The organism is Streptomyces sp. NPDC058637, from assembly GCF_042717325.1.
Lineage (GTDB): Bacteria > Actinomycetota > Actinomycetes > Streptomycetales > Streptomycetaceae > Streptomyces.
Map to the genome: position 1 here is coordinate 1 of NZ_JBHXRD010000024.1, position 55,851 is coordinate 55,851.

Consider the following 55,851-nt stretch of genomic DNA (forward strand, 5'->3'; position numbering starts at 1 on the left):
GGGGACCCTGTGGGAGAGTAGGACGCCGCCGAACAATTATTCCGGGAAAGCCCCGTGCCCTTGTGGCACGGGGCTTTTCTGCGTTCACGACCCGTTCCGACCACCGAGCCGAGACCATTCCGGCACTGTGGCGGGTTCGCCCGACGGGTGTCCCCGGCGTGAACCGGGGGCCGTCCTCGGGCCGCGATCGTGTGCTCAGCCGGTGGCGGTGCCGAACCACCGGGGCAGCCGTTCGAGCAGGTCCTGCTGGTCCTCACCGACCCATGCCACATGGCCGTCCGGCCTCAGCAGCACGGCGGGTACGTCCGGGTCCGCGTCCTCGCTTCCGACGTCGACGACGTGGTCGACCCGGTCCGTCCAGCCCGCCGCCGACAGCCGGCCGGTCCGGTCGAGCAGCAGCCCGCGGCCCTCGCGCATCAGTTCGTAGAGGCGCCCCTGCTTCAGCTGTACGTCCCGCATCCGACGGCCGAGCAGTTCATGCCCTTCGCCGAAGTCGTAGCTCACATCGACCGCGGTGATCATCCCGGTCACGTACCGGTTCACCTCCTCGAAGTCCATCAGCTTCGTGAACAGCTCCCGCAGCGCGGTCGCCCCCGGGTCGGTCCCCAGCAGTGTGATCTGCGCGCGGGTGTTGGTCAGTACGCGGGCGCCCACCGGGTGCCGTTCGGCGTGGTAGCTGTCGAGGAGGTCGGCCGGGGCCCAGCCGGCGACGGCGGCGGCCAGCTTCCAGCCGAGGTTGAAGGCGTCCTGCACGCCGAGGTTCATCCCCTGTCCGCCGGTCGGCGGGTGGATGTGTGCCGCGTCGCCGGCCAGCAACACCCGGCCGACACGGTAGCGCTCGGCCTGCCGGGTGGCGTCGCCGAACCGGGACAGCCAGCGCGGGGAGTGGATGCCGAAGTCGGTGCCCGCGACGGCCCGCAGCCGCTGCTTGAAGTCGTCGAGGGTAGGTGCGGTCGTGCGGTCCTCGGACACCCCGTCGGCGGGCACGACGATGCGAGCCACCCCGTCACCACCGGGCGCGACGCCGAACCGCAACTGGGTCTTGCGTACTTCCTCGACGACGGCGGCGATCGTCGCCGGGTCCGCGGTCACCTCCATGTCGCCCAGCAGCGTCTCGACCTTGGCGGGTTCGCCGGGGAAGCCGATGCCGAGCTGCTTGCGCACCGGACTGCGTCCACCGTCGCAGCCGACCAGGTAGCGCGAACGCAGGTGCTTGCCGTCCGCGAGCTCGACGCTCACCCCTTCCTCGTCCTGGCTCAGGCCGACCACCTCACAGCCTCGCCGGATCTCCGTACCGAGTTCGAGGGCGCGCTCGTTCAGCAGCCGCTCGGTGACGGGCTGGGGGGTGGCGACGCCGTACGGGTGGGCCGTGTCCAACCGGTCGGGCCACGGCTTCATGATGCCGCCGAACAGCCCGCCGACCTGGAACTTCTCACTGACCGCGAGGAACCGTTCGAGCAGGCCACGCTGGTCCATCATCTCGACGCTGCGCGCGTGCAGGCCCTGACCGCGGGATTCCTTGGTCGGCTCGGTCAGCTTCTCCAGCACGACCGTCCGCACACCGTGCAGCCGCAACTCGGCGGCCAGCATCAAGCCGGTCGGTCCGCCGCCGACCACGATCACGTCAATCATTCAGAACGCCCGTTTCAAAGAGAGGGGATTGCGGTCGGCCGCTCCGCGCGGCATCTGCCATTTCCGCAGGTCCTGGCTTCGGTCGGTCATTCTGCGGCACCACCGGGGCCTTGCCGCAAGCCCCCTGGTGGGCTATAAGTTGAGAGTGGAAAGGAGCGGGTCTCCTCCTTCCCGGCGTCGCGGGCGAACCACGGAACCCGACCCCACCACCCCCTTCGGAGCACCTCTTCTCCGTCGCGCATTCCGGGCCGTCACTGGTTCCGGCCGCGAGAGGGACGGTGTCGGAAGTCGTTTGCCCTGGTGAGCGCGCCGGGGCACCATCGCTCCATGGATTACGTCGTACATGCGGTCCGGGCGGACGAGTGGGCCCGTGCCAAAGAGCTCCGCCTGGTGGCGCTGCAGGATCCGGTCGCTTCGGTCGCGTTCCTGGAGACGTACGAGCAGTCGCTGACCCGGCCCGACTCCTTCTGGCAGCAGCGGACAGCTGATGCCGCCGAGGGGAGGCGGACCCGGCAGTTCGTCGCTGTGGCGCCCGACGGGCGGTGGATGGGCACGGTCACCGTGCTCGTCGAGCGGCCTGCGGAAGGCGTGCGTTTCGGGGAGGCGGCCGAGGTCGATCAGACGCATCTGGTCGGGGTCTTCGTCCGGCCGGAGGTCCGGGGGTGCGGTGTGGCGGACGCCCTGTTCCAGGAAGCGGTCGACTGGTCCTGGTCGCTGACCGGTCCGCCGGTCGAGCGGGTGCGGCTGTACGTGCACGAGGCCAATCCGCGGGCCGCCGCCTTCTACCGCCGGATCGGCTTCGTCCCGTCCGGGCGGTCGGTGCTGCTGGAGGGTGACCCGACGGCCCGTGAGCTGGAGTTCGAGGTGCGCCGACCGGCCTTCTAGCAGGAGAGCGGCGGTTCGGGGGACGTGAGCCGTTCCCGCCAACGCGCCCTGCCCTGCTCCTCGGAGCGGAGGCACACCAGAGCGGGCATCCCCAGAGCCTGACCGGTCGTCAACAACTCAGGGAGCTGGGGAAGGGGCGCCACGGCCGCGACGTCGTCGAGGACGAGCGTCATTGGTGGGTCGAGCCGACCGTCGGTTGACCGTGCGGCCATGCGGCGGCCGTGCTCGACCACGTGTGAGGCGAGAGCGGTGAGGAGGGGCATCGCACCGGGGCGGTGACGGGGATCCTCGATGGGTTCGCCGACCAGATAGAGCGTTCCCCCTTCACGCGCAAAGGATTCCAGTACGAGCGAATCGACACGGTTCGGTGTGCAGGCGTCCCGGATGTGGACCGAGGAGAAGGCCGTGAACGCACGCACGGTCAGTTCCTGCGCCATCTCGCGGCGTTCGGGATAACCGGTGAGCGCGGACTCCAGGAGCCCGGCGAGACCGGAGGCGGCCCTGGGGTGGGTGCGGAGCAGGCGTACGGGTTCGTGCGCGCTGCCGCCGGAGGCCCAGCGGTGGACCTGGCGGAAGGGACGGCCGTCCACGGCCGCGGCGTGCAGCCAGCACTGGAGCAGGGTCTGGGCGGTGTCGGCGACGGCCGCGTCGACCCTGGCCTGCGGGCGGACCGGGGCGAGGAGCGCCGCGGCGCGTGCGGTGGCGGTGGCGGGGTCCTCGCAGCCGGCGGTCGGCGACCAGCGGAGGCGGGCCGGGGTGTCGCAGAGGTGGCCGGGGTCGTAGACGAGGACCGGGCCGAGTTTGCCGCGCGCGTCCTTCGTGTCGGCCCAGACCGTGGGGTCGGACGTGACGACGAGGACGGGGCCGTCGGCGTCCTGGACGGCCTGGACGACGGTGGGCCGGCGGCCGGCGGCCGTGTCGTAGAGGAGGAACGGGGCGCGGGGCGAGGGAACACCCAGGAAGGTCTCGGGCCCGGGTGCGGGCTCACGTACGGGCTCACGTACGGGCACGGGTACTGGCACGGGCTCGGGGGGTACGGGCTCGGGGGGTGCGGAGTCGGGGGGTGCGGCTGCCCCGGCGTACGAGCTGGACGCTGCGGGCAGGCGTGCGGGGCGCCGCACGGTGTCCTGTACGGGCTCCAGGGGCTCCTGCAGCGGCTGTTCGTACGGCGTCCGGGTCGTCGCCGTGCCCCGTTGCTTCCGCACCAGACGCCATCGGGCCACCACGCCGATCACGAACACGGCGATGACCGCCGACACCATCAGCTCGCCGATGAGCAGGCCCCAGAACAGCCCGAATCCGGAGAGCTCACCCGCCGGCGTGTCGGGCCAGGCGCCCGGGAGGTCCTGCGGGTCGCCGATCAGCGCGCGCAGTGCGAGGGGCGTCCGGGCGAACGTGACACCGTCCGGCCAGGACCCGTGGGCGAAGAGGCCCGCCAGCCCTGTGGCCGTCCAGGCCAGGACCGTCAGCGCGGCCAGAAAGGCCAGGAGGCCGATCAGCAGCCCGTCCGGGACACCGCCCTGGCCCTCGCCGCCGCGTTCCGTACGGGATGGTGCCTGGCGTGCCATGTCATGCCACCGTTGACTCGGACGACTCGTTCAGCCGTTGCTGGTGCTCGATCCTCGCCGCCCGCTGCTCCGCCTCCAGCTCCGCGGCTCGTACGTCCTCGGGAAGCATGTCCGACGTGGAGCCCTCGGTCATCGCTCGGTCGGTGAAGACCAGGGGACGTTCCGCCTCGGTGATCAGGTGTTTGACGACCTGTACGTTGCCGTTGACGTCCCAGACCGCGATGCCCGGCGTCAACGTCGGGATGATCTCGACCGCCCACCTGGGCAGGCCGATCACCTTGCCCGTCGCTCTGGCCTCGTCGGCCTTCTGGGCGTAGATCGTCCGGGTCGAGGCCATCTTCAGGATGGCCGCCGCTTCCTTCGCCGCGGCACCGTCGACGACGTCGCTGAGGTGGTGGACGACCGCGACGAACGACAGGCCGAGCCTTCGCCCGAACTTCAGCAGGCGCTGGAAGAGCTGAGCGACGAAAGGTGAGTTGATGATGTGCCAGGCCTCCTCGACGAGGAAGATGCGCTTCTTCCGGTCGGGCCTGATCCAGGTGTGCTCAAGCCACACGCCGACGATGGCCATCAGGATCGGCATCGCGATGGAGTTGCGGTCGATGTGCGAGAGGTCGAAGACGATCAGCGGGGCGTCGAGGTCGATGCCGATCGTCGTCGGGCCGTCGAACATGCCGCGCAGGTCACCGTCGACCAGCCGGTCCAGGACGAGCGCGACGTCCAGGCCCCAGGCCCGGACGTCGTCTATGTCGACGTTCATCGCCTCGGCGGATTCGGGCTTCGGGTGGCGCAGCTGCTCCACGATGTCCATCAGGACCGGCTGGCGCTCGGTGATGGTCACGTTCACGTACGCGTGGGCGACCTTCAGCGCGAAGCCGGAGCGCTCGTCCAGGCCGTGGCCCATGGCCACTTCGATGATCGTGCGGAGCAGGGCGAGCTGACCCGTCGTGGTGATCGTCGGGTCGAGCGGGTTGAGCCGGATCCCGTCGTTCAGCGCGGCGGTCGGGTCCAGGCGGATGGGGGTTATGCCCAGCTCCTGGGCGATGAGGTTCCACTCGCCGACGCCGTCCTCGCCCTGGGCGTCCAGGACGACGACCTGCCGGTCACGGAAGCGGAGCTGGCGCAGGACGTACGTCTTCTCCAGCGCGGACTTGCCGTTGCCGGACTCGCCGAGCACCAGCCAGTGCGGGGCGGGCAGCTGCTGCCCGTACAGCTGGAAGGGGTCGTAGATGTAGCCCTTGCCGGAGTACACCTCGCGCCCGATGATCACGCCGGAGTCGCCGAGGCCCGGTGCGGCGGTCGGCAGGTAGACGGCCTGGGCCTGGCCCGTCGACGTACGGACCGGAAGCCGGGTCGTCTCCACCTTTCCGAAGAGGAAGGCGGTGAAGGCATCCGACAATGCGGACAGCGGGTCTCGCATGGCGCGACTGCCCTCCCTCTCGGTTGTGGGTCGACGTGGTCAGCGACGGATGCCGGTGGCGAACGGCAGGGTGTTCACGAAGGCGCGGTGGTGCTCACGGTCGCACCACTCCAGCTTCAGGTACGACTTGCCGGCCGAGGCCCGGATCGTCCGCTTGTCGCGGGCGAGGGCTTCGGGGGACCGGGACGACACGGTGATGTACCCCACCAGGTTCACCCCGGCCGCGCCGCTCGCCAGATCTTCACCCCGCTGGTCGAGCCGGCCGTGGGCGGCGATGTCGCGCGGGTCCACCGTGCGGTTCATCTTGGCCTGACGGCTCGCTTCGGCGTCGTCGTTCGTCTTCTCCGTGAGCATGCGCTCGATGGCGACCTCGGTGGGTTCCAGGTCCATGCAGACCGCGACCGTACGGATCACGTCGGGCGTGTGGACCAGGAGCGGGGCCAGGAAGTTGACGCCGACGGGAGTCATCGGCCATTCCTTCACCCAGGCCGTGGCGTGGCACCAGGGGGCGCGGGTCGTCGACTCACGGGTCTTGGCCTGCAGGAACGTCGGCTCGACCGCGTCCAGCTCGGCCGGCCAGGCGTTGCGCTTCGTCATCGCCTGGATGTGGTCGATCGGGTGGTCGGGGTCGTACATCGAGTGCACGAGGGAGGCGAGCCTGCTCTGTCCCAGCGGCTGGCGCACCCGGATGTCGGCCTCGGCGAGGCGCGCGCAGATGTCGGTGAGCTCACGCGCCATGACGACGGCGAGACCCGCGTCGCGGTCGATCTTGCGGGTACCCCGGGGGCGCACGGCACGGGCCATGGCGTTGGCCTCGGCGGCCAGCTCGCGGCTGTAGTGCATGCACGCGACGAGGTAGGCGCGGTGCTGCTCGCTGGAGGTGGAGACCATCGACTGGAGCTGGTCGTAGGACTCCTGCAGCCAGCCGGGGGCACCCTTGTCGCCGCGCTGGGCGACGTCCTTGGCGTGCGCGTCGGGGTCGGCGGGAAGAGTGCGGGCCAGCATCTGAAGGCGCGTCACGAACCCGTCGCCGTTGGCCACGTGCTTGAGCAGCGTCCCGAACCGGTCGACCAGGGCCTCCTGGTCCTCGCTGTCGCGCAGACCGACGCCGGGGCCCTCGATCTCGATGGCGGCGGTGACCGTACGGCGGTCGGCGTGCAGGAGCACGGCGATCTCGTCCGGCCCGAACGGTGCCGCGAGCCAGCTGATCCGGCCGATGCCGGGCGGCGGGCCGATCTCCACCTCACGGCCGTCGGCGCTGACCCCGGCCTCCATGACGGAGGAACGGTACGCCGTACCGCGGCGCACCGTGCGCTTGAAGCTGCGGTTGATCTCGAACCACTTGTAGAAGGTGCGGCCCTTGTAGGGGACGTACACGACGGCCAGGGCGAGCATGGGGAAGCCCACGAGCGCGACGATCCGCAGGGACAGCGTCGGAATGAGGAGCCCGCTCATCATGCCGAGGAACGCCCCGGCGATGATCAGCGCGATCTCGCCCGTCTCGCGGTTCTTGCCGACGATCGCGTTCGGCCGGGCGCGCCCGATGAGATACGTACGGCGGGGCGCGATCGTGTGGGACTGGGTCGTCAACGCCCCCCACCTCCTGAGCTCGTGTTACCTGTGCTGCCTGAACCGCCCCGCGAGGGACGGCTGCCGTGGGGGGTGCCGGAGGTGGGTCCGGACCCGCTGCGGGGTGACGGCGCGGCGGTGGGGATGGATCCGCCGCCCCCGCCGGAACCGCGGGAGCTGTGCGCGGCCACGCCGCCGCTGACCGCGTTGGCGGTGCGGGCGCCTCCGCCACCGCTGTCGCCGCCTCCGCCGCGTCCGCTGTGGGTCTTGATGCCCTGGGAGACGAGGGCGGCGGGAGAGCTGATCATCGCGGCGGCCTGGGAGCCGTCGGTGGCCTGCTTGCGGTTGGTGCGGGCGCCCTGGATCTCGTCGCCGAAGCCGGGGACGAAGCGGTAGATCATGGCGGACGCGAAGATGGCCAGCAGGATGATGGCCAGGCCGGACACGACGGCGGACATGGCGTTCGGGCCGTCGTCCTCGGAGAGGGCGCCGGCGAGCCCGAGCACGATGACGATGACCGGTTTGACCATGATCACCGCGATCATGATGCCGGCCCAGCGGCGGACGTGGCCCCACATGTTCTTGTCGACGAGCCCGGAGTAGACGACGACTCCGAGCAGGGCGCCGACGTAGAGCAGGGCGGCCCGGATGACGAGCTCCAGCCACAGGATTCCGGCGGCGACGATCGACACGAGCGAGACGACGATCAGCATGATCGGCCCGCCGCCGATGTCGGTGCCCTTCTTCAGCGCCTCCGCGAAGGACCCGAAGAAGACGTCGCTCTGGCCCCCGGTGGCGGTCGAGATGCCCTCGGTGACGCCGTCGGTGGCGGAGACGACGGTGTAGAGGATGAGGGGGGTGAACGCGGAGGCCAGGACGGTGAGCCAGAGGAAGCCGATGGCCTCGGAGAGCGCGGTCGTCAGCGGAACGCCACGGATCGCACGCTTGGCCACGGCGAGCAGCCAGAGGACGAGCGTGAGGATGGTCGACGCGGCGAAGACGACGGCGTACTGCTGGAGGAACCTCTCGTTGGTGAAGTCGACGGTGGCGGTGCCGTCCACGGCCTCGCTGAGCTTGCCGACGGTCCAGGACGCGGCGTCTGCGCAGCCGCGGGCGAGGGAGGTGAGGGGGTCGAGGGCGTCGGTGGTGACGGTGGGAGAACGACGCGCGGCACCGCCGGACTCGTCGCCTTCGCAGTAGTCCTTGGCCAGCCCGACGATTAGGTCGCAGGGGTTGTCGCTGGTGCTGGGGGAAGGAGTGGGCGTGGGCGACGGCTCTGCGTACGCGTGAGATGGCAGCAGGACGACCGTGGCCGGCAGGCCCACCAGCACTCCCAGGAGTGGGAGCGCACGGAGACGACGGCTATCGGGCATAGGTGAAGCCTCCGTATCCCTCAACAGCACCAGCGATGTCGTCCGCAGTGGATGCCCGGTTGTCGCCGTTGACCGGCGTCGGGCCTTCTGCTTGAGTCGACGACTCGACCTTCCAGTCGTTGTCGACCCACTTGAGCTTCTCCGTGATGGTGAACCATGTCGCGGTGACCGGCTTGGTCGAGCCCTGCCCTGCCATACCGACGAGGCCGGTGCACCACACCTCGACCGTGGTGGCGTCCCCGCTCCGGGCCGTCACTTTGGTACCCACTGGCACGGTGCGGGAGACGAAGGTCAGCCCACTGGGAGTGCTGCCGTCCTCGTTCAAACCGACGTTGGCAAGGAAGCCGGGAGAGTAGGCTTCGGCCATGTCGGCCTGGAGCCTTGCGACGACGGCGGGGACATGCGTCACCTGCAAGATCCCGTCACGCTTCGTCTTGTCGAACATCTCCGCCGACCCAAGCGCCACCGCGTAATTCGCCGCCGCACTCTGCGCCCCCTGCTCGTCACGCGCGAAGCCCGACGCGATCGTGCCGTTCTTGCCCTGTACCGGCTTCGTGCCCGTCGCGGCTGTCGGGCCCGCACCCGCGGCGGACGATTCCTTGCCTGCGGCCGGGTCCTCGGCCTCGCCCCCGCTTCCGCCCCGGTTCGCGAACGCGATAGCCGCGACGAGCAGGACGACCACGCCGACCACCATGATCAGCGAACGGGAGTTCCGGGCGGGCCGGCGCCCGTAACCGTCGCCTTCGTCGCCACCGGGAAGGCGCGTACGGGTCTGGCGCGTCCCACCGAGGGTGCTGTACGCGTCATCCGTGCGGCCGCCCGGTTCACTGCCGTATCCGCGCTCGTCGTCCTGGCTCATGCCGCGTACGCCCCCTCAGCCGTGTGCGGTTCCGCGTGGTACGACGGTAGCTGTGCTGGTTCCCGCGTGGGCGCGGTGTGGTGACTCGACATCAGGGGACGCAACCTCTGCCGGTGGGCACGACGGACGGATGGTGTGGGGGCGGGCGCGGGGTCTGGCCATGGGCAGAGAGGCTGACCAGACGTCAGACAGCCATTCCGTACACGATGGTGAACAGGGTGCCCAGCGACCCGATGATGAAGACGCCGGTCAGCCCCGCCACGATCAGGCCCTTGCCCTGTTCGGCGCTGAACGTGTCACGCAGGGCCGTCGCGCCGATGCGCTGCTTTGCCGCACCCCAGATCGCGATGCCGAGGCAGAGCAGGATGGCCACCGCCATCACCACCTCGATCATGATGCGCGCCTCGTTGCCCAGGGTCCCGAACGGCCCCCAGTTCGGGGCGATTCCGCCGATGATGGTGGTGATGTCGCCCTCTTCAGCTGCCAGGATCATGTAAGTCACCGCCCCTGTTGGGTAGTTCGCCGCCCGCGCCGTTCGACACGGGTCGGTCTCTATCTTCGCTGATGAAACCGGCATCGCACGACGCCTTCCCGGGTCTCTTTACCCGGATCTCGCACGTTTGACCGGGGAGGCCGCCCTGACCTGCGACTCGAGTCGGCATCGACATGCATATGCATGGTTACTCTGTGTATCAGAGTATGTGACGGCTAGCAACGACGGTGGCCATGGGTTCTGGAGGCGGTTGCAGCGTTCGCCGGGCCTGGCGCGTTCGTACGCGCTGTTCGAGAGCCGTGAGCGCGCCGGTGGCTTCCGGTAGATGCGTCATCAGGTGCTTGACGGGGAAGGGCCTCCGGGCCCGTGGTGCCGGAGGACCGTCCGTGCCGGGGCGTCGGCGCGGGGCGGCGTCGTCCAGTGTGCGGGTGGCCGGAAATCGCACCAGGAGCCGTCGAACGGGAAGGTTCCCGCGTCGGCGAGCCGGGCCACCCGCTCACCCTCGGTACGGATGCCGGCCGCTTCGTCGGCCGACCAGTAGGCCGGGTGCCCCGTCTTCTCGGCGAACGACCGCTCGTCCTTCCACCGCCAGTTACGGTCCGGTGCCACCTCGATGTCGAGTTCGTGGTCGACGACGTCGATGTCCTCGCCGTGGTGGACGCGGCGTTCGAGGTTCACGTACCAGCCCCGGAACTTCTGCCTCCGCCCGAAGAACCAGAACACCGCGTGCCCGGCGCCGGTCGGCTGGTGGATGAGGGCGCTGCCCAGCGGCCAGCGGTCGGCCTTCGCGGGATAGCCCGCGGCGGGCCGGTCCTGCGGCGGGATGTCCCTGAGGTGCGCCCCGCCGGGCAGGTCCGTACGCCACATCGGGGTGCCCGTCTCCAGCCACACCAGCTGCGCCTCGTCCGTGCGTTCGACGAGACGTACGGGGACGGAGGAGCTCAGATGGCCGCCGATGAAGAGGTTCCAGCGGAGGATCTGCCCGGTCATGAGGCGAGCAGGCCCAGTTCGTCAGCGGTGAACTCCAGCGCGCCGGCGGCAACGTTCTCGACGAGGTGGTCCGGGTTGCCCGTGCCGGGGATGGCCAGCACGTGCGGTCCCTGGTGCAGGGTCCATGCCAGGCGCACCTGTGCGGGCGTCGCGCCGTGGTCGCGTGCGACGGTGAGCACCGCCTCGCTCTGGGCAGCGGTCGCACCCGCCTCGCGTCCGGCGCCGGCGATGGCCCAGAACGGCACGAACGCGATGCCCTGCTCGCCGCAGTGGCGCAGGAACGCGTGGTTCTCGGGCGGGGAGTCGATGCCGTACATGTTCTGTACGCAGACCACGGGGGCGATGGCCCGGGCCTCGGCGAGCTGTTCCGGCGACGTGTTGGACATGCCCAGGTGCCGGATCAGCCCGGCCTCGCGCAGCTCGGCCAGCGCCCCGAAGTGGTCGGCGACGGACGAGGACGTGTGGCTGCGGGCGATGCGCAGGTTCACCACGTCGAGGTGGTCGCGGCCGAGCTGGCGCAGGTTCTCCTCGACCTGTCCGCGCAGCTGGTCCGGGGCGGCCCAGGTCCATTCACCGGAGGGGTCGCGGCCCGGTCCGACCTTGGTGGTGATGACCAGGTCGTCGGCGTACGGGGCGAGCGCGGTGTTGATGAGCTCGTTGGCGGACCGCAGGGGCGAGAAGTAGAAGGCGGCGGTGTCGATGTGGTTCACGCCGAGCTCGATCGCGCGGCGCAGGACCCGGACGGCTCGGCCCCGGTCGCTGGAGTCGCCGTGGGTGAACGCCGGCCCGTCCTGCGGGAGACGCATGGCGCCGAAGCCGATCCGGTTGACCGTCAGGTCGCCGAGCTTCCAGGTGCCGGCTGCGGATGCGGTGATGGTTTCCGAGGACGAGGTCATCGGTGAATTCTTTCACCGGCCCGCGGCGGGGCACGACGGGAGCGGGACATGGTGATCATCCCGAGCGGCGGGCTACAGGGGCCCCTTGGCTGATGGATCACGGATCTCTGCGTCGTGTCGGCGCGGGCGGCGATTGCCGAGCCACGGCGTGAGCAGGGCCGCCGGTTCGGTGACCGCACTCAGCCTGCCCCCCGGGGCGAGCGACCGGTCCTCTCCCGTGTGCGGTGGAGCCGGCCCCGGCCCGCGGTTCGTTCCGTTCCGCCGGTGGTCACGTGGCTTCGTCGGCGAAGTGGTCGAACTCTCCGGCCCGGACGCCCTGTGTGAACGCGTCCCACTTGGTGCGGGTGGTGGTGACCACCGTGTCGGGGTCGCCGGTCTCGCGGAGGTGGACGAGGTCCCCGGCCCCGAACGCGATCTCGATCCACGGCCCGGGGCCCTCCGCGTCCTCGGGTGCGACGCGGGTCCAGGTGAGGTCGGCGGGGGTGTCAGCCATGCGACGGGGTCGTCTTGACGTTGCGGACGAGGGCGGCCCACGCGGCTGGCGTGGTGTGGATTACGGCGCCGGTGGGATCGCTGCTCTCGGTCACCTGGACCGCGCCATGGCGGGCGGCGACGTGTATGCACGCCTCGCCCTGCGCGCAGTAGGAGGACTTCTGCCAGGAGAAGGTCATCGTCGTTCCTTTCACAGTTCCTGGACGATCCGGTGGATCAGGTCGCGGGATTGCGCGGAGGTCAGCGCGACGGCGTCGAGCCGGTCGAGCAGCAGCCGGTACTGCGTCAGCTGGGCCTCGCCGTCGATGAACACCGGGCCGTGGGACTGATCGAGCTGGGCGGTGTCGAGGCTCGGGACGGGGCCTTGCACGTAGTACACGGACTGGCCCGAGCCCGGGTAGGACGGTGCGGTGAACGGGATCACCCGGATCGTCACGTGGGCGCGCTCACTCAGCTCCAGCAGGTGCTGAAGCTGAGCGCGGGCCACAGCGGTGCCCCCGAACCCCATGCGCAGGGCCGCTTCGTGGACGAGGGCGCGGTACGGGACGGGGCGCGCCCGGTAGAGGACGGCCTGGCGTTTGACGCGGTACGAGACCCGGTGCTCGATCTCGGGCGGTGACATCTCGGGCACGGCCTGCCGGTGGATCTCACGTGCGTGGTCGACGGTCTGCAACAGGCCGGGGACGTGGATGCTGTGCGCTGCCCGCAGGCTGGCGCCGTGGTGTTCGATCTCTGCCAGATCGAGGAGCCGCGGCGGCAGGATGCCCCGGTACTCCTCCCACCAGCCGCGCTTGCGGTCGCCCGTCATGGCCACCAACGCATCGATCAAGGCCTGGTCCGTGCAGGAGTACGCCTGGGCCGCGATCCGTACACGCTCGGCGCTCACGCCGAACCGTGCGACCTCTATGTTGCTCAACTGACCCGAACTCGTCCCCAGCAGGCCGGCTGCCTGAGTGGTGGTCATCCCGGCGCGCTCCCGCAGCTTGCGCAGCTCCGCGCCCAGCCGTGTGCGGCGGGCGGTGGGAGCCGGCCTGCCTGCCATCTGAACCTTCCTTGAAGTCAGCTGAGTTGGCGGTGTCACTCGCAGGAGTGGTTCAACTCAAAGATTCCGGTCAATTGGCGCAAGTAATCCTTGCCGGAGCCTACTCTCGGACGCAGGCCACCCGCCCGGAAGAACCCCGCTCGACGGAGCGACCTGGTCACTGGGCACCGCAGCACATCGCCCCGACATCACTCCGTGAACGGAGACTTCCATAGCCATGGCCACCGTATCGCCGCCTTGGGTGTACACCCTGCAACTTCCGCGAGATCCCCGCGCACCAGGCGTGGCCCGCTCCACCCTCCGTGCCGTGCTGCGGGCGCACGGCATGTCGGAGCTCATCGAGACCGCCGAGCTGCTGGCCAGCGAACTGGTCACGAACGCGTACCTGCACTCCGAGGGTGCGTATTCGCTCCGGCTGCGCGGGGCGGGACGGCAGCGCGTCAGGCTCAGCGTCTGGGACACCGACCCACACATTCCGGCGCCGTTCGCCTGCAACTGGAGTGCGGAGGCTCCGTCGGTGCTGGCCGAGCGTGGGCGCGGGCTCCACCTCATCACGCTCTGGGCCGAGAGCTGGGGCGCGTACCCGATGAGGGCCGGACTGCCGGGGCAGGGCGGGAAGCTGCTGTGGGTCGAATGCGCGGGAAAGGCGGAGTGTCAGAGGAGTGATCTACCGTAACAGTGTGTAGTTGATCTGCGTGTCGGTGGAGGGAGCTCTTATGCCTGAGGCGTACGGATACGGCTGGCACTACGGTGGAATCGCCGCAGGACGGGGCACGGGCCCTCCCCCCGAGTCCGTTCGTGCGGGCACCACGTCCGCGTCGCAGGGACGGAGGCCACACGCCACGTCCGGTCAGCCGTCCTTGCGCCCGCGCCCGGGTAACCTGCGTGAAATCGCCGCGAAGATCGAAGAGGAGACGGGCCTGCGCGTGCAGGTCCTGGGGGGAAGTCTCGTGACTTCTCCGCCGCCGCGCGGCAAGCACGCGGGGACGATCAGGCGGCTGCGTCTGCAGCGGGACCCCGGGCTTCCGACGGGACTCACGGCGTACGAGGTGACGTCGGTCGCCATGCCAGGCGACCTCGACGACTACGCCACACCGGATCTCGTCGTCCTGCCCGAGGCGTGGGACGACGACGACAACTGGCTGGCCGACCCTGCGGACGTGGAGCTGGCCGTGGAGGTCATCTCCCAGTCGGAGAAGGCCAGAGACATCTCGCGGAAGAGTGACTGGTACGGGGTTGCGGGAGTGCGGTCGCCGCTCGTCATGGATCCGCGACAGGGCAGTTGGGCGTTGCACACGCGGCCAGGCGACGGCAGTTACCAGCAGTCGAGACCCGGCAAGTACGGGGAAGCCGTTTCCTGCCGCCGCGTCTCGCCCTGACGGCGACCACGGACTCGTTTCCGCTGTACGGCACTCCCGGAACCGCCGCGCCGGGAGGTGGGGGTGTGACACGGGGCGAGGCAGACCGGACGTTCAGGCGTGGAGCTCCGGTGGGAAGCCGGTCCAGCGGAGCTCTGCGGGGAGGTGGCCCATGTCGTTGACCATGACCACTGCCGCGGGCCGGCCGGGTACGTAACGGATCACGGTCAGAGCCGCGTTGGCGTGGTTCAGGCCCATCCAGCGCCAGGCCGGGGCGTCGAGGGCGTCGCGTACCAGCCAGGCGGCCAGAAACGCATGGGTGATGACCAGTTCGTGGCGGGGCTCGTCGCCTTCCGCCGGCCCGGTGAACCGCGCCAGCGCGGCGCGGGCCAGCGCGGGACCGCCTTCGCGTTCCTCCGGCGGGAACTGCTCAACGAAGGCGAGCAGACGGTCCGCCGAGTCCGGCGGGAGCTCGTCCCGCTGCGGGAGGTACGGGAGGTAGTCCCCGGCCGCATCCGACGCGTGAAGGGGGATGTCGCCGAGCTGGCGGTGAACGAGCTGGGCGGTCTGCGTGGCACGGGGGAGCGGGCCGTGGTGGACGGCGGAGAGGTTGCTGCTCCGGAGCCTTTCGCCGAGCAGCGTTGCCTGGCGTCGGCCGCCCTCCGTCAGCGCGGTCTCGTCCGGCGAGGCATGGCCGTGCCGGGCGACGTAGAGGTAACGGGTGGCGGTGCCGGTCATGGTGCGGTTCCTCCCAGCGCAGTGATGATCTTGCGGACGACGGGAGGGACGGCGCGGGGACGCGGGACGGTTCCGTGTCGCGCGTACGGGTGAACGTGCGGGCGGGGGATGCCTTGGTGCGGCGGGGGCGGGGGGCCTCGCCGTCGGTGTGCCCGGCGTGTCGGGTAGGCCGGATTTGGCACAGTGCCGCTCCGTGACCGAGAACGGGGTGAGCGGTGTGGCAGTGGTGCGGCGGCTGAGTGACCTGACGGGTCCGGCGGGCGCGGGTGGTGCCGGACGGGAGGAGCTGAAGCACAGCGACGGGCCGTGGCTGCGGGCCGCGGGAGGTGCGCAGGCGCTGTGTACGCACCTGGGGCCGGTGCCGTCGGAGCTGGCGACGGCTCACAAAGGGCTGGTCGCGGGGGCCGGTGACCTTTCGGCCCTCGCGGAACTCGGCACCGTACGGACGTCCTGGGAGCGGCGGATCGCGGCGGCGCGGGGCGAGTGCGCGGGCCTCGCGGACATGCTGCGGGCCGTCGCGCGGGCCCAGGGGGAGACGAACGAGGCCGTGCGGTCGTCCTTCGCGCCGGTCTCGGACAGGGCCGGGGTGGTGCGGTGAGGTCACCGGCCCTGACCTGGGCGGCGCTGCGGGACCTGAAGTGCGGCGAGCTGGAGGGCGCGGCGGACGGGTGGGGCGCGGCCGCCAACCGGGCAGACGCGGCCCGTGACCGGATCGAACAGGAACTGCTGAACGGGCTGCGCGACACGCAACAGGGGGAGGCGGCGACCTCGGCCGTGGCCCGACTGCGGCAACTGGGCCGGAACTTCCAGTACGTGTACACGGAGTGCGGGCTCCTCCGCACGACGCTCAACAGCCTGGCCCACGAGCTGAAGGCGCAGCAGCGGGTGCTGGCGGGCGCGCTGGACGACGCGGTGACGCTGAGGTTCACGGTGCACGCGGACGGTTCGGTGTCGTACCCGGCCGCGGGCGACGGCATCATCGACGACCGGCCGCCCCAGGGCGGTACGGCGTCGTCGGGCGGCCTGCCGGCCCTGTCGGCGCCCTCGGGGCTGGTCGCACCGAACCCCAACCTGGCGAAGGCGCAGGACATCGCGGACCGGCTGGCGGGAGCGGTGCGGGCGGCGGCCGAGATCGACTGGCGGTACGCGGGAATCCTGCGGCGGCTCAAGGCCGAGGAGGGCCTGAAGGTCCCGGCCTCGACCTGGACGGACGCGGCGGGCGACGCGGCAGCGGTCCGGGATGCCGCGGGGGCGTACCTGAGGAACGCGATCCCGCACGATGCGACCCCGGCGGAACGGCACGCGTGGTGGGCCGGCCTGACCCAGGAACAGCGCGAGGAGTACCTGGCGGTGTACCCGGACCGGATCGGCAACCTGGACGGGATCCCGGCGGTGGCGCGGGATGCGGCGAACCGGGACAACTTGCAGTTGCTGATCGGGAAGCTGGCGGGGCGGGACGACGAGAAGTCGGTGACGCAGTTGGCGGGACTGCGGGAGATCGACCGGCAGTTGGGGGCGGCGACCCAGCCACCGATGTTCCTGCTCGGCATCGGCGATGAGGGGAACGGACGGGCGATTGTCTCGTACGGCAACCCTGATACGGCGAGGAACGTAGCTGCCTATGTGCCTGGGTTGAACACGTCTCTGGATAGGGACTTCGCGGAGGGAGACCTCAAGCGTGCTCGGGATACGGCGATTACTGCACAGAGGTATGACTCGTCCAGTGCAGCGATTGTCTGGCTTGGCTATGACGCACCACAGGCGCCGGACTGGTTCGGGAGTTTGGCAGTTATGGGTGAGGACCGAGCCAATCAAGGTGGGGATGCTTTCCGTGGATTCACGAATGGGCTGATGGTCACGAGTGACCATGATGATCCACATTTGACCGCCATTGGTCACTCTTACGGTTCACGGACAGTTGGTGCAGCAACTCAACAGGGAGATGGGATGCCTGGAGTGGACGACATCGTCCTGGTGGGTAGTCCTGGAGTGGGGGTGGATCGTGCAGAGGATCTTGGTGTAGGTAAGGAAAACGTATTTGTCGGTGCAGCGGAAAATGATGTTGTGACGAGGCTTCCGTCTAAGCAGCAAGTGGCACTTGGTGCCGCGTCAGGCCCCCTGGCGTTTGTGGTGGGAGATATCGCTGACCAGGGGGATGATGACCTCTGGTTTGGCAAAGACCCGGCCAGCGACGCATTTGGCGCAAAGCGCTTCCAGGTGGACGAAGGGCCGCAGCTGGTTAGTAGCAGGGGGCTATCAATCGACGCGCATTCGCAATACTTCGACGTTGCCCCCGAGCGGGACAACGTATCGGCAGACAATATTGCTTTGATCGCTACCGGTAACTCGCGAAAAATTAAAACGGAGGAGCCCCGTTGAGGTTCTCACCGCGTCGGTCGGCACTTGTTGCGCTACTCATCGTGGCATCGTCGGGTTGTATGGATCCGGCAGCTCAGTCGAACGAGGAACGGCGTGCGAGTGTGAATATGCAAGGAGCGGCAGACCGTGCCGACAAGATTCTTGACGAGGTGCTGGCAGGGATTCGACCAGAGGTGCAATGGGCACATGATCCGACGACCACGGGTAAGTGTGATGTCTCGCGCAGGCGTACTGTTATGACGGTAATTTCTACAGAGCGTCGAGGTAGTTTCCTCGGGGTTGTAGAACGATTCTGGCGTAAGAACGGATACCGGATCAAGGCGATCAACAATGATGCAGACGTTCCGGCGGTCTACGCGCGGACGAGCGACGGCTTCGGGGTCAGTCTGAGCGTGGGAGGAAAAGGCCAAGCATTCTTCCAGGTGGACAGCCCCTGTGTCGAGAAGTCCGACGTGGCTGAGTCCACCACCCCTCCGAACGGCCCGGCCTACGAGGGCGTCTACCCCCTCCCCCGCCCCAACATCCGCTCCTCCTTCTGGTCAGCCGGCGCCCCCTGAGGCCTCCGCGTCCCCAATGACACGTAACCGGCCGGTCGGTGGGGATAGGGGAGGCGCTCGGCACCAGGGACATTGAGCCTGACATTGGGCCCTGGGGCCCATGCCGCGCCCTGTGGTGGTGTGGTCGCATACAGACACCGATCGAACTGTCACTGCGCCCACTCACCAAGCTGGGAGACTCGTCGTGTCTGGCATACGAGAATTAGCGGTTCCGGGTGGCGCCGATGTGAGTGCTACCGAAGCCCGTCCGGACAGACAGTCGTTGTCGCGTTCGCTGCAGGCTGTGCTGGTTCTCGTGCGATTGCTCTTCGTCGTCACGGTCGTGGGTGCGGTTGACGCGCTGTTCGTGGCCTCGTCCATCGACGCGGTGGACGGTCACCTCCTGGGCATGGTGTTGTACGCCGCGCTGCCCGGCGTCGCCGGATTACTACTCTCGCTGTACCTGCGTACCGGCGGCGTCTGGGTCTTCCGTGGGCTCCTCGCCGTACATGCCTGGCTCATCGTCGGAGCCCTGGCGATGCTGGGTGAGGGCACCGGTGGGCAAGGCGTGGCGCAGCTGGTGGTGCCGGTTGTCGTCGTCGTTCTGCTGTTGAGGGCCGGCTCGCGCGAATGGTTCGGGCTCGCTCCTGAACAGCGGTCGGAGCACCGGGCGTTCAGCGGCATCACGCGGTTGATCCAGCGGCGTCGGGACGCCGGGCAGACCGCGATGGAGTACCTGGGCATGATCCTCGTGGTCGTGGCCCTCGTCGGCGGTCTCGTGGCAACGGGCATCGGCGGACAGTTGACCGGGGAGATCCGGAACGCCATCTGCCGGTTGACCGGAAGCGCCTGCCCGGCTCCTGATGTCGACGTGGTCGCCGGTGACGGAACGGATGCGGGCAGCGGCGGCGGCGCCTCGACCGGCGGCGGAACCGATTCCGTCGGTGGTACGGGTTTCGAAGGCTCGACCGTGACCGGTGGCACCGGGGCGGGCGGGGCCGAGACCTCCGGTGGTGCCGGAACCTCTGGTGGGGCCGTAACCTCCGGTGGGGCCGACTCAGCCGGTGCGTCCGCTTCCGGTGCGTCCGCTTCCGGTGGGTCCGCTTCCGGTGGGTCCAACTCGACCGGCGGCCCCGGAACCACCGGAACCACAGGCGGCGACGACACCTCCTCGTCCTCCTCGTCCTCTTCTTCCGGCTCAGCCACCGGCTCTCCTTCTTCGCAGGTCGACGCGGGTAGACAAACCCCGGATCAGGTCTCCTCCCGCCCCTCCGACGGTGACTTCCTCACCGGCTTCGTCGGCGGAGACGGCCTCTGGGGTGACGTCAGCGGCGCCGTGGACACGGTCCTCCACCCCGTCGACAGCGCGAAGGGCATCGCCGACCAGTTCACCCAGGCCGCGAACGGTGCCGGGTACAAGTGGGGCAAGGGCGAATACGTCTCCGCCGCGTGGGACATCGCCCAGGCGTCCGGCGGGGGCGGCGGCGCGGTCGCCGGGCTGCCCGGGTCCGGTACGCGCGTCGAGGCGGCGGTACGGGACGAGGAGCGCGACTACCTCAACGACCGCATCCCGAGCAACGCCACCGCTGCCCAGCGCAAGGACTGGTGGAACGGGCTGACGCAGCAACAGCGCGACCGGTATCTGGAGCTGTCCCCGGACCGGATCGGCGGGCTCGACGGCATCCCCGCGGCGGACAGGGACGCGGCCAACCGGAAGAACCTCCCGGCGCTGATCTCGAAGCTGGAGGGGAGGACGGACTCCAGGTCGAGGGAACAACTGGCGGGCCTGCGGGAGATCGACCGGCAGCTGAAGGAGGGGAGCCAGCCGCCGATGTATCTGCTCGGCATAGGCGACGAGGGCAACGGCCGGGCGATCGTCTCCTACGGGAACCCCGACACCTCGAAGAACGTATCGGCCTATGTGCCGGGGCTGAACACCTCCCTCGACGAGGAGTTCGCGAAGAACGACCTCAAGCGGGCCCGGGACACCGCGATCGGCGCCCAGGGGTACGAGCAGTCCACCGCGTCGATCGTCTGGCTCGGGTACGACGCACCGCAGGCGCCCGACGGGCTGCAGAGTCTCGCGGTCGCCGGTACCGGCCGGGCGGAGAAGGGCGGCGTGGCCTACGGCGACTTCATGGGCGGCATCGCGGCCACCAACCAGAACAAGGACCCGCACATCACGGCGATCGGCCACTCCTACGGTTCACGCACCGTGGGTGCCGCGACGCAGCGCGTAGGCGGCATACCGGGGGTGGACGACATCATCCTGGTCGGCAGCCCGGGCGTGGGCGTGGACCGGGCCGTGGACCTCGGTGTCGGCAGCGGGCACGTCTTCGTCGGCGCCGCGGCCAACGACCCGGTGACCAAGCTCCCGTCCAGGACACAGGTCGTGGTGGGCGCGCTGGGTACGATCCTCGGTGGTCCCGCTGGTGGCTACCTGGCCGGAGACCTCGCCGATCCGGGCGACGACGACCTCTGGTTCGGCAAGGACCCGGCTAGCGAGGCCTTCGGTGCCCGACGGTTCCCGGTGGCCCCGGGCCAGCCGGCGATCAGCACGGGCGGTGTGAGTTTCGACGCGCATTCCAACTACTTCGATCCGGTGCGGGACGCCATGTCGGCGGACGGCATCGCTCTGATCGTGTCGGGGCACTCCGACAGGCTCAAGATGGAGGAACAGCGATGAAGCGAAGGTTCCGGATCGTCGCGGTGACCCTGGCTGTCGGTTTCGCACTGGCCGGCTGCGGCACCGTCGACGGAGGGGCGGGCGGCAGCGCGAAGGCCTCCGCCGGGAGCAGCAAGGAAGGTAGCGAGGAGACCGGCAAGGAGGCCAGCGACATGGACATGCAGGAGGCCGCCGATCGGTCCGACAGCATGCTCGACGCCGTACTCGAGCAGATGGACCCCGAGGTGCAGTGGGCGCACGGCCCGACGACGAAGGGAGGTTGCGATGTGACGCGCAGGCGCACCGTGATGACCATCGTGTCGGCGGAGCGCCGGCAGAGCTTCCTGGACCAGGTCGAAAAATTTTGGCTCGAAAGCGACTACCGCATCAAGGCGAGGAACAAGGACGAGGTGTTCCCTGCGATCTACGCGCAGACGAAGGCCGGTTTCGGTATCAGCGTGAGTTTCCGTGGCAAGGGGCAGGCGTTCTTCGAGGCGGACAGCCCCTGTGTGGAGGAGTCGGGGGTCGCCGATTCCGCCTCCGAGCCGAACGGACCCGCGTACGAGGGGGTCTATCCCCTGCCGCGCCCGAACGTGCGCTCCGACTACTGGTCCGGCGAGCTGTCCTGACGGCACATCAGCACGTTGACGGATCGGGTCGGTGCGCCGGGACGTCCGGTCGGTGCGCCGGGTAGCCGGTCAGTGACCCCGATGCCCCTGATGACCCGGATGATTCGTACACACCCGCGAAAGCGCTCATGAAACCGTCCCCGATGGGGGATGGTTGAGGGGTGCGGAAATTCTGGGTGGCCGGTGGCATCGGCGTAGGTCTGGCCATGTGCTTCGTGGCCCTGCTCGTCGTCGGTACGTACTCCGCCGCTGCCGGGATCTCCGGGGCGAGCGGGGCCGTAGGGCTGGCCAAGGGGGCCGTGCCCGCGCGGTACAAGCCGCTCGTGGAGAAGTGGGGCAACCTCTGCCCGGCCATCAACCCCGCCCTGCTGGCCGCGCAGCTGTACCAGGAGAGCGGCTGGAACCCCCGCGCCCAGAGTCATGCCGCCGCGCAGGGCATCGCGCAGTTTATCCCCGGGACCTGGGCCTCGCACGGGATCGACGGGGACGACGACGGGGACCGGGACGTGTGGGACCCGGCCGACGCGATTCCGTCCGCCGCCTCGTACGACTGTGAGCTCGCCGGGTACGTCAAGAAGGTCCCGGGCGATCCGACGAACAACATGCTCGCGGCGTACAACGCCGGGGCCTACCGGGTGATCCAGTCGGGCGGGGTGCCCGCGATCAGCGAGACGCAGAACTACGTGAAGATCATCCGGTCCCTGGAGAAGAGCTTCGCGAAACCGGTCGGCCGGGTCGAGCCGTCACGGCAGGCGGCCGGGGCGATCTACTTCGCGCAGGAGAAGCTCGGTACGCCCTACCTCTGGGGTGGGAACGGAACGGCCGACCAGGGCGGGCGGTTCGACTGTTCCGGGCTGACGCAGGCCGCGTACCGGACGGTCGACATCGAGCTGCCCCGGGTGGCCAACGACCAGTACAACGCGGGTCCGCACCCCTCGCGGGACGAGTTGCTCCCCGGCGACCTGGTGTTCTTTTCGGACGACCTGAACAACTCGCGGGCCATCCGGCACGTGGGGCTCTACGTGGGAGGCGGGTACATGATCAACGCGCCGTTCACCGGGGCTGTGATCCGGTTCGACAAGATCGATACGCCCGACTACTTCGGTGCGACGCGGGTCACCAAGGACGGGGCCGAAGCCCTTCCGACCGCGCTGCCGGGGAGCTGACGGGTGAGCCGACGCGAGAGGTCCGGGGAGCTGACGGTGAGTCGGCCATGGCCGGAACTCTCTGTGAAGCCTGGGCCCTGAGCTGCGACGATGAATCACTCTTCGATAACGTCATGGTGATCATTCGGTGGAGAGCGGAACGTACGCAGCCGGCAGGCCGTTCCCTGGACTGGGACAGCACGCACTGACCACGTGGCACTGGCCAGGGCAGTCACCGCGTCACGTCGGAACAGCGTCACGTAGTACTGAATCCGAACCGACCACGGGGGTCCGACCAAGGCGGCGCACACCGTTGTGCGCCGCAGCAGCAGACAAGGCAAGGGGCCGCAGCAGATGGCTGGACTCGCACTCGATGGGTCGAACCCCGACGTCAGCCTGCTCTACGACATCAATGGGCTGGCGAAGGCCGCTCCCACCTGGTTCGACCAGGTCATGGGGTTCGTCGGTGAATTCGGGATCATGCTCGGCATGGTCCTGGTGGGCCTGTGGTGCTGGTGGAGCGTTCGCCGACGCGGGACGACCGAGGATTCGGTGACGGGAGTCGCCGGGCTCGTGTGGGCACCCCTCGCGGCCGGGATCGCGTTGATCATCAACATCCCGATCCGGGGATTCGTCGAACGGCCGCGTCCGTTCAACGACCACGAGGGGCTCGAAGTCCTGGTGGCGGGCAAGACCGACTTCTCCTTCGTCAGTGACCACGCGACGATGGCGATGGCCATCGGCGTGGGAATCTTCGTCGCCAACCGGAAGTTCGGCCTGTACGCGATCGCGCTGGCGCTGCTGGAAGGCTTCTGCCGCATCTACATGGGTGTGCACTACCCGACCGATGTGATCGGCGGCTTCGCGCTGGGTACGGCCGTGGCACTGCTGCTCGCCCCGCTCGCGATGATGCTGCTGACGCCGCTGGTGGGGGCCGTGGCCCGCGCCGGATCGGTCGGCAGGCTCGTCCGCTCGCGCCGTCCGCTCGCCGTCCTGGCCGACGGACCGGACGAGTCGCACGGGATCCCCGAGCCGCGCCCGGGTTCGGGCCGGGGCGGCTCGCCGGACGAGAAGGACCTCGCCGCGTAGGGATGTGACGGAGCTCGGCATCCGGAGGGGGTGGCCCATGGGGCCGCCCCCTCCAGCCGTGTACCGGTCCGTGCCCCCGCCCCCGCCCCCGCCCCCGACAGCCGACGACTGCCGGCCGACTTCCGGTTTCGGATCACACGGCCCCGACGGCGAGGCATCATGTTCCCTACCGGGGGGTGGTGTGTGTGGCTGGGCGGCGGCCGTCACGGCAGGAAGTCAATCGGCGGCGTGGGCGCGCGGGGTTCGTCGGGCGCCGTGGTGAGCTGGCGGTCTTCCGGGAGACCTTCGCCAGGGATCCGGAAGAGGTCGACTTCCCGTTCCTGTTCCACGTGCGCGGCAACGGCGGCGTGGGCAAGTCGACCCTCGTACGCCAGTGGGAGTCCACCGCCCGTGAGCAGACCTCCGTCGTCACGGCGTTCGTCGACGACGAGGTGCACGACACGGTCGAGGCGATGGAGGCGGTCAGCGCCAGGCTGGGCCGTCAGGGGCACCCGCTGAAGAGGTTCGACAAGCAGCTGGCGACCTACCGCCAGCGCAGGCACCAGGCCGAGAGCGCGGCTCCCGCACCGCAGCCGGACCCCCTGGGCGACCAGCCCGCACCCGTGCAGGCCGCCTCGCCGTCGAGCACCGTGGCGGCGCAGGTGGGACTGGTCGGGCTGGGCATGGTGCCCGGGGTCGGGGCATTCGTCGGGGCGGTCGATCCGCAGCAGGTCGCGCTGGGCGCGGACCGGGTGCGGGCGGCCCTCAACATGCGGTTGCGCAGCCATGACGATGTGCAGCTGGTGATGAATCCGGTGGCGGTCCTCGCCCCGGTCTTCCTGGAGGACCTGACGGACGTCGCGGAGCGGTGCGAGCGGGTGGTGCTGTTCTTCGACGTGTACGAGCGGACCGGCCCGGTGCTCGACACCTGGCTGCACGACATCGTCTTCGGCGAGGAGTACGGGGGCCTCCCGGTCAACGTGCAGGTCGTGCTGTCCGGGCAGCTGCGCCTGGACACCCGGGTCTGGGGCGACCGGCTCGGCCAGGTCACCGAGGTGTGCCTGGAGGTGTTCACCGAGGAGGAGGCCCGCACCCTGCTCGCCACCCACGGCGTCACCGACGAGCCAAGCATCGACCTGGTGCTGCGCCTGTCGGGGCGGCTTCCGCTGCTGGTCGACATGCTGGCCCGCAGCGACGCGAGCACCGGCGACAGCTTCGCGGACCCGTCGGAGACTGCGGTCGAGAGATTCCTGAAGTGGGAGCCGGACCTCGGGCGGCGCGAGGCGGCGCTGGCCTGTGCGCTGCCGCTGCAGCTCAACGAGGACGTCTACCGGGCCGCCGTGCCGGACACCGCCGCCGACGGATATGCCTGGCTGCGTGGTCTGGCGTTCGTCTCCACGCAGGCGGGCCGGTGCCGATATCACGACGTGGTCCGTGCGGCGATGCTGCGCCTGCAGCGGACCCGGTCGCCCACGCGCTGGCAGCAGTCGCACATCGGCTTCGCCGACCTGTTCGAGCAGTGGCGGCAGGCGGTGGAGGCCGGCATCGGCCCGGACCTCGACCTCCACTGGGAGGACGCGGTCTGGCGTGAGCACCGGCTCAACGAGGCGTACCACCGGCTGTGCGCCAACCCCCGTACAGCGCTGCCCGATGTGCTCTTCCACACCGTTCACGCCATCGACCTCGACGTCGCCACGCTGCGGCGATGGGCCCAGATCATGGGGTACGCGGGGCGGGACACGGACACGACCGCGCTCACCTCGTGGGGCCACCGACTGGAGGCCGCCGCGGAACAGGACGGAGCGGGCGTCGCCGTGCTGACGCTGTTGCTGGCGGCGCCCGAACTCGAAGCGCGCACACGGGCCTTGGCCCTCTCCGTCCGTGCGAGGGAACACCGGGTCGCGGGTGACTACGCGCAGGCGGAGCCTGACTACGCGGCGGCCCTCGCCATCGATCCGGACCTGGCGCGTGCCCACGAGGGACGGGGGGAGATGTACCGGGCCCAGGGCCGTTACGCGGACGCGGTCGCGTCCTGCACCCGCGCGCTGGAGATCGATCCCCTCGCCGCCGGGGCGGTCGGCACGCGCGGAGACGCCCACCGGAGCCTGGGCCGCCACGACGAGGCCCTCGCCGATTTCGGCCGGGCGGTGGAGATCGATCCGCAGTACGCGTGGGCGTTCGGCAGCCGTGCGCAGGTGTACGAGGCGTTGGGGCGCCACGACGAGGCGATCGCCGATTTCACCCGCGCCATCGAGATCGATCCGGAGTACGCGTGGGCCTTCGGGAGCCGCGCGCAGGTGTACGAGGCGTTGGGCCGCCACGACGACGCCCTCGCCGATCTGGTCCGGGCTATCGGGATCAACCCCCGGTACGCCTGGGCGCACGGCAGTCGTGCGCAGGTGTACGAGGCGTTGGGCCGCCATGCCGAGGCGATCGCCGACTACACGCGGGCGATCGAGATCGACCCGCAGTACGACTGGGCCTTCGGCAGCCGTGCGCAGGCGTACGAGGCGCTGGAGCGGGACGACGAGGCGCTGGCCGACTACACGCGGGCGATCGAGATCGACCCGCGGTACGAATGGGCGCTCGGGAAGCGTGCGCAGCTCCACGACCGCCTGGGCCGTTACGACGAGGCGATCGCCGACTACACGCGGGCCATCGAGATCGACCCGCGGTACGAGTGGGCGATCCTCCGCCGCGGCCTGGTCCTTCTGGTGAGGGACCGCTACGAGGAGGCGTGCGCCGACTTCACCCGGAGCATCGAGATCGATCCGCGGAACACCTGGGCCCTGGAGAGGCGGGCGCGGGCCCATGCGGCGGTGGACCGCTTCGACGAGGCTCTGGCCGACCTGGCGCTGGCCATCGAGATCAATCCCGGGTACGAGGCGGCCTTCGCCGCCCGCGGCCGGGTGTACAGGTACCTCGACCGCAACGAGGAGGCGCTGGCCGCCTACACCTCGGCCATCGACGTCAGCCCCGGGTACGAGCCGGCGTACACCGGCCGTGCGAACGTCCACCAGGTCCTGGGGCGGTTCGACGAGGCCCTGGCCGACTACGCCCGCGCCCTGGAGGTCGACCCCGTGTCCGACGCGGCCCTCGCCGGCCGTGCGGAGGTGTACCGGCTGACGGGCCGTTACGAGGACGCCGTCGCGGAGCACTCCCGGGCACTCGGTGTCTCTCCCCTGTCCGACTGGTCCCTCTCCAGCCGCGCCCAGGCCCAGCTGTGCCTGGGACGGCACGAGGAAGCCCTCGCGGACTGCGTCCGGGCGGCCGAGGTCGACCCCACGGACGGTTGGATCGAAACCGTCCACGCCGTCGCCCTGCGTGCGGCGGGGAGAGGGCCGGAGGCGGAGGCGCGCTTCGAGCGTGCCGTCGGGCTGTTCCGCACGGTCGAGGCCGCGGGTGGCATCCGGCGGGTATGGGCGGCCGAGTGCCTCTTCGTCATCCACTGCGCGCGCCAGGACGAGGAGCGGGCCGCCGCCGGCTTCTCGGCCTTCATGGACCTCTCGCCCGGCATGATGCTGATCGGGGACGCGCTGGACGATCTCGCGTTCCTCCAGGAGGTGTTTCCGGAGGTCGGTCCGTTTGTCGGCCCCTTCGTGCGGCGGTTGCGCGAGGAGCGGGAGCGCCGGGTCTGACCGGCCCGGCCCGCCGGCTCAGCCGTCCGTGGCCGCGCGGTGTTCCGCCGCGTCGGTGCGGGCCCGGTCGCGGGAGCGGCGGGCCGGTCCCGACCATCCGCAGGTGCAGCGGGCCAGGCAGAACGAGCCGCGTTCGACCATGGTGACGCCGTGTGGCGGGGCGGGGGCGGTGGGGGGCGTGGAGGTCGGAGCGAGCGCCGGGGCCGGGGCGTGGGCTGGAGGGTCCTCATACACGGAACCACGGTACTGCGGGCGGCGCGGTGCCGTGGCCGAGTGGGCCGATCGGTTTCCCCCAGGGCGTGTGTGGCGTGACGACGCGCCCCCGCCGTCGTTAGGCGGGGCGGGCGGGAGCTCGGTCAGGGGTACGTCGTTGGGGGTTGGCAGGCGATGGTGGTGCGGCAGCACAGGTGCGGAGGCGGGGCACTGGCTGTGTGCGCCCTCGCCGTGGCGGGTGTGATGGCGGTGGGCACCGGATGCGCCGGGACGGGCCCGGACGAAAGCGGTGCCGGGAGCGGTGCCGGGACCGCCCGGCAGGCCGGGGCGGGCGGCGCCGACGCCCCGGCCGCCGTGGTCCGGCGGGCCGCCGACGGGCTGGCCGGGGCGGGCAGCGCCGAGACGCGTACGTCCATGGAGACCGCGGCCGGCGGGACCCGGGTGACGATCCGGGGCGAGGGGGCGTACGACTTCGGCAGGCAGCTGGGCCGGATCAAGGTCCTGCTGCCGAAGGACGCCGCCGGGGCGGAGGGGCACCGGCCGATCACCGAACTGCTGGCGCCCGGGGCGTTGTACATGAAGAACCGGGGTGCCGGGGTGCCCGACGACAAGTGGGTCAGGATCGACACGACGGCCCTGGAGGACGGCAATCTCGTCACCGGCGGTGTGACGGACCCGATGGCCGCCGCCGAGCTGCTGCGCGGGGCGGGCGAGGTGACGTACCGGGGCCGGACGGAGCTGGCCGGGGTGGCGGTCCGCCACTACCGGGGGGTCGCGGACATCGGGCGGGCGGCGCGGGCGGCCTCGCCGTCGTCGCGCGGTGCCCTGACCGCCGCGGCGAAAGGGTTCAGCACGGACGCGGTGCCGTTCGACGCGTATCTGGACGACGAGGGCCTGCTGCGCAAGGTCCGTCACCGCTTCAGCTTCGCGACGGAGGGACCGGCGGTGTCGGTGGTGTCGACGACGCTGCTGTACGGATTCGGGGTCCCGGTCTCCGTGCGGCTGCCGCCCGACGCGGAGATCTACACGGGGCGGATCCAACAGGGGCGGAGTGGCCCGGAAACGCCGTAGGGAGGGGGCCGAAATGGTCCGTCCGTGCCATGCGCGGTGTGTGGTGCGCTCCCTACGCTAGGAAGTCGGTGCGCCAGGAGTGGGCGACGGCAGAGAGAGGTGACGCAAGGTGGTGACGCTCAGCGCTCCGAACGCTCAGGACTGTGTGGCCCTCGCCGAGATCGAACTGTGCGGCGAACTGATGATCGCGGCGTCGGCCGCGATGGAGGACCGGCTCAGCCCGGACCGCATCGACGAGGTGCTCGACGTCAGGGCGGTGGCCCGCGGTATCCGCGACGAGCCCCATGACAGGCCCGGTATCAGGGCGGGTTGTGACACCCACGACATTTCCGGCAGCAGATCACACCGTGACGTTCCCGACACCGGCGCGGACGGTGACGGGTGGGGCGACCGCCGCGAGCGGGGCGACCGGGGCATCAGTGACGAACGGGGCGAACGGGGCGCCTGTGACGAGCGGGGCGAGCGCGCGGCCAGGGTCCCCCGGCAGTGCAACCACCGGGGCTGACCGGTCCCGCCGCCGCCCCGTCCGGGCCGGCGCCGTCATGTACGGAGCAGGCGGGCGATCGCCTTCGTGGCCTCCTCGACCTTCGCGTCGATCTCCTCGCCGCCCTTGACCGCGGCATCGGCGACGCAGTGGCGCAAATGTTCCTCCAGCAGCTGGAGTGCGAAGGACTGCAGGGCCTTGGTGGAGGCCGAGACCTGGGTGAGTATGTCGATGCAGTAGACGTCCTCGTCCACCATCCGCTGGAGCCCGCGGATCTGGCCCTCGACGCGGCGCAGGCGCTTGAGGTGCTCGTCCTTCTGGTGGTGGTAGCCGTGGATACCGCGGTCGTGGTCGGTGACGACCGCTTCCGTACCGGCTGCCTCGCCTGCCTCGGTGGTGGTCATGGGGTCCTCCCGTGGTCCTCTGAGTCCTGCGGTCTGTATACCGGTCCGTGCCGTCTGTATACCCCTGCCGGGTATATCGTAACGAATCCAGCCGAAACGTGACCGGGGGTCCGTGCTGATCACTGTGCCCGATGCGCGACACTGAAGAATGCCGGTTAGCCGTGGCCGGATGATGCGCCTAGCATCAGCCTGACCGAATCCAAAGCATCCCGAGGACCCCACGTGCGCTTTCGTCTGACCCCCAGGGAGACGAGCTTCTACGACATGTTTTCCGCGTCCGCGGACAACATCGTCACGGGCTCGAAACTCCTGATGGAACTGCTCGGGGCGGACTCTGCCTCCCGAGTCGAGATCGCGGAGCGTATGCGGGCAGCGGAGCACGCGGGGGACGACGCCACCCACGCGATCTTCCACCAGCTGAACTCCTCCTTCATCACGCCGTTCGACCGTGAGGACATCTACAACCTCGCGTCGTCGCTCGACGACATCATGGACTTCATGGAGGAGGCCGTCGACCTGGTCGTGCTGTACCAGATCGACGAGCTCCCGAAGGGTGTGGAGCAGCAGATCGAGGTGCTGGCCCGGGCGGCGGAACTGACCGCCGAGGCCATGCCGGGCCTGCGGACCATGGACAACCTCACCGAGTACTGGATCGAGGTCAACCGCCTGGAGAACCAGGCCGACCAGATCCACCGCAAGCTGCTGGCCCATCTGTTCAACGGCAAGTACGACGCCATGGACGTGCTGAAGCTCAAGCAGATCGTGGACGCGCTGGAAGAGGCGGCTGACGCGTTCGAGCACGTCGCCAACACCGTGGAGACCATCGCGGTCAAGGAGTCCTGAACCTCGTGGACACCTTTGCGCTGATCGTGACCATCGGTGTCGCGCTCGGCTTCACGTATACGAACGGCTTCCACGACTCGGCGAACGCCATCGCCACCTCGGTCTCCACCCGGGCGCTGACCCCGCGTGCGGCTCTGGCGATGGCGGCGGTGATGAACCTCGCGGGCGCCTTCCTGGGCCAGGGGGTCGCCAAGACGGTCAGTGAAGGGGTGATCGCCACGCCCGAGGGCCAGAAGGGGATGGGAATCCTCTTCGCGGCGCTGGTCGGCGCGATCATCTGGAACCTCGTCACCTGGTACTACGGCCTGCCGTCCTCGTCCTCGCACGCCCTGTTCGGCGGAATGGTCGGCGCGGCGCTGGCCGGCGGGACGATGGTGCACTGGGACGGGGTGCTCGAGAAGATCGTCATCCCGATGTTCCTCTCCCCGATCATCGGTCTGGTCGTCGGCTATCTGGTGATGGTCGGGATCATGTGGATATTCCGCAAGACCAACCCCCACAAGGCCAAGCGCGGTTTCCGCATCGCCCAGACCGTCTCGGCGGCGGGCATGGCGCTCGGGCACGGTCTGCAGGACGCCCAGAAGACGATGGGCATCGTGGTGATGGCGCTGGTCATCGCCGACATCGAGGGCCCCAACGACGAGATCCCCGTCTGGGTGAAGATCGCCTGTGCGACGATGCTGTCCCTGGGCACGTACGCGGGTGGCTGGCGCATCATGCGCACCCTCGGCCGCAAGATCATCGAGCTCGACCCGCCGCAGGGCTTCGCGGCCGAGACGACCGGCGCGTCGATCATGTTCGGGTCGGCGTTCCTGTTCCACGCCCCGATCTCCACGACGCATGTGATCACCTCGGCGATCATGGGTGTCGGCGCGACGAAGCGGGTGAACGCGGTGCGCTGGGGCGTGGCCAAGAACATCATCCTGGGGTGGTTCATCACGATGCCTGCCGCGGCACTCGTCGCCGCGCTGAGCTACGGCCTCGTGGTGCTGCTCTTCGGGTGAGGCGTGAGGCGTCCGGCCCGCGCGGGCCGGTGACCTCGTACGGAAATGGGTCCGCCCCAGCTCTCTTGCCGAGAGCGGGGGCGGACCCTTTGCCTTGTGGTGGCACCGCCATGCAGCACCCCAAGGCCGTCTGTGGTTATCCGAAGCGGCCCGAGATGTAGTCCTCGGTCGCCTGTACGGACGGGTTGGAGAAGATCCGCTCCGTCTCGTCGATCTCGATCAGCCGGCCGGGCTTGCCCACCGCCGAGAGGTTGAAGAACGCCGTGCGGTCCGAGACCCGGGCGGCCTGCTGCATGTTGTGCGTCACGATGACGATCGTGAAGCGCTCCTTCAGCTCGCCGATCAGGTCCTCGATCGCGAGGGTCGAGATCGGGTCGAGGGCCGAGCAGGGCTCGTCCATCAGCAGCACCTCGGGCTCGACCGCGATCGCGCGGGCGATGCACAGACGCTGCTGCTGGCCGCCGGAGAGACCGGAGCCGGGCTTGTTCAGGCGGTCCTTGACCTCGTTCCAGAGGTTGGCGCCCCTGAGGGACTTCTCGACGACGTCGGACAGCTCGTTCTTGCGGTACGAGCCGTTCAGCCGCAGGCCGGCCGCGACGTTGTCGAAGATCGACATGGTCGGGAACGGGTTCGGACGCTGGAAGACCATGCCGACCGTACGGCGCACGGTGACGGGGTCGACCCCGGATCCGTACAGGTTCTCGTCGTCCAGCAGCACCTTGCCCTCGACACGGCCGCCGGGGGTGACCTCGTGCATGCGGTTCAGGGTGCGCAGGAAGGTGGACTTGCCGCAGCCGGAGGGGCCGATGAAGGCGGTCACGGAGCGGGGTTCCACGGTCATCGAGATGTCCTCGATGGCCTTGTGGGAGCCGTAGAAGGCGGAGAGACCGCCGACGTCGATGCGCTTGGCCATGTGAATCACTGCTTTCTGCGTGGCCTCAGCGGCCGGTCTTCGGGGCCTTCCAGCGGGCGATACCGCGGGCCACCAGATTGAGGATCATGACGAAGGCGATCAGGACCAGGGCAGCACCCCAGGCGCGGTCGAACGACGCCTCGCTGCCGACCTTGTACTGCTCCCAGATGTAGAAGGGGAGCGACGACTGGGCGCCTTCGAAGGGGTTGGAGTTGATCAGCTGGCTGCCGAAGACCAGCAGCATGATCGGCGCGGTCTCACCGGCGATACGGGCGATGGCGAGCATGACGCCCGTCGTGATGCCGCCGAGCGCGGTGGGGAGTACCACCTTCAGGATGGTGCGCCACTTCGGGATGCCGAGCGCGAGGGAGGCCTCGCGGAGCTCGTTGGGGACGAGCTTGAGCATCTCCTCGGTGGAGCGGACCACGACCGGGATCATCAGGATCGTCAGGGCCAGCGAACCCATCAGGCCGGACGGTTCGAGCTCTGCCATCAGCATGATCGAGAGGATGAAGAGACCGGCGACGATGGACGGGATGCCCGTCATCACGTCGACGAAGAAGGTGACGGCCTTGGCGAGCGCGCCCTTGCCGTACTCCACCAGGTAGACGGCCGTCAGCAGGCCGATCGGGGCGGAGATGACGGTGGCGATCCCGACCTGCTCCAGGGTGCCGATCAGCGCGTGGTAGACACCGCCGCCCGGCTCCGTGCCGAGCACACCGGCCATGGAGTGCGTCAGGAAGTAGCCGTCGAGGACCTCGACACCGCGGCTCAGCGTCGTCCAGGTCAGCGAGGCGAGCGGCACGACGGCGAGGACGAAGCACACCCAGACGACGCTGGTGGCGAGACGGGCCTTGGCCTGGCGCTGGTTCTCGACGACCGTGGTGGCGATGTACGAGATGGCCACGAAGAACAGGGCCGAGAGCAGACCCCACTGGATGCGGCTCTGCCAGCCGGCGACCACGCCCAGGCCGACGCCGAGCACGATCGCCGCGGCGGCGAAGCCGAGCGGGGCCCAGCGGGGCAGCGCCCGGCTGCTGAGGCTCTTGGTGCCGGCGGCCGGAGTCGGCGTCGGCCGGTCCTGCACGGTGGTGGGTGCGTGGCTCATGCGTTGGCCCCCGAGTACTCCTTGCGGCGGGCGATGATGAGCCGGGCCGCGCCGTTGACCAGCAGGGTGAGCACGAAGAGGACGAGGCCGGACGCGATCAGGGCGTCACGCCCGAACTGGTCGGCCTCGTCGAACTTCGCGGCGATGTTCTGGGCGAAGGTGCCGCCGCCCGGGTTGAGCACGTGGAACGAGATGAGGAAGCTCGGCGACAGGACCGTGGCGACGGCCATCGTCTCGCCGAGCGCACGGCCCAGGCCCAGCATCGAGGCGGAGATCACGCCGGAGCGTCCGAAGGGCAGGACCGAGAGGCGTACGACCTCCCACCGGGTGGCGCCGAGGGCCAGAGCGGCTTCCTCGTTCATCTTGGGGACCTGGAGGAACACCTCACGGCTGACGCTCGTCACGATCGGCAGGATCATGATCGCGAGCAGGATGCCGACGGTGAAGAGCGAGCGGGCGACGCCGACCTCGGTCTTCTCGAAGAGGTACGTCCAGCCGAAGAACTGGTCGAGCCAGAGGTTCAGGCCCTCCAGGTACGGCACGAGGACGAGTGCGCCCCAGATGCCGTAGATGATGCTCGGTACCGCGGCCAGCAGGTCGACGACGTAGGCGAGGGGCGAGGCGAGCTTGCGCGGCGCGTAGTGCGAGATGAAGAGGGCGATGCCGACAGCGATCGGAACCGCGATGGCCATCGCGATGATCGAGCTGAGGACGGTGCCGAAGAGCAGGACCGCGATGCCGAAGACCGGCGGGTCGCCCGCCGGGTTCCAGTCGAACGTGGTGAAGAAGTTGCCCTCGTTGTCGGAGAGGGCGAGCGCGGCGCGGTAGCTGAGGAACACGGCGATCGACGCCATGAGCACGAGCAGCAGGATGCCCGAGCCGCGGGACAGACCGATGAAGATCTTGTCGCCCGCGCGCCCGGTCGACTTGGCGCGCTGTCGTTGGGCCGGCGGTGCCGGTGGGATGTCTATGGGTGTGGTGGAGGCCATGATCTTTCCGGTCTGTGTGGGGGAGCGCGGGGCTCCCCTGGCGGCGGTGCACCGGATGGGGACGGTGGCAGGGCCGGTCCGGAGGGGTGTGCCGGACCGGCCCGCCTTGTGCGTGTGAGTGGTGCGGGTTACGAGAGGCCGGCGACCGTCTCGCGGACCTTGGCGTTGATCTCCGCGGGGATCGGCGCGTAGCCGGCGTCCGTGAGGACCTTCTGGCCCTCCTCGGAAGCGGTGTAGGTCAGGAAGGACTTGACCGTGCCGAGGGAGTCGGCCTTGTTGCCGGTGTCGCAGGCGACCTCGTACGTCACCAGGACGAGCGGGTAGGCGCCCTCGGCCTTGGTGGTGTAGTCGAGCTCCAGGGCCAGGTCCTTGCCGGTGCCGACGACCTTGGCCGCGGCGATCGCCTTGGAGGCGTTCTCCGACGTGGCCTTGACCGGAGCGGCGCCACCGGTGTTGATGTCGACGGTGGTGATGGACTGCGAGGAGGCGTAGGAGAGCTCGAAGTAACCGATGGAGCCGTCGACCTGCTTCACCTGGGCGGCGACGCCGGAGGAACCGGACGCGGCCTGGCCACCGGGGGCCGGCCACTTCTTCTCGGCTTCGTACTTCCAGTCCTTCGCGGCCGCGGCGCCGAGGTACTTGCCCAGGTTCTGGGTGGTGCCGGAGTCCTCGGAGCGGTGGAAGGCCTGGATGGCCTTGTCCGGGAGCTTGGCGCCGTCGTTGAGCGCGGCGATCGCCGGGTCGTTCCACTTCTTGATCTTGTTGTCGAAGATCTTGGCGAGCGTGGAGGCGTCCAGCGTCAGGCTGTCGACACCTTCGAGGTGGAAGCCGATCGCGATGGGGCCGCCGACCATCGGGAGGTTGATGCCCTGGCCGGTCTTGCAGATCTTCTTCGAGTCGGCGACCTCTTCGGGCTTCAGCGCCGAGTCGGAGCCGGCGAAGCCGACGGTGCCCTGGTTGAAGGCGATGATGCCCTCACCGGAGGAGGAGGACTTGTAGTTGATCTCCACGCCGGAGCAGGCGGCCATGTAGTTCTTGACCCACAGGTCCATGGCGTTCTTCTGCGCGCTGGACCCGGAGGCGAGCAGCTGGCCCTTGGCACCGTCACACTTGATGTCCGAGGCGGCCGCGCTCGTCTTGCCGCCGTCGGCGGCGGTGCCGGTGTTGTCGTCCGAACCGCACGCCGTGAGGACCAGGGCGCCGGAGACGGCGAGGGCACCGAGCGCGGTGGCACGAAGCCGGTTCTTGCGCTGAAGCTTCACTTTCGGGGGTGTTCCTTCCAGGAGCCGCCGCGGCTGGTGGTGCGAGGCGGCGTGCGATGAGAATCGTGCGGCGGCTTGGCGCCGTGCACCGTGTAAGTCCGAAATTAGGCAGAACAGGTGAAGCCGCCTACGGGGCAGAGTGAACGGAAGGTGAACCGTGTCGGGCGGGCTGGTTCCGGCGGGTGCGGGGCGTTGCCTCAGGCACCGGAAGGCGCCGTTTCCAGGAACGCGTCCAGCTGGCGGCGGTCGCCGGGACGGGTCAGACGGGTCCTGGCGGCAGCCGGGGAGAGCCAGGCCAAACGGTCGACCTCGTCGTTGGCGACGAACGCGCCGCCCGTCGCCTCGGCGGCCCAGTAGCTGACCACTTTCGGCCGGCCGTTCACGAGGTACCGGGCCGTGGGCAGGGCGGCGCCAGGGGCGCAGTGGTGGCCGGTTTCCTCCAGGACCTCACGCAGGGCGCCCTCCAGCGCGGTCTCGCCCCGCTTCAGCTTGCCCTTCGGGAAGGACCAGTCGTCGTAGCGCGGTCGGTGGACCAGACAGACCTCGACGCCGCCGTCGTACGGGGAGCGGCGCCACAGCACACAGCCCGCAGCCCGTACGAGGCCGCTCATGGTGCGGTCACGGCCGCCGCGTACGGCCAGGTCTCCCGGAACACGCTGCGCGCGGCCTCCACCTCGTGCCGCTGGTCGGCGTGCAGGACGCCCAGGGCGTACGCCGTCGCCGGGGCGATCCGGGGGGTGCGGGCCGCGGAGGCCGCCGCGGCGGCGGCCTCCGCCGCGTCCCGGTGCAGGTCGAGCGCGCGGCCCGCCCCGGCCAGGACCGGATCGGGGGCGCCGTGGACCACCTCGTGCGCGTACCGGTGCAGCCGCAGCAGGAGGCGGGCCTGGTGCCACAGGGCGTCCTGCGCCTCGTTGTACGGCTCCAGCGCCTCGTCGGGCGGCAGCGCGGCCACCGCGTCCAGCATCCGCTGCTCGGCCAGGTCGGCCGGGGCGTGCAGCACCTCGGCGGCCGGGTCCGTGGCCGTGTGCGACAGGGGGACCTCGGAGGCGAGGAGGGCCACGGCGTCGGCGACCGCGTGGAAGCGGGAGGAGCCGAGCGCCTGGAGCGCGGCGGAGTGGGCGCGGGTCCGGGCGAGGGTCAGCTGGCGTTCGAGCAGTGCCCCGGCGCGGGCCGCGCCGACCCCGAGCGCCGCCCGTTCCTTGTCGCCGGCGGCCGCCCCCGAGGGTGCGGCGGCGACGGTGGACGTGGTGGTGCCGGCAGGCGTCCGGGCGGCGGGCAGCGGGGCGCCGGAGAGCTGGTGCAGGGCCTCCAGCAGGCGGCCCAGCCGGGTGGCGTACGCCTGTTCGCGGGCCAGGGTGCCGGAGAGCCAGGCCAGTTCCGTACGGAGCTGGTCGGCCCAGCCGGGTTCGAGTGCGGCCCGGAAGGTGTGCAGCGTGCCGCTGATCCGGCGCGCCGCGTGCCGTAGCGCGCCGGCGGCCTCCTCGGCCCGCTGGGTCCCGGCGTCCGTCGGGGTGCTGTGCTCGCGGTGCAGACGAAGGCTGCGCAGGAATTCGGCGGCCTGGTCGCGCAGGTAGGGCGCGAGGACCGCTTCCGCGGCGAGCGTGGTCGTCTGGTGGTCAGGGCGTCGCACGCCTGCGCCTCCGGGCGTCGATGAGCATCTCTTGCACGTGCCGCAGCGGCTGACCGTCCGCGTCCGTGGCGTGCCGGGTCCAGTTCCCGTCGGGACCCAGGTGCCAGGAGGAGGTGGTGTCGGACATCCCTGTTTCCAGGAGCCTGCTGAGGGCGGCGCGATGGGCGGGGTCGGTGACGCGGACCAGTGCTTCGATCCGCCGGTCGAGGTTGCGGTGCATCATGTCGGCGCTGCCGAACCACACTTCGGGCTCGCCGCCGTTGCCGAAGGAGAAGACCCGGGAGTGTTCCAGGAAGCGGCCCAGTACCGAGCGGACCCGGACGTTCTCGGAGAGTCCGCTGACTCCGGGGCGGATCGCGCAGATGCCGCGCACCCAGATGTCGATGGGTACGCCTGCCTGTCCGGCCCGGTAGCAGGCGTCGATGATCGCTTCGTCGACCAACGAGTTGACCTTGATGCGGACGTAGGCGGGGCGGCCCGCGCGGTGGTGGGTGACCTCCTTGTTGATCCGGGCGATCAGACCGTCGCGCAGGGACTTCGGGGCGACCAGCAGCCGGCGGTAGGTCTCGCGGCGGGAATAGCCGGAGAGCCGGTTGAAGAGGTCGGAGAGGTCCGCGCCGACCTGCGGGTCCGCGGTGAGCAGGCCGAGGTCCTCGTACAGCCGGGCCGTCTTGGGGTGGTAGTTGCCGGTGCCGACGTGCGAGTAGCGGCGCAGGGTGTCGCCCTCCTGGCGGACGACGAGCGACAGCTTGCAGTGGGTCTTGAGGCCGACGAGGCCGTAGACGACGTGGCAGCCGGCCTCCTCCAGCTTGCGGGCCCACTTGATGTTGGCCTGCTCGTCGAAGCGTGCCTTGATCTCGACGAGGACGAGGACCTGCTTGCCGGACTCGGCGGCGTCTATCAGGGCGTCCACTATCGGTGAGTCGCCCGAGGTCCGGTACAGGGTCTGCTTGATCGCGAGGACGTCCGGGTCGCCCGCCGCCTGTTCCAGGAACGCCTGGACGGAGGTGGAGAACGAGTCGTACGGGTGGTGGAGCAGCACGTCGCGTTCGCGCAGGGCGGCGAAGATGTCCGGCGCGGACGCGGACTCGACCTCGGCCAGATCGCGGTGGGTGCCCGCGATGAACTTGGGGTACTTCAGTTCGGGCCGGTCCAGGGACGCTATGCCGAACAGTCCGGTGAGGTCGAGCGGGCCGGGCAGCGGGTAGAGCTCGGTCTCGGAGATCTTCAGCTCGCGCACCAGCAGGTCCAGCACGTACGGGTCGATGGACTCCTCGACCTCCAGGCGGACCGGCGGGCCGAAGCGGCGCCGCATGAGCTCCTTCTCCAGGGCCTGGAGCAGGTTCTCGGTGTCGTCCTCCTCGACCTCCAGGTCCTCGTTCCTGGTGACGCGGAACATGTGGTGGGCGAGGACCTCCATACCCGGGAAGAGCTCTTCGAGGTGGGCCGCGATGATGTCCTCTATCGGGACGTAGCGCTGCGGGGACGCTTCCAGGAAGCGGGTGAGCAGCGGCGGCACCTTGACCCGGGCGAAGTGGCGGTGGCCGCTGACCGGGTTGCGTACGACGACGGCGAGGTTGAGCGAGAGGCCGGAGATGTACGGGAAGGGGTGCGCGGGGTCGACTGCAAGCGGGGTCAGGACGGGGAAGACCCGCTGCCGGAAGAAGGTGAACAGGCGGGCCTGTTCCTTCTCGGTCAGATCGGGCCAGCGGATCAGCTGGATGCCCTCGTCGGACAGGGCGGGCGCGATGTCCTGCTGGTAGCAGGCGGCGTGCCGGGCCATGAGTTCGCGCGAGCGGGTCCAGATCAGGTCGAGGACCTCGCGGGGCTGGAGCCCGGACGCGGAGCGGGTGGCGACGCCGGTCGCGATACGGCGCTTGAGTCCGGCTACCCGGACCATGAAGAACTCGTCCAGGTTCGACGCGAAGATGGCGAGGAAGTTAGCCCGTTCGAGGAGGGGGGTGGCGGGGTCCTCGGCCAGTTCCAGCACCCGTTCGTTGAACGCGAGCCAACTGCGCTCCCGGTCGAGGAAGCGTCCCTGCGGCAGCTCGTCGCCGTCCGACTCGGGCTCGTAGGCATCCGCGTCGTTGTCCAGATCGGGGTCCAGGTCGGCGGCCGTGGAGAGGGCGGCGGGCGCGGACGCGGATCCGGCGACGGCGTTCGGCCGGTGCGCGGCGAGCGAGCCGACGGACGGCTGGGTGGACTGGACCGGGACCTCGGAGCTGGGCTGCTGGCTCATGGACCTATTGTTCCGCGCATCGGGGCCCTGAGGCGCGTCGGAGCCGTTAAAGATCGCGGAAGGAGCGGGAGCGGGCAGCGAACCCTGGTCTCTGCCGGGGTTTCTCCCGTTGCGGGGGGTGGGCACAGCTGGCTGCATCCCGTGAGGGTCGCAAGCGCGTCTGAATGGGCGGTAACGACGACATGACGTGCAGGAAGCGGTGTGGCTGCGGCGAGGTCCCTTTCCGGCCCGCGCCGGTCCCTCTTCGGTGCCCGCCGGCCCCTTTCACCGGACGCCCGTCCCTGTCCGGGCTCCCCCGGAGCCCGGACAGGCGCCGGTCAGACGTGGCGGCGGCGCAGCATCCGGAAAGTGAGGGTGAGGGCCAGGGCGGCGAGGGTGAGCACGATGCCGGTCTCGACGAGCTGGAGGGGCCAGAGGTGCGAGGCGGGGTGGTGGTCGACGAACATGCCGGTGATGTCGCGATCGGCCAGGCACCGGGCCTCTTCGGCCGCGGTGCCCGCCGGCCAGCACACGTCCATCGGCAGCCGGTCACCGTTGCTGGTGACGCGGCCGACGTCGAGGACCCAGGAATCGAGGGGAACGCCGGAGGGTCCGTCGGTCGTGCTGGTCGAGATCCGCAGGGGCCAGAGGTCGCTCCGGAGGGTGACGAGGGCCACCATCACCGCGCCGGTGGCGAGTGCGGCCACGGAGATCGCGGTCACGGTGCGGTGCACCAGCAGGCCGGTGAGGGCGCCCACCGCGATGCCGAGCAGGGTGTAGCCGATGACCACGGGGATCGTCGTGCCGAAGACCTGGGGGTCGAACCAGTCGACCGTGTGGTCGGTGGTCGTCCGCGTCCGCGCCCAGGTGAGCACGACGGACAGCACCGTCACCCCGGCGACGAGCAGCACGGTGGGTACGGCGAGTTTGGCCGCCAGCCAGCGGGCGGGCGTCACGGACTGGGTCCAGGCCACGCGGTAGGTGCCGCTCTCCAGCTCCCGGGCGATCATGGGGCCGGCGACGAACGCGCTCACGATCACGGGAAGGACCGTCACGGCCAGTCCCGCGTACATGAGCACGCTGCCGTACAGGTGCATCGAGCCCTGGAAGTCCACGATCCGCTGGTCGCACGCGGGTCCCGAGACGCCCGAGGCGTCGCAGGGGCCCGCCTCGAAACCGTTGACGAGGTGGGTCGTCCACAGGGCGAATCCGATGACGGCCAGGGCTCCCGCGAGGGCGAGCAGACCCGCGGTCCGCAGGGTGTTGCGGTGCTGGCGTACGACCACGCGGGCGGGGCCGCGCAGGGTGGTGAGGGTGCTCATATCGCGGCCACCTCCTTGTGGGCGTGCGCGCTCGGGGTGAGCAGCGGGGGAGCCTCCGGGGAGCGGAGGTGGGCCAGCAGCAGCTCCTCCAGCGAAGGCTCCGTGACGTCCCAGGCGGCGAGGTCCACCGGGCCCTCCTTCCGTACGAGTGCGGTGAGCTGACGTCCCGTCGTACGGGACTCGACGACGGTGTGCGGGGCGAGGTCGCGGACCTGGCCGGTGACCAGGGCGTGCGCGGCGACGATGTCCTCGCTCTCGCCGCCGAGCCGGACCGAGCCGCCGTCGACGAGCAGGAGGTAGTCGCAGGAGCTTTCCAGCTCGGTGAGGATGTGCGAGGACATCACGATGGTGGTGGCGTGCTCGGCGGCCTCGGCCATCAGGACGCCCATCAGCTGGTGCCTGGCGAGCGGGTCGAGGTCCGCCATCGGTTCGTCCAGCAGCATCAGTTCGGGCCGCTTGCCCAGGGCGAGGGCGAGGGCGAGCCGGGTGCGCTGCCCACCGGAGAGGGTGCGGACCTTCGCGTCCCGCGGGAGCGGCCCGGCTGTCCGGTCGGCGGTCGCGGGGTCCCAGGTGGCGGGGTTGAGCTCCCGGCCGGCCCACAGGGTGTCGGCCACGGTGAGCTGCGGGTACAGCGGCTTGTCCTGGGAGACGTACGCGACGCGGTGCCGTGCCTCACCCGGGGCCGTGCCGAGGATCCGCACCGAGCCCTCGGTGGGCCGGAGCAGGCCCGCCGCGAGGGTGAGCAGGGTGGACTTCCCGGCACCGTTGGGCCCGACGAGGGCGCACACCCGCCCTGCGGGCAGCCGGAACGAACAGTCGCGCAGCGCCCACCCGGCCCTTCGCCCGTACTTCATACCGAGGCCGTTCGCCTCGATCGCGGCGCCTGTCATGAGTCCTGGTCCCCCTCGAACGTGCTGTCCAGTACGGCGGTGAAGAGCGCGCTCACGTCGTCCTTGTCGAGTCCGGCCGCGCGTGCCCTGCGGGTCCAGCCGGCGAGTTCGGCGCGCAGCGGCGCGTCGGCGGCGACGGCCGCGCTGCCGAGGGTGCGGCGGACGAAGGTGCCGAGGCCGCGGCGGGCCTCGACGAGCCCTTCGCGCTCCAGTTCACGGTAGGCCTTGAGCACGGTGTTGGGATTGATGGCCGTGGCCTCGACGACCTCGCGGGCCGTGGGCAGCCGGTCGCCCGGCTCCAGCACGCCCAGGCGGAGCGCCTGCTTGGTCTGCTGCACGATCTGGAGGTAGGTGGCGACGCCGCTGCGCCGGTCGATACGGAACTCGACCGCTGCGGACTCTCCCATGTTCACCACCCTTTCACTAATTGAGTAGTGAAAGGGTGTCCCAAAGCGGGGGCGGCGTCAAGTGACGCCGCCCCTGCCCGTGCTGACCTGGCGTCAGGACTCCGTGCGGTACATCAGGTCGATCTCGTGCGTGGCGAAGCCCATCCGCTCGTACACCGACAGGGCCGCCGGGTTGTCCGCGTCGACGTAGAGCATCGCGGTGGGCAGGCCGGCGGCGGCCAGGTGGCGCAGCCCGGTCGCGGTGAGGGCCTTGCCGAGGCCGCCGCCCTGGGCCTCGGGCAGGACGCCGACGACGTACACCTCGCCGAGCTGCTCCTCGGCGTGCACCTTCGTCCAGTGGAAGCCGATGAGCGTGCCGTCGCGCTCGGCCAGGAAGAAGCCCTTCGGGTCGAACCACGGCTCGGCCTTGCGGTCGTCCAGGTCCCGCTGGGTGAGGGAGCCCTGCTCGGGGTGGTGGGCGAATGCGGCGCTGTTGACCGCGAGCCAGGCCGCGTCGTCCTGGCCGGGCACGAAGGTGCGGACGGTGACGCCGGGGGGCAGGACCGGCTCGGCGATGTCGAGCGTGTCCAGGGGGCGGCGGAGCTGGCGCAGTTCGCGGAAGAGGGAGAGGCCGAGGACCTGGGCGAGGTGCCTGGCCGCCGACTTGCCGCCGTGCGCCCAGACCCGCAGCCGCTTGCCGGTCGCGGCGAGGAGCGCGGCGCCCAGGGCGCGGCCGTGGCCATGGCCGCGGTGGGCCGGGTGCACGACGAGCTCGGCGGCGGGGGCCTCGACGGGGTCGGTGTCCTCCAGCTGCGCGTAGCCGGCCAGCACGCCGTCGGCCGTGAGCAGGAAGTGCCGGACGCCCTCGCGGTGCCCGCCCCGAAGCTGGAGCCGGCCCTGCTCGGAGACCGCCTGCCTGCCGTCGGTCCCGACGGCCTCGCCGAGGAGGGCGAGGACGGCGTCGGCCTGCTCGGCGGTGAGCGCGTCGAGGGTCTCGATCGCACGGCCGGGGGCGGGGAGGGGTACGTCAGTCGTCATGGGTACGAGCGTACGGCGGCGGGGTGCGAGGGCGGGGTTCGGCGTTCCAGGCCGTCGTGACCGCCGTCGCGGGGGGCGCCCCGCCCGGAGCTCGCGCACCGGGCGGCACACGGGTGACACGCCCTCAAGTACCGGCTTCGGCGGGGATGTGAGCTTTGCGGACTGTGCGGCTTTCGGCCCGGGAAGCAACCAGCTCGTAACCTCCCGACCCTGTCGCGCTACGCGCGTTGACTCTAGGCTGCGGCAGCAGGATCCAGACATGCTCCACCACTCACCATCCCTCCGCTGCACTCACCAAGGGGACCGATGTCAGCGACTCCGCATCCGCAGAAGAACCGTGCGCCCCGGCGGGTGCTCGCCGCCACGGCCGGACTGATCACCGTAGGCGCGCTCGTCGCCGCGATGCCGGCCGGTGCCCATGACCGGGGCCACGGGCACGGCCAGAAGTCCCGCACGGTCGACGTGCAGCTGCTCTCCTTCAACGACCTGCACGGCAACCTGGAGCCGCCGGCCGGTTCGGCGGGCACGGTCAGCGAGAAGCAGGCCGACGGTACGGTGAAGGCGATTCCGGCCGGTGGCGTCGAGTACCTGGCGACCTCGCTGCGCACCGCGCGCAAGGGCAACCCGTACTCCGTCACCGCGGCCGGCGGCGACATGGTGGGCGCGAGCCCGCTGCTGTCGGGGCTCTTCCACGACGAGCCCACCATCGAGGCGCTGAACGGCCTCGACCTCGACGTGACGGCTGTCGGCAACCACGAGTTCGACGAGGGCGCCACGGAGCTGGCCCGTCTGCAGAACGGCGGCTGTCACCCGGTCGAGGGCTGCTACGAGGAGGGCAAGGAGTTCGAGGGCGCGGACTTCCCGTACCTCGCGGCCAACGTGACGTCGGAGAAGACCGGCAAGCCGGTCCTCGAGCCGTACACGGTGTGGAAGAAGAACGGCGTCAGGATCGGCTTCATCGGGGTGACCCTGGAGGGCACGCCGAACATCGTCACGGCCAACGGCGTCAAGGGCCTGGAGTTCCACGACGAGATCGAGACGGTCAACAAGTACGCCAAGGAGCTGGACCGCAAGGGCGTCAAGTCCATCGTGGCCCTGATCCACGAGGGCGGGGCCCCGGCCTCCACCTCGTACAACTACGACTGCGACAGCCCCGGCGCCGGTGACGGCATCTCCGGGCCGATCGTCGACATCGCCAAGGGCATCACGCCGAAGGTCGACGCCCTGGTCACGGGTCACACCCACCAGGCGTACGTGTGCACGGTCCCGGACCCGTCCGGCAAGCCGCGCATGGTCACCTCGGCCTCGTCGTTCGGCAAGGTCTACACGGACACGACCCTCACCTACGACCGCCGGACCAAGGACATCGTCCGTACGTCGGTGGAGTCCGTGAATCACGTCGTCCGCCGCGACCAGGCCAAGGCCACCGACATGACGGCCCTGATCGCCCGCTGGAACACGCTCGCGGCCCCGATCGCCGGCCGCCCGCAGGGCTTCATCTCCGCCGACATCAACGGCCGCGGTTCCACGGCTCCCGAGAAGCCCCTCGGCAACCTGATCGCCGACGCCCAGCTGGAGGGCCTGGCCCCGGCGGACAGGGGCGGCGCGGTCGTCGCGTTCATGAACCCGGGCGGTATCCGCTCCGACCTCGTGTACACGGCCTCCGCCGGTGAGGGCGACGGGGTGGTGACGTACGGCGAGGCGTTCACCGTCCAGCCGTTCACCAACATGATGAACGTCGTCGACCTGACCGGCGCCCAGCTCGTCGCCGCGCTCCAGCAGCAGGTCAGCGGCTCCAACGAGGCCAGCCCGAAGATCCTCCAGGTCTCGAAGGGCCTGACCTACACGCTCGACCTCACGAAGTCGGGCGCCGACCGTGTGGTCGCCGCCTCGGTCCTGCTGAACGGTGAGGCGATCGACCCGGCGAAGACGTACCGCGTCGCGATGAACGAGTTCCTCGCGGGCGGCGGCGACGGCTTCGCGGCCCTCGGCCAGGGCACGAACAAGCTGGTCGGCGCGTCCGACCTGGACCTGTTCAACTCCTACCTGGCAGCCCACTCCACGGCCGCCGCCCCCCTGGCCCCTCCGGCCACGGACCGCATCACGGTCATCCAGTAGGCAACGCGTCGCCGCTGGGAGAGCACGGACAGGAATCGGCCCCAAAAGAGGGCCCGGACTGTCCGTGGTCTCCCGGCGGCATGTTTTTTGAGGTGTACCCGACATAATCTGGGGCCCCCACGCCGACGGAGGCCCCGCATGAGTCCGTACACCGCCACCACCAGCCGCCGGAGCTTCCTCACCGGCGCACTCGCCGTCACCGCCGGAGTCCTCATCGGCGGAACGCCCGCCGTGGCCTCCGCCCGGGCCCTCGGCACGCAGGACTGGATGGCCGGCATCGCCGACGCCACCCCGCTGCAACGCCTCACGATCCCGGGAACACACAACTCGGGGGCGCGTTTCGGCGGCCTCTGGACGGCGTGCCAGAACACGACGATCGCCGAGCAGCTCGACAGCGGCGTCCGCTTCCTCGACATCCGTTGCCGGATCAGCGGTGACGCGTACGCGATCCATCACGGGGCCGCGTACCAGAACCTGAACTTCGACGACGTGCTGGGTGCCTGCCGGGACTTCCTGGCCCGGCGCCCGTCGGAGACGGTGCTGATGCGGGTCAAACAGGAGTACTCGCAGGAGAGCGACGCCGCGTTCCGGCGGATCTTCGACCTCTACCTCGACGGCAGGGGCTGGCGCCCGCTCCTCCGCCTCGACCCCGCGCTCCCGGACCTCGGCGCGGCCCGGGGCAAGGTCGTCGTGCTCGCCGACAACGGCGGGCTGCCGGGTGTGCGGTACGCGGACCCGGGCGTCTTCGACATCCAGGACGACTACATGGCCGAGCCGTACGCCAAGTACCCGAAGATCCAGGCGCAGTTCCGCAAGGCGGCGCAGCAGCCCGGCAGGCTGTTCATGAACTACGTGAGCACCGCCGCCCTGCTGCCGCCACGCTGGAACTCCGACCGGCTCAATCCCCAGACGCACTCGTTCCTCGACGGGGCGGAGGCGTCGGGCTGGACCGGTCTCGGCATCGTGCCGCTGGACTTCCCGGCGACCCGGCCAGGGCTGGTGGCGTCCCTGATCCGGCACAACCCGGCGGGCTGAGGCGCGCTCACAGCTCCGGCGGCGGCTGTGGTGCCCCCGGCAGCCTGATCGACGCGGTCGTGCCCGTGCCGTCGGCCACCGGGCGCAGCGCGATCTCGCCGCCCGCCTGCTGGACGGTCCGGGCCACGATGGAGAGGCCGAGGCCGGAGCCGGGGAGCTGGCGGGCGCTGGGGGAGCGCCAGAAGCGTTCGAAGACGTGCGGGAGCTCCTCGGCCGGGATACCGGGGCCGTGGTCCCGGACCGTCAGCTCTCCTCGGTGCAGGTGCACCTCGATCGAGCCGCCGGACGGGCTGAACTTCACCGCGTTGTCCAGCACGTTGACCACGGCCCGCTCCAGCGCGGCCGGCTCGGCCCGTACGTACCAGGGGGCCAGCTCGGCCGTGATGGTCAGCTCGGGGCCGCGCAGCCTCGCGCGCTGCAGAGCGGTACGGGTGATGTCGTGCAGGGCGACGACCTGGAGCGGGCCGGGCTGGGCGGCGTCGGGGCGGGAGAGCTCCTGGAGGTCGCCGATGAGGGCGGCCAGCTCGGTCATCTGGGCCTTGACCGACGTCATCAGGGCCTTGCGGTCGTCGGGCGGGATGGCCCGGCCCGTCTCGTCGCTGCGGGCGAGCAGCTCGATGTTCGTACGGAGCGAGGTGAGCGGGGTGCGCAGCTCGTGCCCGGCGTCCGCGATGAGCTGGGACTGGCGGTCGCGCGAGGTGGCCAGCGAGCTGGTCATCGAGTTGAAGGAGCGGGAGAGGCGGGCGATCTCGTCCTCGCCCTCGACCGGGATCCGGACGGTGAGGTCCTCGGTCTCGGCGACGTGCGCGACGGCGTGCGCGAGGTCGTCGACCGGGCGCAGCCCGGTACGGGCGATCCACAGGCCTGCGGCACCGGCACCGACGACGCCGATGCCGGCGACGAGGAACAGCACCCAGGCGAGGGTGGAGAGCGGGTCGGTGACCTCGCTCATGGGGCGGGCGAAGGTGACCGCCAGACCCCCGGGCCCCGAACCGGGGGACCGGCGGATGTCCAGCGGGGAGGTGTGGACCCGCATGTCCGCGCCGTCCTCGTCCGTTGCCGAATGCAGTGCGTAGGAGCGCTGCCGCTCGGTCACCTCCAGGTCCTCGCCAGTCACCGGCAGTCTCGCCGTGTCGGGGGCGATGCAGACGGTGCCCTGGGAGTCGATCAGCTGGACCGTCCCGCCGGTGAAGGGCGGGGGCGGCAGCGAGGTGCCGCCCTTGCAGTACGTGTACAGGGTCGTCAGGTACTGCTCGTCCACCTTGGAGCCGCGCAGCGACTCGTCCAGCTGGTGTTCCAGCTGCTCCCGCGTCACGAACCAGCACGCCGCCGCCACCGCCGCGACCGCCACCGCGACCGCCATGGCGACCAGCAGGGCGAGCCGTGAGCGCAGCGGCAGTGCGCGGAGCCGGCGGGGCAGCCCGGTCACCCCTCACCGCCCCCGGACCGCAGTGCGTACCCCACGCCCCGCACCGTGTGGACGAGCCGCGGCTCGCCGCCCGCTTCCGTCTTGCGGCGCAGATACATCACGTACACGTCCAGGGAGTTGGAGCTGGGTTCGAAGTCGAAGCCCCAGACGGCCTTGAGGATCTGCTCGCGGGTCAGCACCTGCCGGGGGTGGGCCAGGAACATCTCCAGGAGGGTGAACTCCGTGCGCGTCAGCTCGACGCGGCGCGTGCCGCGGGTGACCTCGCGGGTGTTCAGGTCCATGCGGAGGTCCGCGAAGGACAGGGCGTCGTCGGGGACGGCCCCGCCCGCCGCGACCGCGTACGAGCTGCGGCGCAGCAGGGCCCGGATGCGGGCGAAGAGCTCGTCCAGCTCGAAGGGCTTGACGAGGTAGTCGTCGGCGCCCGCGTCGAGACCGGTGACCCGGTCGCCGACGGTGTCGCGGGCGGTGAGCATCAGGATGGGGGTGGTGGAGCCGGTGGACCGGATGCGGCGGGCGGCGGTGAGGCCGTCCATGCGGGGCATCTGGATGTCCAGGACGATCAGGTCGGGGGCGTACGACTCCGCCTTGGTGAGGGCGTCGTAGCCGTCCACGGCCACTTCGGTGCCGTAGCCCTCGAAGGCGAGACTGCGCTGCAGGGCCTCGCGCACGGCGGGCTCGTCGTCGACGATCAGTACGCGCTGCGGATCGTCTTCGGCGGGGCTCATCGCTTCGTCCTCTCCTTCGTACGACAGGTGCTGCGGGCTGTGCCCTCAGCCTCGCACGGCCGTCGCACGGCGTCGCGCGGCGCGGCGCTCGCGGCCGGGGGCGGTGGTGCGGACCTCCGGGGAGCGGGGGCCGGTGGGGGCGAGGCGGGCCGGTTCGGCTGCCAGGGCGAGCGGGAGGGCCGGACCGGACGGGCCGGCGGTCTCCGCCGTGTGGTTCGTCGTGGCCTCCTGATCAGGAGCCGTTGCCGGCGCGCAGGGTGTCCAGGTCGGCCTTGACGGTGTCGACCGGGATGGCGAATCCGAGGCCCACGCTGCCCGCCGTGGAGCTGCCGGAGGCGCTGGACGAACTGGGCGAGTACATCGCGGAGTTGATGCCGATGATCTCGCCGTTCATGTTGATGAGGGCGCCGCCGGAGTTGCCGGGGTTGAGCGAGGCGTCGGTCTGGATGGCCTTGTACGTGGTCTTGGACGTGCCCGTGTCGCCGTTGAACTGCTGGCCACCGAACTCGAACGGCCAGTTCCCGCCGCCCTGTTGCTGCTGTCCCTGTCCGGAGCTGGAGCTGTCGTCGTCCTTGGCGATCGTGACGTCGCGGTCCAGCGCCGAGACGATGCCGCTCGTGACGGTGCCGGTGAGGCCCTCGGGCGAGCCGATCGCCACGACCTGGTTTCCGACCTCGACCGCGGAGGAGTCGCCGAGGGAGGCCGTCTTCAGTCCGCTCGCGTCCTGGAGCTTGATCAGGGCCAGGTCCTTGTCGGCGTCGGTGCCGACGACGTCGGCGGTGTACGTCCTGCCGGTGCTCAGGGCCACCTCGATCTGCGTGGCCCCCGCGATCACGTGGTTGTTGGTGACGATCTCGCCGTCCGAGGTGATGACGACACCGGAACCGGTGGCGTCCCCCGCCGACGACGTCGCGCTGATCTCCACGATCGCCGGGGCCACCGCCGCCGCCACACCGGAGACGGTGCCCGCGCTGCTCCGCGAGACGGTGGTGCCGCTGACGACGCTGCCGGAGCCGGTGCTGTTCGAGCCGCCGCCGGTGAACTCGCCGAGGAGGGTGGCCGTGCCGCCGCCGATCACTGCCGCGGCGATCGCCACGGCGGCCAGCAGGGCGACCGGACGCCTGGCCCGACGCTCCCGGGCCGGGACGGCGGCCGGTTCGGGGGCGGGATCGGGTGCGGGCCAGGCGGGGGCGCCGGCCACGCCGGTCCGCGGTGCGGGTTCGTACGCCGGCGGCGGCGGGTAGGCCGCCTCGCCGTTGCCGTACGAGGGGTACATCGGGTACTCGCCGCTCGGGCGGTGGCTGTCGGTCATGTCTACGAGAGTGGGCGGCGAACATGAGAAGGACCTGAGCGGTCCCTGAGAAGTGCGACAGAACCGTGTATGCCCCATATAAGGGCGTCGGGTTACCGTGTGGTGACGTTCGGTTCCCCGCAGCCGCACGAACGCCGCACCACGAGCGCGGACGGGAACTGCTTCAGACGCTCGCGCCGCGACCCCGAGACCCGCAGCGCGTCGTCGAGGACCAGGTCCACGGCCGCCCGTGCCATCGCCGGACGGTCCGAGAAGACCGTCGTCAGCGGCGGATCGGTGAGGCCCGCTTCCTTCACGTCGTCGAAGCCCGCGACCGCGAGCTCCTGGGGCACGTCGATCCGCAGCTCACGCGCGGCCCGCAGTACCCCGATGGCCTGGTCGTCCGTCGAGCAGAAGATCGCCGGGGGCCTGTCCGGCCCGGCCAGCAGCTTCAGGGCGACCTGGTAGGCGTCGTAACGGTTGTACGGGGCGTGGAAGAGCCGGCCCTCCGTCGACCGCCCCGCCTCGTGCATCGCCCGGCGCCAGCCCTCGATGTGGTCGGCGACCGGGTCACCGACCACCGGGGTCGACTCCGTGCCGCCGAGGCACGCCACGTAGGCGTTGCCGTGCTCCAGGAGGTGGCGGGTGGCGAGCTGGGCGCCGCCGATGTCGTCCGTGACGACCGCGACGTCGTCGATCGCCTCGGGCCGCTCGTGCAGCAGGACGACCCGGGCGTCCCACGCCTCTATCTCGGCCGCCGCCCGCTCGCTGGGGCCCTGGCTGACCAGGATCAGCCCGGAGACCCGCATGCCGAGGAAGGCCCGCAGGTAGTGGACCTCGCGCTCGTCGCGGTAGTCGGAGTTGCCGACGAGCACCATCTTTCCGCGCTCGGCGGCGGCCTGTTCGACGGCGTGCGCCATTTCCGCGAAGAAGGGCTGACGGGCGTCCGGCACGATCATCCCTATGAGATCGGTACGCCGTGAGGCCATGGCCTGGGCGACCCGGTCGGGCCGGTAGCCCAGCTCCTTGATCGCGGCGAGCACCCGCTCGCGCGTGGCCGGGGCAACCGGCCTGGGTCCGTTGTTGATGACGTAGCTGACGACCGCTGTCGAGGTCCCCGCCAGTCTCGCCACATCGTCCCGCGTCACCTTGGCCACGCGCGGCAGTCTACGCGGATCGACCTACCTGTTGGCGGGTCGGACCGGGGCTTCTTCCCGGATCTCGGCTTCCGCGGGCTGCTCCGAACGGGTGACGGCCTCCTCGGCGGGCTTCGGCGCAGCCTTGGCCTTGGCCTCCTCGGCCGCCCGCTCCACCTTCTCGGGGGTGACGAAGCGGTAGCCGACGTTGCGCACGGTCCCGATCAGCGACTCGTGCTCGGGGCCGAGCTTGGCGCGCAGCCGCCGTACGTGGACGTCGACCGTCCGGGTGCCGCCGAAGTAGTCGTAGCCCCAGACCTCCTGCAGCAGCTGGGCGCGGGTGAAGACCCGGCCGGGGTGCTGCGCGAGGTATTTGAGCAGTTCGAACTCCTTGAAGGTCAGGTCCAGGACCCGGCCCTTCAGCTTGGCGCTGTAGGTCGCCTCGTCCACCGACAGGTCGCCGTTGCGGATCTCCATGGGGGAGTCGTCGGCGGTGATCTGCTGGCGGCCGGTGGCCAGTCGCAGCCGGGCCTCGACCTCGGCGGGGCCCGCGGTGTCCAGCAGGACGTCGTCGATGCCCCAGTCGGCGGTGACGGCCGCGAGGCCGCCCTCGGTCACGACGAGGATCAGCGGACAGCCGGGTCCGGTGGACCGCAGCAGCTGGCACAGCGAGCGCACCTGGGGGAGGTCGCGGCGGCCGTCGACGAGAATGACGTCGGCACCTGGGGTGTCGACGAGCGCGGGTCCCTCGGCGGGGGCCACCCGCACGCTGTGCAGCAGGAGGCCGAGGGCGGGGAGCACCTCCGTCGACGGTTGAAGGGCATTCGTCAGAAGCAGCAGTGAACTCATCGCCGCCCACCTGCCTGGGTCGTCGGTCGATCGTGCACGGTTCGCTCGCCCATTACGTCGGTCCTCCTCGTTCCCTGCGAGAGGGGCACTCCCGGGTCGGACCCGGGGGAGTAGTGCGGCATTGCCTCGTACTTCCGTACGAACGTCCGCCTGGGCGGCCGTCATACGGTTTTTACTGTGCGGCCCCACTCAGGGGGACCGCTGAGCTTGTCGAAACGTCGTCGTAACAACGCACGGAAAGCACAAAAGGACCCGGGGGCTGCTTTGCCCGGATCCTCTTCACAGGACAATAGCCCACATGAGTTCTGTGTCCGAGGGTTGTTTCCTGAGTTCTTCTGTTCCCTCGATCACGCCGATCCCCCGCCGCACCACATTGCTGACCGGTGACGGGGTCCGTATCGAGGCGGTGTACACCCCGTGTACGGCGGGTTCGCAGGCCAACGGTGACGGGGCGTCCGGCGGTACGGCCATCGTCCTCGCGCACGGCTTCACCGGCGCCGTCGACCGGCCGGCCGTCAGGCGTGCCGCCGAGGTGTTCGCCCAGCGTGCGGCGGTGATCACGTTCTCGTTCCGGGGCCACGGACGGTCCGGCGGGCGGTCCACGGTAGGCGATCGTGAGGTGCTGGACCTGGCCGCCGCGGTGGCCTGGGCGCGGTCGCTGGGGCACCGCCGCGTCGTTACGGTCGGCTTCTCGATGGGCGGGTCCGTGGTGCTCCGGCACGCGGCTCTGTATACGGCGCCGGACACGCGGAAAGTCGGGGGGAAGAAGTCTTCGGCGGGGGCCGAACGGGTGGGTGAGCGCATTGGGGCGCACGAGGGGCGCACGGACGCGCACACGGATGTGGTGGTCGCCGTCAGCGCGCCGGCCCGCTGGTACTACCGGGGGACGGCCCCGATGCGACGCCTGCACTGGGTCGTCACCCGGCCCGCCGGGCGGCTCGTCGGCCGCTACGGCTTCCGTACCCGTATCCACCGCGAGGACTGGAACCCCGTCCCGCTGTCCCCGGTCGAGGCCGTCCCGCTGATCACGGCGCCGCTGCTGATCGTGCACGGCGACCGGGACCCGTACTTCCCGCTCGACCACCCGCGGATGCTGGCCGGTGCGGCCGGGGGCGGGGCCGAGCTGTGGCTGGAGCGGGGTATGGGGCACGCCGAGAACGCCGCGGACGAGGCCCTGCTGACCCGCATCGCCGACTGGACGGCGTCGGCGTGACTCATGATGGACAGCTGACGCACGACGAAAGGGGTCCCGCCATGGCAGCGGGGACGATCCGCTACTGGGCCGCGGCCAAGGCCGCCGCCGGGACCGCGGAGGAGCCGTACGCGGCGGCGACGCTCGCCGAGGCGCTCGACGGGGTGCGCGAGAGGCACCCCGGTGAGTTGACGCGGGTACTGAGGAGATGTTCGTTCCTGATCGACGGCGATCCCGTGGGCACCCGCGGACATGAGACCGTACGGCTTGCCGAGGGCGGCACGGTCGAGGTGCTCCCGCCGTTCGCAGGAGGGTGAAGAGACCATGAGCGACAACGACCAGCGGTATCCGTACGACGACCAGGGGCACGGGCAGCGGTACGGGCACGGGGCGGGGCAGCAGGGGCCGTCCAGCGGTGACCAGGCCCCGTACGACGCGTACGCCGTCCCCGCCGCGCCGTACGACGCGTACCCCGCCGCTCCCGAGGCGGCTGCCTGGCCGACCGACCGGCCGACGGCCCCGGAGGACGCGTACCCGCAGCAGGGGCAGGGGCAGACCGGTCAGGGTGCCACCCAGACGTGGCAGGGCCAGACCTGGGACACCCGGTACCAGCCGACGGTCCAGCCGCAGCAGGCCGCGTACCGGCAGAACCCGCAGGCCGGGTACGAGCAGGAGGCTCCGCAGCACCATCAGGCGCCCGTGTACCAACAGCCCCAGCAGGCCGGGTACGAGCAGAACCCGCAGCCCGCGTACCAGCAGGCTCCGCAGCACCAGGCCGCCCCGTACGCCGCCTCCGGCTCGTATCCGCTGCCGCCCGAAGCGCCGGTCGCACCGGTGGCCCCCGCCGCCCCGGCCGCTGCCGACTCCGGGTACAGCTCGCCCACGACCGTGGGCAACGGCCGGATCACCGACGCCCAGCGGGCCCGCGCCGAGGGCCGCTCGCCGATCATCGCGCCCGGGACGCAGCCGGCCGCGATCACGGCGGGCCTCGGCCTGCTCCTCGCACTCGGTGCCGCGCTCGGGCAGTACGCCCTGCTCGTGCCGCTGGTCCTGCTCCAGGCCGTGACGGCCGCCGGCTGGTTCCGGCTCAACGGCATGTGGCCGGCCAGGCAGGGCATCGCCCTCGCCTTCGCCGGTGGGTTCGTCGCCGACGTCGTCCTGCTCGTGGCCGGCCGTGGCAACGCCCCCGCGGCCATCCTCGGCACACTCGGGGTCTGGGTGCTGCTCACCGTCGTACTGCAGCTGCGCAGCCACGCCGGGGCCGACGAGCGCCTGTACGGCCTGACGGCCACGGTCGCGTCGGCCGCGCTCGCGGTACTGGCCGCCGGACATCTGGCGGCGGTCCCGGACGCGGTGACGGTCGGCGGGATCGCGGTCGCGGTGGCCGTCCTCGTCCGGGCGCTTCCGCTGCCCGGTGTCGTCTCGGTCGTCCTGGCCCTGCTCGCCTCGGCGGGCGCGGGTGCGTTGGCGGGCGGATTCACGGACTTCGGCACGCAGGCGGCGTTCCTCGGCCTCGCGGCCGGCGGTTGCGCGCTGATCGGGCTGCGGGTGGCGAGCTACGACTACCCGTCCCGCTTCGTGCACCTGACGGCCGGGGTGGCCCTGCCGCTCACCGCCGCGGCCCCCGCCGTCTATCTCATCGGCCGGGCGATCGCCTGACGCCCGGCACCCCGCTCCGCCGTCCCCGTCCCGCATTCCTCTTCCGCGCCGGGAACCGGCAGGGGCCTCCCGCTCGTCGATCACTCAGGGCGCGCCGCGCGGCGGCACTAGGCTCACGGGCACCAGAGGTCCGGTCGGTGGGAGTGGGGGAGCAACAGGCATGCGCGCACTGCGAATACTGCTGATCATCGCTGTGGTTCTGGGCGGTGTCTTCGTCGCCGTCGACCGCGCCGCCGTGTATTTCGCGGAGTCCGAGGCCGAGAGCCGGGTCCGCTTCGGCGGTGCCCAGACCGGTACGACCGAGGTCTCGATCAAGGGCTTCCCCTTCCTGACCCAGGTCGCCGGATCCGAGCTCGACCGGATCGATGTCACGGTCAAGGACATTGAGGCGAGCGCGGCAGGCCGTTCGATCCGGATCAGTGAGGTGCGGGCGCGGCTGGAGCAGGTGACGCTCGGCGCCGGATACACGAGCGCGACGGCCTCCCGGGCCACCGGCACGGCCGTCATCTCGTACGCGGACCTCACCGAGGTGGCGGACGACGGCGTCACGGTCGCCTACGGCGGCAACGGCAAGGTCAAGGTCACCGGTTCGGTCGCGATCCCGCTGCTGGGCGAGGCGGTCACGCGGAGCGTGCTCTCCACCGTCACCCTGGCAGACGGCGACACGGTCAAGGTCCGCGCCGACGAGGTACCGGGTGAGGGCATCCCCGGCCTGGAGGGCCTGGTCCGCAAGAAGACCGACTTCCAGCGTGAGATCGGCGGCCTGCCGGAAGGTCTGAAGATGGAGAAGATCGAGGTGACTCCGGGCGGCCTGGAGATCTCGATGACGGGCTCCGGCATAGAACTCGCCGGGTGACCGAGGCACTTGGTGCGACGGTGGCTGTTCTCCCGCGCGGCGGGGTAGGGCTCCGTGGAGGCGGTCCGGGCGCCGGATCCGGATAGTGAGACAGGCCGGTCCGGCCTGTAGCTGATTCCGAGGCGCCGACCCCCTCGATCCCGAGGTCAGGCAAGGGGTGACCTCAGATGCGTCTCGCATGTCGGACGATCGCGTCTCATTATTCGACACGACGGTGACATCTCCGCCCGTACCTCCCTACGATCGGACACATGAAGCGACAGGCGGACCTCACGAAGCGGCGGGCAGTAGACCTGTGCCGCGTCGCCGCCATGCTCTGTCGCACCTTCTGAGCGGGACCCTCTCCCGTTTCCCCGGCCCTTCGACGTAGTCAGGGCCGAACCGTGCCGCCCGTACGCGTTCCGCTCCAAG

Annotated in this window: 53 protein-coding genes; 22 read left to right on the forward strand and 31 right to left on the reverse strand. The window is 70.5% G+C overall.

All coding sequences use genetic code 11. The annotated features are described in order from the left end of the window. Positions 1-195: 195 nt before the first annotated feature. On the reverse strand, positions 196-1,632 hold the full coding sequence (gene rox, locus ACFWVP_RS23425; RefSeq protein ID WP_384499405.1) for a rifampin monooxygenase: 1,437 nt from the start codon (positions 1,630-1,632) through the stop codon (positions 196-198). Between the two features lie 327 nt (positions 1,633-1,959). Between rox and ACFWVP_RS23430 the strand changes: the two genes are divergently transcribed. Continuing rightward, positions 1,960-2,517: a GNAT family N-acetyltransferase gene (locus ACFWVP_RS23430; protein ID WP_384499406.1), complete on the forward strand. Its 558-nt coding sequence runs from the start codon at positions 1,960-1,962 to the stop codon at positions 2,515-2,517. Here the strand turns inward: ACFWVP_RS23430 and ACFWVP_RS23435 are convergent. From ACFWVP_RS23435 to ACFWVP_RS23485, 11 genes are all read right to left on the reverse strand, one after another. Beyond that, complete coding sequence (locus tag ACFWVP_RS23435) at positions 2,514-4,085, reverse strand: type IV secretory system conjugative DNA transfer family protein (RefSeq protein WP_384499407.1); 1,572 nt, start codon at positions 4,083-4,085, stop codon at positions 2,514-2,516. The genes ACFWVP_RS23430 and ACFWVP_RS23435 overlap by 4 nt on opposite strands. A gap of 1 nt (position 4,086) precedes the next feature. Further along, positions 4,087-5,505: an ATP-binding protein gene (locus ACFWVP_RS23440; protein WP_384499409.1), complete on the reverse strand. Its 1,419-nt coding sequence runs from the start codon at positions 5,503-5,505 to the stop codon at positions 4,087-4,089. Positions 5,506-5,544: 39 nt separating this feature from the next. Further along, the gene (locus tag ACFWVP_RS23445) at positions 5,545-7,095 is read right to left on the reverse strand and encodes an SCO6880 family protein (RefSeq protein WP_384499411.1); all 1,551 of its coding nucleotides are present in this window, start codon (positions 7,093-7,095) and stop codon (positions 5,545-5,547) included. After that, positions 7,092-8,447, reverse strand: a complete 1,356-nt coding sequence (locus tag ACFWVP_RS23450) for a hypothetical protein (RefSeq protein ID WP_384499413.1) — start codon at positions 8,445-8,447, stop codon at positions 7,092-7,094. Before ACFWVP_RS23450 ends, ACFWVP_RS23445 begins: the two co-directional genes overlap by 4 nt. After that, positions 8,437-9,306, reverse strand: coding sequence for a hypothetical protein (locus tag ACFWVP_RS23455; protein ID WP_384499414.1), 870 nt, complete (start codon positions 9,304-9,306; stop codon positions 8,437-8,439). The genes ACFWVP_RS23450 and ACFWVP_RS23455 overlap by 11 nt, the downstream gene beginning before the upstream one ends. Positions 9,307-9,490: 184 nt before the next feature. Beyond that, the gene (locus ACFWVP_RS23460; protein ID WP_384499416.1) at positions 9,491-9,799 is read right to left on the reverse strand and encodes a hypothetical protein; all 309 of its coding nucleotides are present in this window, start codon (positions 9,797-9,799) and stop codon (positions 9,491-9,493) included. Positions 9,800-10,132: 333 nt separating this feature from the next. Beyond that, positions 10,133-10,789, reverse strand: a complete 657-nt coding sequence (locus tag ACFWVP_RS23465) for a DUF402 domain-containing protein (RefSeq protein ID WP_384499417.1) — start codon at positions 10,787-10,789, stop codon at positions 10,133-10,135. Continuing rightward, positions 10,786-11,685 carry an aldo/keto reductase gene (locus ACFWVP_RS23470; protein ID WP_384499418.1) on the reverse strand — a complete coding sequence of 300 codons (900 nt, stop codon included), beginning with the start codon at positions 11,683-11,685 and terminating at the stop codon, positions 10,786-10,788. The genes ACFWVP_RS23465 and ACFWVP_RS23470 overlap by 4 nt, the downstream gene beginning before the upstream one ends. A gap of 268 nt (positions 11,686-11,953) precedes the next feature. After that, a complete protein-coding gene (locus tag ACFWVP_RS23475; RefSeq protein WP_384499420.1) occupies positions 11,954-12,178 on the reverse strand; it encodes a DUF397 domain-containing protein in 225 nt (74 codons plus the stop codon). Further along, a complete protein-coding gene (locus ACFWVP_RS23480) occupies positions 12,171-12,356 on the reverse strand; it encodes a DUF397 domain-containing protein (protein WP_384499421.1) in 186 nt (61 codons plus the stop codon). Before ACFWVP_RS23480 ends, ACFWVP_RS23475 begins: the two co-directional genes overlap by 8 nt. An 11-nt stretch (positions 12,357-12,367) precedes the next feature. Then, the gene (locus tag ACFWVP_RS23485; protein WP_384499422.1) at positions 12,368-13,219 is read right to left on the reverse strand and encodes a Scr1 family TA system antitoxin-like transcriptional regulator; all 852 of its coding nucleotides are present in this window, start codon (positions 13,217-13,219) and stop codon (positions 12,368-12,370) included. Positions 13,220-13,430: 211 nt separating this feature from the next. Between ACFWVP_RS23485 and ACFWVP_RS23490 the strand changes: the two genes are divergently transcribed. Beyond that, positions 13,431-13,895: an ATP-binding protein gene (locus ACFWVP_RS23490; protein ID WP_384499567.1), complete on the forward strand. Its 465-nt coding sequence runs from the start codon at positions 13,431-13,433 to the stop codon at positions 13,893-13,895. A 274-nt stretch (positions 13,896-14,169) separates the two neighbouring features. Next, a complete protein-coding gene (locus ACFWVP_RS23495) occupies positions 14,170-14,598 on the forward strand; it encodes a Uma2 family endonuclease (protein ID WP_384499424.1) in 429 nt (142 codons plus the stop codon). Between the two features lie 93 nt (positions 14,599-14,691). On the opposite strand, the gene ACFWVP_RS23500 is transcribed toward ACFWVP_RS23495, so the two are convergent. Next, positions 14,692-15,315, reverse strand: a complete 624-nt coding sequence (locus ACFWVP_RS23500) for a histidine phosphatase family protein (protein ID WP_384499425.1) — start codon at positions 15,313-15,315, stop codon at positions 14,692-14,694. Between the two features lie 193 nt (positions 15,316-15,508). On the opposite strand from ACFWVP_RS23500, the gene ACFWVP_RS23505 reads away from it, so the two are divergent. The 8 genes from ACFWVP_RS23505 (at position 15,509) to ACFWVP_RS23540 (ending at position 27,375) form a co-directional block, all read left to right on the forward strand. Then, a complete protein-coding gene (locus ACFWVP_RS23505) occupies positions 15,509-15,913 on the forward strand; it encodes a hypothetical protein (protein WP_384499427.1) in 405 nt (134 codons plus the stop codon). Beyond that, positions 15,910-17,694, forward strand: a complete 1,785-nt coding sequence (locus ACFWVP_RS23510; protein ID WP_384499428.1) for an alpha/beta hydrolase — start codon at positions 15,910-15,912, stop codon at positions 17,692-17,694. The genes ACFWVP_RS23505 and ACFWVP_RS23510 overlap by 4 nt, the downstream gene beginning before the upstream one ends. A gap of 59 nt (positions 17,695-17,753) precedes the next feature. Then, positions 17,754-18,251, forward strand: coding sequence for a hypothetical protein (locus ACFWVP_RS23515; protein WP_384499430.1), 498 nt, complete (start codon positions 17,754-17,756; stop codon positions 18,249-18,251). A gap of 283 nt (positions 18,252-18,534) precedes the next feature. Continuing rightward, positions 18,535-20,916, forward strand: a complete 2,382-nt coding sequence (locus tag ACFWVP_RS23520) for an alpha/beta hydrolase (RefSeq protein ID WP_384499431.1) — start codon at positions 18,535-18,537, stop codon at positions 20,914-20,916. Next, positions 20,913-21,524 carry a hypothetical protein gene (locus ACFWVP_RS23525; RefSeq protein WP_384499433.1) on the forward strand — a complete coding sequence of 204 codons (612 nt, stop codon included), beginning with the start codon at positions 20,913-20,915 and terminating at the stop codon, positions 21,522-21,524. Before ACFWVP_RS23520 ends, ACFWVP_RS23525 begins: the two co-directional genes overlap by 4 nt. Positions 21,525-21,685: 161 nt before the next feature. Then, positions 21,686-22,690, forward strand: coding sequence for an NlpC/P60 family protein (locus ACFWVP_RS23530; RefSeq protein WP_384499435.1), 1,005 nt, complete (start codon positions 21,686-21,688; stop codon positions 22,688-22,690). 333 nt (positions 22,691-23,023) lie between these two features. Beyond that, complete coding sequence (locus tag ACFWVP_RS23535; RefSeq protein WP_384499436.1) at positions 23,024-23,758, forward strand: phosphatase PAP2 family protein; 735 nt, start codon at positions 23,024-23,026, stop codon at positions 23,756-23,758. Positions 23,759-23,943: 185 nt separating this feature from the next. Then, complete coding sequence (locus ACFWVP_RS23540) at positions 23,944-27,375, forward strand: tetratricopeptide repeat protein (protein ID WP_384499438.1); 3,432 nt, start codon at positions 23,944-23,946, stop codon at positions 27,373-27,375. 18 nt (positions 27,376-27,393) lie between these two features. Here ACFWVP_RS23540 and ACFWVP_RS23545 read toward each other — a convergent pair whose 3' ends face one another. Beyond that, a complete protein-coding gene (locus ACFWVP_RS23545) occupies positions 27,394-27,609 on the reverse strand; it encodes a hypothetical protein (protein WP_384499440.1) in 216 nt (71 codons plus the stop codon). 153 nt (positions 27,610-27,762) lie between these two features. Here ACFWVP_RS23545 and ACFWVP_RS23550 point away from each other — a divergent pair, with 153 nt between their 5' ends. Further along, entirely contained in the window at positions 27,763-28,659 is an 897-nt protein-coding gene (locus ACFWVP_RS23550; protein ID WP_384499442.1) for a hypothetical protein, read from the forward strand. Positions 28,660-28,768: 109 nt separating this feature from the next. Further along, positions 28,769-29,164 carry a hypothetical protein gene (locus ACFWVP_RS23555; protein ID WP_384499574.1) on the forward strand — a complete coding sequence of 132 codons (396 nt, stop codon included), beginning with the start codon at positions 28,769-28,771 and terminating at the stop codon, positions 29,162-29,164. A gap of 35 nt (positions 29,165-29,199) precedes the next feature. Here the strand turns inward: ACFWVP_RS23555 and ACFWVP_RS23560 are convergent, their stop codons facing one another. Further along, on the reverse strand, positions 29,200-29,547 hold the full coding sequence (locus ACFWVP_RS23560) for a metal-sensitive transcriptional regulator (protein ID WP_384499444.1): 348 nt from the start codon (positions 29,545-29,547) through the stop codon (positions 29,200-29,202). A gap of 222 nt (positions 29,548-29,769) precedes the next feature. Here ACFWVP_RS23560 and ACFWVP_RS23565 point away from each other — a divergent pair, with 222 nt between their 5' ends. Together ACFWVP_RS23565 and ACFWVP_RS23570 are read left to right on the forward strand one after the other, a co-directional pair. Continuing rightward, positions 29,770-30,390, forward strand: a complete 621-nt coding sequence (locus ACFWVP_RS23565; RefSeq protein ID WP_384499446.1) for a DUF47 domain-containing protein — start codon at positions 29,770-29,772, stop codon at positions 30,388-30,390. 5 nt (positions 30,391-30,395) lie between these two features. Continuing rightward, entirely contained in the window at positions 30,396-31,394 is a 999-nt protein-coding gene (locus tag ACFWVP_RS23570; protein ID WP_384499447.1) for an anion permease, read from the forward strand. Between the two features lie 136 nt (positions 31,395-31,530). Here ACFWVP_RS23570 and pstB read toward each other — a convergent pair whose 3' ends face one another. From pstB to mshD, 11 genes are all read right to left on the reverse strand, one after another. Continuing rightward, entirely contained in the window at positions 31,531-32,307 is a 777-nt protein-coding gene (gene pstB / locus ACFWVP_RS23575) for a phosphate ABC transporter ATP-binding protein PstB (RefSeq protein ID WP_384499449.1), read from the reverse strand. Between the two features lie 25 nt (positions 32,308-32,332). Further along, a complete protein-coding gene (gene pstA, locus ACFWVP_RS23580; protein WP_384499451.1) occupies positions 32,333-33,415 on the reverse strand; it encodes a phosphate ABC transporter permease PstA in 1,083 nt (360 codons plus the stop codon). Beyond that, a complete protein-coding gene (pstC, locus tag ACFWVP_RS23585; protein ID WP_384499453.1) occupies positions 33,412-34,404 on the reverse strand; it encodes a phosphate ABC transporter permease subunit PstC in 993 nt (330 codons plus the stop codon). Before pstC ends, pstA begins: the two co-directional genes overlap by 4 nt. Before the next feature lie 128 nt (positions 34,405-34,532). Continuing rightward, positions 34,533-35,666 (reverse strand): phosphate ABC transporter substrate-binding protein PstS, encoded by a 1,134-nt coding sequence (pstS, locus tag ACFWVP_RS23590; RefSeq protein ID WP_384499454.1) that lies wholly within the window; start codon positions 35,664-35,666, stop codon positions 34,533-34,535. 197 nt (positions 35,667-35,863) lie between these two features. Next, the gene (locus tag ACFWVP_RS23595) at positions 35,864-36,277 is read right to left on the reverse strand and encodes an NUDIX hydrolase (RefSeq protein ID WP_384499456.1); all 414 of its coding nucleotides are present in this window, start codon (positions 36,275-36,277) and stop codon (positions 35,864-35,866) included. After that, positions 36,274-37,296, reverse strand: coding sequence for a CHAD domain-containing protein (locus ACFWVP_RS23600; RefSeq protein ID WP_384499457.1), 1,023 nt, complete (start codon positions 37,294-37,296; stop codon positions 36,274-36,276). Before ACFWVP_RS23600 ends, ACFWVP_RS23595 begins: the two co-directional genes overlap by 4 nt. After that, positions 37,283-39,535 carry an RNA degradosome polyphosphate kinase gene (locus tag ACFWVP_RS23605; RefSeq protein WP_384499459.1) on the reverse strand — a complete coding sequence of 751 codons (2,253 nt, stop codon included), beginning with the start codon at positions 39,533-39,535 and terminating at the stop codon, positions 37,283-37,285. The genes ACFWVP_RS23600 and ACFWVP_RS23605 overlap by 14 nt, the downstream gene beginning before the upstream one ends. A 317-nt stretch (positions 39,536-39,852) precedes the next feature. Beyond that, positions 39,853-40,836, reverse strand: a complete 984-nt coding sequence (locus ACFWVP_RS23610) for a hypothetical protein (protein ID WP_384499461.1) — start codon at positions 40,834-40,836, stop codon at positions 39,853-39,855. After that, on the reverse strand, positions 40,833-41,726 hold the full coding sequence (locus ACFWVP_RS23615; protein ID WP_384499462.1) for an ABC transporter ATP-binding protein: 894 nt from the start codon (positions 41,724-41,726) through the stop codon (positions 40,833-40,835). Before ACFWVP_RS23615 ends, ACFWVP_RS23610 begins: the two co-directional genes overlap by 4 nt. After that, complete coding sequence (locus ACFWVP_RS23620; RefSeq protein WP_384499464.1) at positions 41,723-42,133, reverse strand: GntR family transcriptional regulator; 411 nt, start codon at positions 42,131-42,133, stop codon at positions 41,723-41,725. Before ACFWVP_RS23620 ends, ACFWVP_RS23615 begins: the two co-directional genes overlap by 4 nt. A 93-nt stretch (positions 42,134-42,226) precedes the next feature. Continuing rightward, positions 42,227-43,150 (reverse strand): mycothiol synthase, encoded by a 924-nt coding sequence (mshD, locus tag ACFWVP_RS23625; protein ID WP_384499466.1) that lies wholly within the window; start codon positions 43,148-43,150, stop codon positions 42,227-42,229. 306 nt (positions 43,151-43,456) lie between these two features. Here mshD and ACFWVP_RS23630 point away from each other — a divergent pair, with 306 nt between their 5' ends. After that, entirely contained in the window at positions 43,457-45,268 is a 1,812-nt protein-coding gene (locus ACFWVP_RS23630; protein ID WP_384499467.1) for a bifunctional metallophosphatase/5'-nucleotidase, read from the forward strand. A 138-nt stretch (positions 45,269-45,406) separates the two neighbouring features. Further along, positions 45,407-46,303, forward strand: a complete 897-nt coding sequence (locus ACFWVP_RS23635; RefSeq protein WP_384499469.1) for a phosphatidylinositol-specific phospholipase C — start codon at positions 45,407-45,409, stop codon at positions 46,301-46,303. Between the two features lie 7 nt (positions 46,304-46,310). Here the strand turns inward: ACFWVP_RS23635 and ACFWVP_RS23640 are convergent, their stop codons facing one another. From ACFWVP_RS23640 to ACFWVP_RS23660, 5 genes are all read right to left on the reverse strand, one after another. After that, complete coding sequence (locus ACFWVP_RS23640) at positions 46,311-47,732, reverse strand: sensor histidine kinase (protein ID WP_384499471.1); 1,422 nt, start codon at positions 47,730-47,732, stop codon at positions 46,311-46,313. After that, positions 47,729-48,457, reverse strand: a complete 729-nt coding sequence (locus tag ACFWVP_RS23645; RefSeq protein WP_384499472.1) for a response regulator transcription factor — start codon at positions 48,455-48,457, stop codon at positions 47,729-47,731. The genes ACFWVP_RS23640 and ACFWVP_RS23645 overlap by 4 nt, the downstream gene beginning before the upstream one ends. Positions 48,458-48,689: 232 nt before the next feature. After that, positions 48,690-49,769: a S1C family serine protease gene (locus ACFWVP_RS23650; protein WP_384499473.1), complete on the reverse strand. Its 1,080-nt coding sequence runs from the start codon at positions 49,767-49,769 to the stop codon at positions 48,690-48,692. 92 nt (positions 49,770-49,861) lie between these two features. Then, positions 49,862-50,905: a LacI family DNA-binding transcriptional regulator gene (locus ACFWVP_RS23655; protein WP_384499474.1), complete on the reverse strand. Its 1,044-nt coding sequence runs from the start codon at positions 50,903-50,905 to the stop codon at positions 49,862-49,864. 24 nt (positions 50,906-50,929) lie between these two features. Further along, positions 50,930-51,733, reverse strand: coding sequence for a response regulator transcription factor (locus ACFWVP_RS23660; RefSeq protein ID WP_384499475.1), 804 nt, complete (start codon positions 51,731-51,733; stop codon positions 50,930-50,932). Positions 51,734-52,031: 298 nt separating this feature from the next. Here ACFWVP_RS23660 and ACFWVP_RS23665 point away from each other — a divergent pair, with 298 nt between their 5' ends. The 5 genes from ACFWVP_RS23665 (at position 52,032) to ACFWVP_RS23685 (ending at position 55,772) form a co-directional block, all read left to right on the forward strand. Next, positions 52,032-52,946 (forward strand): alpha/beta hydrolase, encoded by a 915-nt coding sequence (locus tag ACFWVP_RS23665; RefSeq protein ID WP_384499477.1) that lies wholly within the window; start codon positions 52,032-52,034, stop codon positions 52,944-52,946. 41 nt (positions 52,947-52,987) lie between these two features. After that, positions 52,988-53,242, forward strand: coding sequence for a MoaD/ThiS family protein (locus tag ACFWVP_RS23670; protein ID WP_384499479.1), 255 nt, complete (start codon positions 52,988-52,990; stop codon positions 53,240-53,242). Between the two features lie 7 nt (positions 53,243-53,249). Then, the gene (locus ACFWVP_RS23675; protein ID WP_384499480.1) at positions 53,250-54,584 is read left to right on the forward strand and encodes a hypothetical protein; all 1,335 of its coding nucleotides are present in this window, start codon (positions 53,250-53,252) and stop codon (positions 54,582-54,584) included. A gap of 160 nt (positions 54,585-54,744) precedes the next feature. After that, positions 54,745-55,440, forward strand: a complete 696-nt coding sequence (locus ACFWVP_RS23680) for a DUF2993 domain-containing protein (RefSeq protein WP_384499481.1) — start codon at positions 54,745-54,747, stop codon at positions 55,438-55,440. 251 nt (positions 55,441-55,691) lie between these two features. Beyond that, entirely contained in the window at positions 55,692-55,772 is an 81-nt protein-coding gene (locus ACFWVP_RS23685) for a putative leader peptide (protein WP_350310325.1), read from the forward strand. Positions 55,773-55,851 lie beyond the last annotated feature (79 nt).

Bases quoted from the DNA above. Each gene is read 5' to 3' on its own strand.
- pstB (WP_384499449.1), bottom strand. From the start codon at position 32,307: ATGGCCAAGCGCATCGACGTCGGCGGTCTCTCCGCCTTCTACGGCTCC.
- ACFWVP_RS23460 (WP_384499416.1), bottom strand. From the start codon at position 9,799: ATGATCCTGGCAGCTGAAGAGGGCGACATCACCACCATCATCGGCGGA.
- ACFWVP_RS23620 (WP_384499464.1), bottom strand. From the start codon at position 42,133: ATGGGAGAGTCCGCAGCGGTCGAGTTCCGTATCGACCGGCGCAGCGGC.
- ACFWVP_RS23595 (WP_384499456.1), bottom strand. From the start codon at position 36,277: ATGAGCGGCCTCGTACGGGCTGCGGGCTGTGTGCTGTGGCGCCGCTCC.
- ACFWVP_RS23430 (WP_384499406.1), top strand. From the start codon at position 1,960: ATGGATTACGTCGTACATGCGGTCCGGGCGGACGAGTGGGCCCGTGCC.
- ACFWVP_RS23635 (WP_384499469.1), top strand. From the start codon at position 45,407: ATGAGTCCGTACACCGCCACCACCAGCCGCCGGAGCTTCCTCACCGGC.
- ACFWVP_RS23630 (WP_384499467.1), top strand. From the start codon at position 43,457: ATGTCAGCGACTCCGCATCCGCAGAAGAACCGTGCGCCCCGGCGGGTG.
- pstA (WP_384499451.1), bottom strand. From the start codon at position 33,415: ATGAGCCACGCACCCACCACCGTGCAGGACCGGCCGACGCCGACTCCG.
- ACFWVP_RS23605 (WP_384499459.1), bottom strand. From the start codon at position 39,535: ATGAGCCAGCAGCCCAGCTCCGAGGTCCCGGTCCAGTCCACCCAGCCG.
- ACFWVP_RS23455 (WP_384499414.1), bottom strand. From the start codon at position 9,306: ATGAGCCAGGACGACGAGCGCGGATACGGCAGTGAACCGGGCGGCCGC.
- ACFWVP_RS23610 (WP_384499461.1), bottom strand. From the start codon at position 40,836: ATGAGCACCCTCACCACCCTGCGCGGCCCCGCCCGCGTGGTCGTACGC.
- ACFWVP_RS23440 (WP_384499409.1), bottom strand. From the start codon at position 5,505: ATGCGAGACCCGCTGTCCGCATTGTCGGATGCCTTCACCGCCTTCCTC.
- ACFWVP_RS23465 (WP_384499417.1), bottom strand. From the start codon at position 10,789: ATGACCGGGCAGATCCTCCGCTGGAACCTCTTCATCGGCGGCCATCTG.
- ACFWVP_RS23670 (WP_384499479.1), top strand. From the start codon at position 52,988: ATGGCAGCGGGGACGATCCGCTACTGGGCCGCGGCCAAGGCCGCCGCC.
- ACFWVP_RS23560 (WP_384499444.1), bottom strand. From the start codon at position 29,547: ATGACCACCACCGAGGCAGGCGAGGCAGCCGGTACGGAAGCGGTCGTC.
- ACFWVP_RS23650 (WP_384499473.1), bottom strand. From the start codon at position 49,769: ATGACCGACAGCCACCGCCCGAGCGGCGAGTACCCGATGTACCCCTCG.
- mshD (WP_384499466.1), bottom strand. From the start codon at position 43,150: ATGACGACTGACGTACCCCTCCCCGCCCCCGGCCGTGCGATCGAGACC.
- ACFWVP_RS23515 (WP_384499430.1), top strand. From the start codon at position 17,754: ATGGATCCGGCAGCTCAGTCGAACGAGGAACGGCGTGCGAGTGTGAAT.
- ACFWVP_RS23645 (WP_384499472.1), bottom strand. From the start codon at position 48,457: ATGAGCCCCGCCGAAGACGATCCGCAGCGCGTACTGATCGTCGACGAC.
- ACFWVP_RS23680 (WP_384499481.1), top strand. From the start codon at position 54,745: ATGCGCGCACTGCGAATACTGCTGATCATCGCTGTGGTTCTGGGCGGT.
- ACFWVP_RS23435 (WP_384499407.1), bottom strand. From the start codon at position 4,085: ATGGCACGCCAGGCACCATCCCGTACGGAACGCGGCGGCGAGGGCCAG.
- ACFWVP_RS23535 (WP_384499436.1), top strand. From the start codon at position 23,024: ATGGCTGGACTCGCACTCGATGGGTCGAACCCCGACGTCAGCCTGCTC.
- ACFWVP_RS23470 (WP_384499418.1), bottom strand. From the start codon at position 11,685: ATGACCTCGTCCTCGGAAACCATCACCGCATCCGCAGCCGGCACCTGG.
- ACFWVP_RS23615 (WP_384499462.1), bottom strand. From the start codon at position 41,726: ATGACAGGCGCCGCGATCGAGGCGAACGGCCTCGGTATGAAGTACGGG.
- ACFWVP_RS23660 (WP_384499475.1), bottom strand. From the start codon at position 51,733: ATGAGTTCACTGCTGCTTCTGACGAATGCCCTTCAACCGTCGACGGAG.
- ACFWVP_RS23525 (WP_384499433.1), top strand. From the start codon at position 20,913: ATGAAGCGAAGGTTCCGGATCGTCGCGGTGACCCTGGCTGTCGGTTTC.
- rox (WP_384499405.1), bottom strand. From the start codon at position 1,632: ATGATTGACGTGATCGTGGTCGGCGGCGGACCGACCGGCTTGATGCTG.
- ACFWVP_RS23685 (WP_350310325.1), top strand. From the start codon at position 55,692: ATGAAGCGACAGGCGGACCTCACGAAGCGGCGGGCAGTAGACCTGTGC.
- ACFWVP_RS23550 (WP_384499442.1), top strand. From the start codon at position 27,763: ATGGTGGTGCGGCAGCACAGGTGCGGAGGCGGGGCACTGGCTGTGTGC.
- ACFWVP_RS23485 (WP_384499422.1), bottom strand. From the start codon at position 13,219: ATGGCAGGCAGGCCGGCTCCCACCGCCCGCCGCACACGGCTGGGCGCG.
- ACFWVP_RS23665 (WP_384499477.1), top strand. From the start codon at position 52,032: ATGAGTTCTGTGTCCGAGGGTTGTTTCCTGAGTTCTTCTGTTCCCTCG.
- ACFWVP_RS23480 (WP_384499421.1), bottom strand. From the start codon at position 12,356: ATGACCTTCTCCTGGCAGAAGTCCTCCTACTGCGCGCAGGGCGAGGCG.
- ACFWVP_RS23450 (WP_384499413.1), bottom strand. From the start codon at position 8,447: ATGCCCGATAGCCGTCGTCTCCGTGCGCTCCCACTCCTGGGAGTGCTG.
- pstC (WP_384499453.1), bottom strand. From the start codon at position 34,404: ATGGCCTCCACCACACCCATAGACATCCCACCGGCACCGCCGGCCCAA.
- ACFWVP_RS23675 (WP_384499480.1), top strand. From the start codon at position 53,250: ATGAGCGACAACGACCAGCGGTATCCGTACGACGACCAGGGGCACGGG.
- ACFWVP_RS23475 (WP_384499420.1), bottom strand. From the start codon at position 12,178: ATGGCTGACACCCCCGCCGACCTCACCTGGACCCGCGTCGCACCCGAG.
- ACFWVP_RS23500 (WP_384499425.1), bottom strand. From the start codon at position 15,315: ATGACCGGCACCGCCACCCGTTACCTCTACGTCGCCCGGCACGGCCAT.